The organism is Vibrio ishigakensis (assembly GCF_024347675.1).
GTDB classification, from domain to species: Bacteria; Pseudomonadota; Gammaproteobacteria; order Enterobacterales; family Vibrionaceae; genus Vibrio; species Vibrio ishigakensis.
This window is the reverse complement of record NZ_AP024881.1, coordinates 519,043-576,713: the sequence shown is the minus strand read 5'-3', so window position 1 is coordinate 576,713 and position 57,671 is coordinate 519,043. Positions and strand designations below refer to the sequence as shown.

The following is a 57,671-nucleotide window of genomic DNA, read 5'->3' as shown; positions in this document are numbered from 1 at the left end:
CCGATTGTGAACATCGCAACAAAACCAAAGAGATTATCTAAAGGGGATGCATTATCGGATACTAGGGTTAAGCCACTAACACCAAGTATGAGTACAAGGTAGACGTTGGGTATTCTGTGGTGTCGAAGGTCTTCGACCGCGATAACCACAATGAGCGTCCATACTGAAATGGATATCTCCATATAACATAAGGAGACCATCCACTGGCCTCCTCCTCTTTACCTGATTTTAGGTGCTGATGCCTTGAATCACGTCGTTAAGTTTTGAATCTAACTGTGAACCCAACGTTGTAAAGATAGCAGTAAGACCTGCGACCAATAGCGCGGCGCCAATTACGTATTCTACAACTGTCAAGCCTTCTTCGTCTCGAGCGAAGTCTTTGAGACCCTTGATGATATTTTCCATAACATTTCTCCAAAAGTTCGTCCCTAAACCGGACAATATTAACTCTAATAAAGTAGAGGCTTGGTTGTTAGGATTTTGTTGTCGAATAAGTTTTCAAGTTGTAGCAAAAAAGTCCAACTTATACGCCATTACTTCCCTGCTGAAGAAATTGTCTTATTGAAACTTGTCGTCAAAGATACTTCCAAACCGGTAAAGATCACTGCTATCGCCCCTACTAGTAGAGCAGCAGCAACGACATACTCAACAACAGTTAAGCCATCTTGATTTCTCAAGAACCATAGTACGTCGGCTTCACTAATTCTCATAAGTTGTCTCCCGCCTTGAAAGATAGACTTAGAGTCTAGTTCAAGCCTGTGATTTCACCCTGTACTGATTTATTGCATTTTTTTGCCAAACTGAATTACACTTTGTAAGTACCTCATAGGATTTGAGGGTCTAATCAAGGACGATAGACATGAACGCAAGATACATTTGTATAGGATTGGGGTTAGACTCCGTCACACATAATAAATGCAGCAATATTGACGATGACTTTGACTTTGACTTTCACGGTAGAGATATATCCGTTCTTACCCGTCCGGAAATTAAATATGCCATCTTTATTCTTGGTGAAGAAGTAGACGAGCTTTTTGAGATAGCTTGCAGCATTTGTTCTAACCTTGGAAAGCGACTAATCGTACTAACTGCTGAGAGTTACGTTTGCAATACGTATACGGATAAGGTTCAATGCACTTTTCTTAACTATACTGACCTTTCCAAATTACGTGGTTCGTTGAGCAACTTAGTTAATACAACTACTCAGTCAACCAATATCTCTGGTAACTTACCTTCGAAAAGACTTAATAAAATAGATATGTTTATCGAGAAGAATATTGATAGAGAAATCAGAGAAGAAGAAGTGGCAAACTTAGCAAATTTCTCCACCACATACTTCTCGAAATTCTTTCGAAAACACAAAAACATTAGCTTCCAGGAATACCTGAGTAACAAACGCGTAGAACTTTCCAAACAATTGCTAACATCTCAACCAAGAGAAAAAGTTTCTTCGATAGCATTTCAAGTTGGTTATTCTGATGTATCTTACTTCAATCGAGTATTCAAAAAACACACCTCATTAACTCCTACGGAGTACCGGCAAAACGTTGTGAGGTGACAAACAAAGCGGAATGATAAATACCTGCTAAGCTTCTGAATACAAACATTATAATTTCAGAGGGATTTATGGTATTTACTTCAGGGAACGAAGCTGAACAGGCAACTTTCAACAATCCGCCTTGCACCATACCACCGCCTAACGAGCTCATTTTGAAATGGGCTCATGAAAGACCAAATGAAGTCTATCTGAAACAAATAATTGACAGGGAGTTCGTCGATTATACTTTCTCAGAGGTCGCCGACATGGCTCTCAAGTTCGCTCAATCATTGAGGGAGATGGGACTTCAACCTCGCGACAAAGTTGCGTTCATTTCTAAAAACTGTGTCGAATGGTTTATTACAGACCTTGCGCTTATGCTGGGTGATTACATTAGTGTCCCTATTTTCCCAACAGCCGGAACAGATACTATTGATTACTGTATAAAGCACAGTGAGAGCAAGGTTTTAGTAGCCGGTAAATTGGATGACGCTACAGCCACCTCTGAAGTAATAGCGAATAACCCTAACCTTATTACAATTTCATATCCTTATGATTCTGCGCCCGAGTGCCAGCATAAATTTGCTCAGCTAGTTCATGACACCTCTCCCCTCCCAGAAGAGGAATATGCACAGCATCATGACGACAAGCTGATGTCTATCGTTTATACCTCCGGCACATCTGGGACACCAAAAGGGGCTATGCTCACCTTTGGAGCATTTTCTTGGTCAGTACAAAAGCTGGTAGAGCACATCGGTATTCAAGCGGGCGATAGGATGTTCTCTTATCTGCCACTCGCACACATTACTGAGCGTGTTTATATTTTTGGCTCTTCTATCACAGCCGGATTACCGACAGCGTTTCCAGAATCTTTAGAGACCTTTATCGACGATGTGAAGATGCATCGCCCTACTCTGTTTATTTCTGTTCCTCGCTTATGGACCTTGTTCCAACAGCGAATACAAGACAAATTGCCGCCGAAGAAGCTCAACCTACTCCTCAAAATCCCAATACTTAACAATATCATCAAGAAGAAGATTGCAGATGGTTTAGGCCTGGACCAAGGTAGAGTTCTGGGCTGTGGTTCAGCGCCAATCAGTCCATCCATACTCGAGTGGTATCACACGGTAGGCTTAAACATTACTGAAGCTTGGGGCATGACCGAAACTTACGCGTACGGGACTCTCAATTATCCATTCAATGCGAGCAAAATAGGCTCGATCGGAAAAGCAGGGCCGGGAATCGACATCAAGATTGCCGATGATGACGAAATACTTCTAAAGAGCCAAGGGCTGTTCTCTGGCTACTACAAAGAAGATGAGTTAACCAAAGAGACCTTTAATGATGATGGTTGGCTGCATACTGGCGATGTCGGCAAACTCGATTCAGAAGGCTATCTGTTTATTCAAGGCCGCAAGAAAGACACCTTCAAAACAGCAAAAGGGAAATTTGTAGCACCTGTTCCTATCGAAAAGTCATTTATCGAATTAGCTAGAGTAGAAATGTTGTGTTTGGTTGGCTTGGGAATGCCAGCTCCTATCATGCTGGTTGTTCCACATGAATTTCCTAACTTTGACAAGCAACGCTACGAGAACAGCCTCAAAAGGGCATTAATTTCCCTCAACGACAGGCTAGAGAGTCATGAAAAGGTGAAAGGTATTTTGGTGATAAGAGAACCTTGGAGTATTGAGAACGGCATACTCACACCAACCTTAAAAATCAAACGTCATATTTTAGAGAAAAACTATCATAACTTAGGTTCTGCTTGGGGTGGTAACCAAGTTGAGTGGGAATAAACACACGCTTTATACAGGGAGGTGATGCAAATAATAATCTGCATCACCGTTACTGACCAATAAAATGTACCGTCTAGCAAACCTTGAAAAACTAACGCTCCAATCAACGATAGATTCATAACTAGTTTATTTAGCCCATCTACGTTACAACTTAAAACTTTAACTAAAGAAATCACAAGTATATAAAAAACCAATCCAAGTAAGAAAAATGTGCCGAAAATTCCCACTTCAAATAAAAATTGCAACACAAAGTTATGAGGCTGAAATTGCCCTGTAATACTAAGAAATCGATATGAATCAGGACCATTCCCAAAATAAAACGATTTTTCAATATATGTTAGAGCATCACTCCACAAGACTAATCGGTTACTACTAAGTTCGTTTATTGTTAATATCGTATCATCTGAAAACAACGTCAAAACTCTGTTTAGACCATTCCATTCCAATACATTTAATGGAACAGAAACTATTACAGATATCACTGTAAGCAATAGCAATTGTTGAACTCTATTGCTTTTCAATACTTTATGATAGGAAAAGACCCCAATTATAAATAAACTAGATATCATGGTGGCCAATAGTGAAGCCCTACCTCCCAACCAAACAAGTAGTACTAGATTGATTGCATAAACTATACAGAAGACAGGTAGTTTTTTTTCATTATCTCCACTTAGAATTATTCTATATATCAGGTATATAGTAGAGTAACAACATATAAACCCAATCATCCTTATATTAAAAAAGAATGGTAACTCAAAGCTTGAAGATGAAATTACTGTATCTATATTATAATTATAATCAAGTAAAAAGTATAAAGCACAAATTGTTGTTGCAGCAACAATACAGTCATAAAGAAAATAACCTAAGTCATATTTTTCAATATGTATAAGATAAGAATATGCAAAATAGAAATGAATAAGAAAGAATAAACACCTCAATAGCGCTAAATAGACCTCTTCTGTATTCGCTGTAGGGATGTAGAGAAATAAGCTAACCATCAGGCAAACAAGAAAACCAATTAATATTACAGTAGGCCAACTCCCAATTAGAACTCTGTAGTTACTTTTAACGTTCATTCTAATGTAGAAAATATATGCCAACTGTAAAAATGCAATTATAAAAAAAGACCAAAAGGCATGCCAATTTGCGAATACAGAGAAAAAACAAACCAATGAAAGTAATAGATTTGCTTTGGAAGCAAATTGGTTGTCTGCGTAATTGTGCATGGTAATCTCCTTTTACCTACATTAAAAAGATACCACAAAACAAAAGCCCCGACAGCTTTCACTGTCGGGGCTTTTTCAGTCATTAAAGATTAAGCAATATTACTTAGCTTTCTCTTCTTTAACTTTTGCGATTACTTCATCAGCAACATTTTGTGGACATGCTGAGTAGTGGCTGAACTCCATAGAGAACTGACCACGGCCAGAAGTAATAGTACGTAGGTGGCCGATGTAACCGAACATCTCAGATAGAGGAACGTCAGCTTTGATACGTACGCCAGTTGCGCCAGCTTCTTGGTCTTTGATCATACCACGACGACGGTTAAGGTCACCGATAACGTCACCTACGTGATCGTCTGGAGTGAACACGTCAACCTTCATGATAGGCTCAAGAAGTTGTGCACCCGCTTTAGGGATAGACTGACGGAATGCGCCTTTAGCTGCGATTTCAAATGCGATTGCAGATGAATCCACTGCGTGGAAGCCACCGTCGAATAGTTCAACTTCAACGTCAAGAACAGGGAAGCCAGCTAGAACACCCTCTTCCATCATAGAAGCGAAGCCTTTCTCAACTGCAGGCCAGAATTCTTTAGGTACGTTACCACCAACAACTGTTGACGAGAACTTAAAGCCAGTGCCAGCTTCTGCAGGCTTGATACGGTAGTCGATCTTACCGAACTGACCAGAACCACCAGACTGTTTCTTGTGCGTGTAGCTATCTTCAACTTCTTGAGTGATAGTTTCACGGTAAGCAACCTGAGGTTGACCAACGATTAGGTCTACGCCGTAAGTACGCTTAAGGATGTCAACCTTGATGTCTAGGTGAAGTTCACCCATACCTTTAAGGATGGTTTCGCCTGAATCTTCATCAGTCTCAACTTGGAAAGATGGATCTTCTGCAACCATTTTACCGATCGCGATACCCATTTTCTCAGAACCGCCTTTATCTTTTGGAGATACAGCGATTGAGATTACTGGTTCTGGGAAGATCATTGGCTCAAGAGTACATTCGTGCTTAGGATCACATAGAGTGTGACCAGTTTGAACGTTCTTCATACCAACAACTGCGATGATATCACCAGCTTGTGCTGAATCGATCTCGTTACGCTCATCCGCGTGCATCTCAACCATACGGCCGATACGCTCAGTTTTACCAGTAGCAGAGTTAAGAATGGTGTCACCCTTCTTCATAGTACCAGAGTAAACACGGATAAATGTTAGAGCACCGAAACGGTCATCCATGATCTTAAACGCAAGAGCACGTAGAGGTTCAGATGGATCTACAAGTGCAACTTCACCAGTAGCTTCACCAGTATCTGGGTCAGTTAGAGGCTGAGGATCAACTTCTGTTGGAGACGGTAGGTAGTCAACAACAGCGTCAAGCATAGGCTGCATACCTTTGTTCTTGAACGCAGAACCACAGAACGTTGGGAAGAATGCTAGGTCACGAGTACCTTTACGGATACACTCTTTGATTTGCTCCAAAGTTGGCTCTTCGCCTTCCATGTATGCCATCATTAGGTCATCGTCTTGCTCAACAGCAGTCTCGATTAGCATCTCACGATACTCAGCCGCTTTTTCAGCGTACTCAGCTGGGATCTCTTCTACTGTGTAGTTCTCTGGAAGACCTGAATCATCCCAGATTAGTGCTTTTTGGTTCAGAACGTCGATAACGCCTGTGAAGTCATCTTCGATACCGATTGGAAGAGTCATAACTAGTGGGTTAGCACCTAGTACGTTCTTCACTTGCTCAACAACGCGGTAGAAGTCTGCACCCATACGGTCCAGCTTGTTTACGAAGATTAGACGAGCTACTTCAGATTCGTTCGCGTAACGCCAGTTAGTTTCTGATTGAGGCTCAACACCACCAGAACCACAGAATACGCCAACACCACCATCAAGAACTTTAAGAGAACGGTAAACTTCAACTGTGAAGTCAACGTGTCCAGGAGTATCGATGATGTTTAGACGGTGGTCTTTCCAGAAACAAGTTGTCGCAGCAGACTGGATAGTAATACCACGTTCTGCTTCCTGCTCCATGAAGTCAGTTGTTGCTGCACCATCATGAACCTCACCTGTACGGTGGATCTTACCAGTAAGCTTTAGGATACGCTCTGTAGAGGTAGTTTTACCTGCGTCTACGTGAGCAAAAATACCAATGTTTCTGTATTTAGATAAATCAGTCATCGTTTTACTCTGTTAATAGGATATAAAATGCGCGCTGAGTATACCATAATCTGTCAAGACTGATAGCTTTGCGTGCAGGTCGGGGAAAAAAAATCACCTTATTTTTCCAGTTCAAGAAATATAGGTGACTTTTGGCATAGTTGAAAGCGTATGTGAACTACATTTCATCAAACGCTTGAATGGCTTCAGATAGATTTTTAACCGCGTGAATGCGCATGCCAGGTATGCCACCTTTCGGCATATTGGCATAAGGGACAATGGCTTGTTTAAAGCCGTGTTTGAAGGCTTCGTTCAAACGTTCTTGGCCACTTGGTACTGGTCGAATCTCGCCGGCTAAGCCCATTTCACCAAAGATGACCGCATCCTTTGGCAGAGCTCTGTCTCTGAAGCTGGATAGTAGTGCCATCACCAGCGCCAAGTCCGCACTGGTTTCAGCAACCTTAACACCACCGACTACGTTCACGAATACATCTTGGTCTGCCATCTGCAAACCGCCGTGTTTATGCAGAACCGCCAGAAGCATAGATAAACGGTTTTGCTCAAGACCAACAGCAACGCGGCGCGGGTTTGCCAACTGAGAGTAATCCACCAGCGCCTGTATCTCAACGAGTAGAGGGCGAGTACCTTCCCAGATAACCATCACCGAGCTGCCACTGGTTTGTTCCTCTCCGCGAGAAAGGAAGATAGCCGATGGGTTTGATACCTCTTTTAGTCCTTGACCTGTCATGGCAAAAACACCTAGCTCGTTTACGGCGCCAAAGCGGTTCTTATGACAACGCAAGGTTCTAAAACGGCTATCAGTACTACCATCAAGAAGCACTGAGCAGTCAATAATGTGCTCTAGCACTTTAGGGCCCGCTAGCGAACCGTCTTTAGTTACGTGTCCAACGATAAACACAGCCACGTTGTTTTGTTTGGCATAGCGAGTTAGTGCTGTAGCAGACTCACGCACCTGAGCAACCGTGCCCGGTGAAGACTGAACGTCTGAGACGTGCATAACCTGAATGGAGTCAATCACCATCAGCTTAGGTTGCTCTTTCTCTGCAACCTGACAGATCTTATCTACGTTGGTTTCAGACAGCATCTTTAGCTTGTCTTTTGGAAGACCAAGACGTGAGGCGCGCATTGCTACCTGTTGCAAGGATTCCTCACCAGTAACATATAGAGTTCGCAACTCACTCGCCAATCGACACATGGTTTGTAAAAGCAGCGTTGATTTACCTGCGCCTGGGTTGCCGCCAATCAAGATAGCTGCACCTGGCACTATGCCACCGCCAAGCACTCGGTCGAACTCTTTAAAGGTAGAACTGAATCTTGGCACCTCTTGCAGGTCAATATCTGCCAGCACCTGAACCTGAGATTCAGTCGCACTGCCAGCATAACCACTCAGTCTTTCGTTTCTGGCAACCGATGGAGATGCGGCAAGCTTTACTTCGGTAATGGTATTCCACGCACCACAGGCATTGCACTGCCCCTGCCAGCGCGGAAAGTCCGCGCCACAGTCATTACATACATAGGCTGTTTTTACTTTTGCCATCTACTCTATTTCTTAATTTGTTGAATCACTGATGATGCGCTTAGGATACAAAGCACACCACCTAATGATGAATATTTCACAGCGGTTTGAGCCTGCTCTACGACCTTAGGCTTTGCATGATACGCCACACCCAGTCCGGCTTCTGCCATCATGACTAGGTCGTTGGCACCATCACCCACGGCAACGCTGTTTGACTTATCGATGCCATACATGTCTCTTAACTCGCGCAGCACTTCGGCCTTGGTTTCTGCAGAAACCACATCACCCAGAACCTTACCTGTAAGAACACAATCGATTATCTCAAGTTGATTCGAGCGAGCGTAGTCAAGTTTAAGGGTCTCTTTTAGAGAATCAGAAAAATAGGTGAAACCACCTGAAGCGAGTGCGACCTTCCACCCAAGAGATTTCAGTCCATCTATTAATAGCTCGGCTTCATCCATAACTGGAAGTTTCACACGAACTTGCTCAAGGATAGAATCAGGTGCGCCTTCAAGTTTGCCTACTCGCTGGCGAAGGCTCTGCTCAAAGTCCAATTCACCCTGCATAGCACGCTCGGTTACCTCAGACACTTCCTCTCCAACGCCTGCAAGCTTAGCTATCTCATCGATGCACTCGATTTCAATCAAGGTTGAATCCATATCGAACAGCGCAACACCTGGCTTTGAGGTATCAGGAAGAGATTCTAGAGAAGCAATATCAACAGTGTTAGCTTCAAGCTCTAGTGTAAGCTCAGAAGCCTTCTCTTTATTAAGCAATAGGATATTGTAGTCAGACAGTTGCCATGAGGCATAAATGCTTGAGGCCTCAAATAGGCCTTGGATATCTTTTTTGGCGAAAGCAATAACGAGCTCTTCTTGTGAAGGCAGTTCTGTATTTGCAACCTTGAGCTGTGAAACTTGCATGGAATTCTTTCCTTGGAATTATACGCGATACCGCAACTTACCCTATTGCAATTTGATAGCGCAAGTCTCACTATGCAAATTGTCTCTAGTTATTCCTAAACTCCCAAATTTATGAGCGACTCTCTATTTTCAATTAGGGTATTTATAAAGGTTACCTGCATCCTTGCACTGGCTATCATGTTCGCCACTATCGTGCGCAGCAGTGTGTTTATCAGTCAGGGTAACCAACAGATCCAATTTAAGCAGTTACAAACGCTGACTCAACTTCTTATCTCGCAAGCCTCTCTAAATGCGAGCGAGCTTATCGTAAAAGAAGATCAAGAGAACCTGAGACATCTAGCCAATCGACTGGCTAAAGAGACCCTGGTAACCGATGTCACCATCTACGACAGCAAAGGGGTGAAGATCGCAGCGAGCGATAAAGCGAAAACAGTGCGAGAATCCCTTGGCCTAGATACTCCGCTTGCTTCAGCCGCCATCGGTAAACAACAACTGATTGAGCCCATCGTTTCCAAACAATCCATTATTGGATATGTGCGCGTCACCTTCGAGAAGGGGCAACTCACAGCCTTCTCTGATCATCACTACCGAAACAGTGACCGCTCTATGCTACTGATGATTCTGTTAAGCTTCGCCTCGGGCGTAATGCTTACCCTACTTCTTAGAATGAAGAAATAAAAAAAACGCTTGGCAATTGCCAAGCGTTTTATTTCAGCTAACTATTTTGAGGATTATTCTTCGTCACCAAGTAGCACTGATTCCAGAGCGATTTCCATCATCTCGTTGAAGGTGGTAGCACGCTCTTCAGAAGTCGTTTGCTCACCACGTTTGATGTGGTCAGACACAGTACAGATAGCTAGAGCTTTAGCACCGTATTCCGCTGCAATGCCGTAGATACCAGCTGCTTCCATCTCAACACCTAGAATGCCGTATTTGTCCATAACGTCGAACATATCTGGATCTGGCGTGTAGAAAAGCTCTGCTGAGAACAGGTTACCAATCTTAACATCGATACCCAGTTTCTCTGCTGCTAGCTGCGCGTTGCGAACCATGTCGAAGTCAGCGATTGCCGCGAAATCGTGATCCTTAAAACGGATACGGTTTACTTTAGAATCGGTACAAGCACCCATGCCGATAACAACGTCACGCAGTTTCACGTCATCACGTACTGCACCACAACTACCAACACGGATTACCTTCTTCACACCGTAGTCTTTAACCAATTCGGTTACATAGATAGAGCATGAAGGGATACCCATACCGTGGCCCATTACAGAGATACGACGACCTTTATAAGTACCCGTGAAGCCGTACATATTACGAACGTCACAAACCTGAACCACATCTTCTAGGAAGGTTTCAGCGATGTATTTGGCGCGAAGTGGATCACCCGGCATCAGCACAACGTCAGCGAAATCACCCTTTTCAGCGTTAATATGAGGAGTAGCCATAATATTTATCCTTGTAGTAATTGTTGTTTAGAGGAAATTTGTTCCGTAATCCATATCGGACGTACCAAAGTAGTGCGCAAGGCTCTGACCAATATCAGCAAAGGTCGAGCGACGACCTAGAGAACCCGCCTTAACATTGCCACCATAAACCAGCACAGGAATGTGTTCACGGGTATGGTCACTGCCGTGCCAGGTTGGGTCACAGCCATGGTCTGCAGTCAGGATCAGTACATCGTTAGGCTCTAAGAGCTCGTAGATTTCAGGCAGTCGTTTATCAAAATATTCAAGGGCCTCAGCGTAGCCCGCCACATCACGGCGATGACCGTAGGCTGAGTCAAAGTCAACAAAGTTGGTAAACACAATCGTATTGTTACCCGCTTTCTTGATCTCCTCTTTAGTTAGATCAAACAAGCCTTCAAGACCCGTTGCTTTAACCTTTTGCGTGATACCGCAATGAGCGTAGATATCTGCAATCTTACCTACAGATACAACCTCGCCCTGCTTTTCTTCTACCAGCTTCTGAAGCACAGTTGCTGCCGGTGGCTCAATAGAAAGGTCACGGCGGTTGCCGGTGCGCTGGAATGAGCCCGCTTTATCACCAACAAATGGACGCGCGATAACACGGCCAATGTTATAGCCCTCAAGCTCTTCACGAGCGATTTGGCAAAGCTCCATCAGCTTGTCTAACCCATAGGTTTCTTCATGACAGGCAATCTGGAATACAGAATCCGCTGAGGTATAGAAGATAGGCTTGCCCGTTTGCATATGCTCTTCACCAAGATCATCCAATACCTGTGTACCAGATGCATGGCAGTTTCCTAAGTAACCCGGGATACCTGCGCGTTCAACGATCTTATCTAGAAGCTCTTGAGGGAAGCTATTTTGCTTATCAGTGAAATAGCCCCACTCAAACAGAACCGGAACACCCGCGATTTCCCAGTGACCTGACGGCGTATCCTTACCTGAAGATATCTCAGCGGCATGACCGTAAGCACCAATAATATCAGCGTCTTTATTCAGACCGATTGGGAATGAGCCAGTTGATTCTTCAGCCGCATGACCAAGGCCTAGACGTGATAGGTTTGGAAGTGTCAGAGGACCGCTACGCTTAACATTATCTGCTTCGCCTTTTGCACATTGCTCAGCGATATGACCCAGAGTATCTGAGCCCACATCACCGAATTTATCTGCGTCTTCAGTTGCGCCGATACCAAAAGAGTCCAACACCAGAATAATTGCTCTTTTCATATCAATTATCTCTCTACATCTTCAGCTCGGATTTGAGCATAAACATTTGGGGTCGGTTTATAACTGCCCGCTTCGCCAACTTTAACTACTGCCTTGATAGCAACAGCTGCCTCTTGCCACTGCTGTTCATTGCGGGCATGGATAACGGCGATTGGTGAGTTGTTATCTACTGTTTCACCAAGCTTAATGAACTGGTCAAAGCCAACCGCATAATCGATTTGGTCAGTTGCAACACGACGACCACCGCCCATAGCGACTACAGCCATACCAATAGCTCGTGTATCCATCTCTGTAATGATGCCCGTTGTATCAGCAAATACTGGTTTAATGATCTCAGCCTTCGGCAGGTAATTGTCGTAGTTTTCAACAAAGTCTTTTGGACCGCCAAGGCCTGCGACCATCTTGTTGAAGCACTCGGCAGCCTTACCGTTATCCAGAACCTGCATCAGTTTCTGCTCAGCTTGCTCTGCGTTGTCAGCCAATCCACCAAGAACCAACATCTCTTTACAAGACGCCATGGTGACTTCTAGAAGGCGTGGATTACGATATTCACCGGTTAGGAAACGAACCGCTTCACGCACCTCTACCGCATTACCCGCCGATGAAGCCAGTACTTGATTCATATCGGTCAGAATCGCTGTGGTCTTAGTACCTGCACCATTTGCTACTGCAACAATAGAACGAGCCAGTTCATTAGACGCTTCATAGGTTGGCATAAAGGCGCCAGAGCCTACTTTTACATCCATCACCAAAGAATCTAGGCCAGCGGCTAGCTTCTTAGACAGAATAGATGCGGTGATAAGAGAGATGTTATCTACGGTCGCTGTGATATCACGAGTTGCATAAACTCGCTTGTCTGCTGGAGCCAAGTTACCGGTTTGACCGATAATAGCCACGCCTGCATCTTTAGTTACTTGACCGAACACTTCATTGGTTGGGGTAATGTTGTAGCCTGGAATAGACTCAAGCTTATCTAGGGTACCGCCTGTGTGACCCAAACCTCGGCCTGAGATCATAGGTACATAACCCCCACATGCTGCCACCATAGGGCCAAGCATTAATGAGGTTACATCACCTACACCACCAGTTGAGTGCTTATCTACGACTGGGCCATCAAAGCCCATATGGTCCCAATTTAAAACCATACCTGAATCACGCATTGCACACGTCAGTGCGATACGCTCAGGCATAGTCATTTCATTGAAAAAAATAGCCATAGCAAAGGCAGCGATCTGACCTTCAGATACTGTCTCTTTCGCTACGCCTTGTATAAAGAAGTTAATTTCGTCAGCGGTGAGGACTTCACCGTCACGTTTCTTACGAATAATCTCTTGGGGTAAATACATAGCGCTTACCTTAATAAAAGTTACCGACAGTGGCGCTCATTCGAGCGCCAAAATAATCAATTAGTAAGCAGCTGGGTCTGCTTTCTCGTCAGTTACTTCAAGAGTATTCAGAAGATTGGTTAGTAGGCTAGATGCGCCAAAACGATAATGGCGAGCGTCTACCCAAGAATCACCTAGGATCTCGTCAGCCATACCTAGGTATAGGGCTGCATCTTCAGCTGAACGAACACCGCCCGCAGGTTTAAAGCCAACACTTTCAGCTACACCCATGTCACGGATAACTTCAAGCATCATGCGTGCATATTCTGGAGTTGCGTTTACCGGCACTTTACCAGTAGAGGTCTTGATGAAATCAGCACCTGCTTTGATACAGATCTCTGAAGCTTGCTTGATAAGAGCTTCTTCTTTTAGTTCACCCGTTTCGATGATTACCTTAAGAAGGATGTCGCCACACGCTTCTTTACACTGCTTCACTAGCTCAAAGCCAACTTCAGCATTGCCAGCGATAAGTGCGCGATATGGGAATACAACATCTACTTCATCCGCACCGTAAGCTACAGCCGCTTTTGTTTCAGCCACTGCGATCTCGATATCATCGTTACCGTGAGGGAAGTTGGTCACAGTTGCGATCTTCACCTCAGGAGTACCCTGCTCGCGTAGCGTCTTCTTAGCGATTGGGATAAAACGAGGGTAGATGCAGATAGCCGCAGTATTACCTACTGGTGACTTAGCTGCATGGCACAGATCGATAACTTTTTGGTCAGTATCGTCGTCGTTAAGAGTAGTTAGATCCATTAGTTTAAGTGCGCGTAGTGCTGCAGCTTTCAAATCGCTCATTAGATTCTCCGAATAGTTGATAGTTGTGACGCCGCTTTCAGTATAGGCATGAATAGTGCGTCCAGACTCAATGAACGGACTTGGTTCCGTGAAGACTTGGTGAATTGACCAATTGCTATCCCTGTCACCGTGATTTAAACAGCCATACCTTGGCTGCATATCAAGTAAATTGCTAATTACATCAGCAAGTTAAATAAGTTACTACTGTATAAAGCGCTCTACAATCCATTGGTAGAAAACGCCTCCCAGATACACACCAACAATGCCCATTACACCGGACAAAACGGGTGGAGCTGGAATTGGCAGCTTGATCGCAGAGAAGATTACACCCACGACAAAGCCTGCAAATATAGCAAGCAAAACCTCGTTCATCATTCAGTTCCAGTTAGTCAACTTAGGCTAACAGTATAGTCATTCGATTGATCTGCGTAACATTGCTCATGAAAGCAAACGTTTTGCATCTCAAAAAAATATGATGTGAAACACAGGTTGTGCAGAAGATTATGATAATACGAATAAAAACGCCCCGATGCTAACATCAGGGCGCTTTGCAATTTAAGTTTTCTTCGTCATTAGAACGATAGGAAGAAACCTGCGATTGTCGCTGCCATTAGGTTAGATAGCGTACCCGCGATTACTGCCTTGATACCCATACGAGCGATATCTGGGCGACGCTTAGGAGCGATACTACCTAGACCACCTAGTAGGATAGCGATAGACGATAGGTTAGCGAAGCCACAAAGAGCAAATGAGATGATTGCTTTAGTCTTCTCGCTCAGTACAACCTCAGCACCGTCACCTAGGTAAGGTGCAAATTGTGCGTATGCAACGAATTCGTTCGCAACAGTCTTAAGACCGATGAACTCACCAGCAACTGTAGCTTCGTTCCAAGGAACACCGATTAGGAATGCTAGTGGTGCGAAGATCCAACCAAGGATAGCTTCAAGAGTTAGGTTCTCCATACCGAACCAACCACCGATGCCACCAAGCACACCGTTGATTAGAGCGATAAGACCGATGAATGCGATTAGCATTGCACCAACGTTTAGAGCCAGTTGAAGACCTGCAGATGCACCGCCCGCTGCTGCGTCGATTACGTTTGCTGGCTTGTCTTCACCTTCAGCGTTGATGTTGTCTAGTTGCTCGATTGGCTCATCAGTTTCAGGCTTGATGATCTTAGCGAATAGTAGACCGCCAGGAGCCGCCATGAATGATGCAGCTACTAGGTATTCGATTGGCACGCCCATAGATGCGTAACCCGCTAGTACACCACCAGCGATAGAAGCTAGACCACCACACATTACTGCGAATAGCTCAGATTGAGTCATCTTAGGTACGAAAGGACGTACTACTAGAGGTGCTTCAGTTTGACCAACGAAAATGTTTGCTGCTGCTGACATAGATTCCGCACGAGAAGTGCCTAGAGCTTTTTGCAGACCACCGCCAAGAATGCGGATAACCCACTGCATAACACCTAGGTAGTAAAGTACAGAGATCAGAGCAGAGAAGAAGATAAGAGTTGGTAGAACTTGGAACGCAAAGATAAAGCCAAGACCGTCAACAGAGAAATTAACCAAGTTTCCGAATAGGAAACCAGTACCATCAGCACCGTAGTTAATTACGCTTGAAACACCATCCGAAACGCTTTTTAGAAGGTCTTTACCCCAAGGTACGTAAAGAACGAATGCACCAAGTGCGAACTGGATAGCGAACGCGCCACCTACAGTACGAAAGTTAATTGCTTTGCGGTTGTCTGACAGAAGTACTGCGATCAGGATCAGTACTGCCATGCCCACTAGGCTCATAAACAGGCTCATAGTTTATGGCTTCCTTATAAAGATTGTTTAAAAAAAGTTGTTAGAAAAACGGGCGCGATTATACCGAACAAGAAATTGCAGGATAAAACACAGATCACATTTTCGCGAAATTCTAGACGCAAACGATTAAATCAATGTTGATCAATGTCACCTTTTTGCGAATGCAGTGATTAACAAATCGGCAGTTAGGTCAATTTATTGCAAAAACCTGATTACTGTTGCGCCAAATAGCCTCGGCTAGTATAGAGGCGTTTTCGTTACGTATCTTTACAAGATATTTAAAAATGTGAGGTATATATTGAGGGGAGTTAATCTCCGAATTCATACCGTACAAAGGCATATCTGGAGCATCTGTTTCTAACACTATTGAATCGAGTGGAAGTTTAGCTATAGCATCTCGAGTAGGTTCAGCAGTCGGACGAGTTATTACCCCGCCAATTCCTAACCTCATTCCTGCGTCAACTAAAGCTTTGGCTTTCTGATAGTTACCGCTGAAGCCGTGAACGATTCCTCTATTTACTTTAGCTTGCTTCAGCCTCTGTTGAACAAGGTGGTGCTGTTTCACCGAGTGGATAACGACGGGCTTGTTATATTGCTTTGCCAACTCAAGCTGAAAGTCGAACGCTTCCAGCTGCTGGTCGATACACTCTTTAAAGCGTTTATCCAACCCACACTCACCCACAGCAGTGATCTTGTCTTTGTGTTCAGCGAAGTATTCTCCAAGTGCCGTCAGTTCATCTTGAAACACAGTTGTTCGCTGATACTGCTCCTTCACTCTCAAGGGGTGAATGCCTATGGCGATATAAACCCCTTCCTCACCAGACAATTGCAATACCTGATTCCAGTTGTTCTGGCCTACAGCGGGCACAAGGAAACGAGACACCTCAGCCTCATGAAACCTCTTCTTATACTCCTGCCATTCACTCTGGAAACATTCAAAATCCAAATGGCAGTGGGTATCAAACCACATCTATATCACCTCAAAACAAACTATTTCTTCATACTCGATAAGAGTAGACGATAGGAATTCTATATTAAATCAAACTGAGAAACATTTAGTAACAGGCTAAGTAAAGCTTTGATGAAGAATCTGCAAACCTAGTAAAAACAATACCTAACGGAATAAATAAAAACAACGAACGCCAATGAACAATCATTCAGTATAAATACTATTAATATAGAAAGCCTAGCTCGCTTTATTGTTAGCCCTTCCCCTGCTGTACATAATTCATCCCATAGCCAGGAGGCATACACCGCAAGACGCTCTAACATCAACTGTATGAGAAACAAGCACACATGAAAGCAAGCATTTTAGCTCTAACCATTTCCACAGCACTTTCCGCTAACGCATTCGCTCAATCAACGAAGGTTGATGTTCAAGCTGCAAACGCTGAAACACACGAACTTATCGATCGACAAATGCGTGATATCGATGCATCTGTTCAAGCGCAATTGAAAACAACATCTTCAGATACTCAAGCGATTGATCCAGCAAGTGCGAGCAACATTGTAAACAAACAAGAGTCAAACAGCACTTGGGCTGCTGTCGGCACAGCTTCTGCCGCATTAGTTGCAGGTATGCTATCTACGAGCTCAAGCTCTAACGAAAACCCAGACGATGTAATCCCATCTCTACCAACCGCTGGTAACCCTGATAATGAACTACCAGGCATAGATGATGACAACTCTGTACCTGACAATAGTCAGACTGTATTTACTGTATACAACGGGATGATCGCTATTGACGATAAGTTAGTGGGGCATATTAACGATGCAGGACAAATAACTGATGCTAATGGCAATACTGTTGGTCAAATCAGATATCCAGAAAATGCCGAAGGCGACATCGTAATAGTGCTTGACAATGGGGATATCTTAAAAGTTATCGAAGCTGGTAACGGTTGGGTTATAGATATTGATGACTCAATCATAGACGGTGATATGGATAGCCCAGATGCACCGAAAACATTCGGTGAAGTACTTTACGACGAAACTATCGATGCCGCATTAATTGTTGGTGATAATGGCACCATTGTCTCAATCAACAGTGATGGTGAATACACTGTCAGAATCGACTATGACACAAGTATTCATGGAAACATTCATGATCACGGTGATGTTACTCGTCTAGACAATGGATTCGAAATCGTTACCGAGAACGGCACCTACGTAGTCTCGTCTATTGAAGGACGGCTAAGCATAGTGCTTACAGATGGTGGAAACCCAGAGCTTCACCGTTCAAAATTGCAGAACCTACAAAACGTTGACCAAAACAAACTTCAGCAAGTAAAAGCTAAAGTTCAAAACCGTCTAGCAACGCTTAAGAAGTAACTCCCAACGACTTCTGAATTAAGCCCAATAATCCCCTCAATCGAGGGGATTATTTTCTTTAGTAAACCTGTTTTGGAGTTCCTATGCGTCGCCTAGCAATTCTCTCCCTTTTCTTATCTGCCAATGCTTTTGCTGAATCTACTTTGGTACAAACTATTGAGAAGTTTACTGATATCTTTGGCATTAGCTTTTCACAGCAAGATGGCAATACAGTAGCCACTCTGGATGCCAACTATTACATCACGGAAGATTTGCGAGTATTCGGAGATATCGATACAGAAGTAAACTGGGAAGTTGGAGCTGGCTATTCTATTTGGAAGGGAGAGACCTATTACACTGAGAACAGTCTAAAGATTAGTGACTACAAAGTATCTACCGGCATCTTTGGCGCAAAAGTGCTGAGCCAGCACTGGACCGCTATTGGCGATGTTAACTACAACTACAAATTCGACGATGAGTACTGTTTCGTAGCAAACTGTCTGAATTACCTGCCATCTGATTCCATCGACTATTCTGCAGGTGCCATTTGGAGCCCGATTAAATACTTTGACCTTCTATACAAGTTCAATCACGAAATCGGATTCAAAGACAATATGTGGAATGGGAAACAGAATGACATCAGCATCAGTTCAGGAAAAACCGACCTCATTTACCATGAGATGATTCTATTTCTCAACATCAAGCAACTGAGACCATCGGTGACCTATACCTATTTTGAAGAACGAGAAGATACTATAGAGTTCGGCCTAACCTTCGACTTCTAGTCATGGCTTAATAATTCTCTAAGCTGTTCACGCAGTGCCTTATGCTGTGCATTGTTTTGGTATTTTTTGTGGTAAGTAAACTCAAAATCTACCTTTCGCATCTTAAATGGTGGCGCGAGTATCTTCATTCCAAACTTTTCAGCAATATCGCTCATGCTCTTAGCAATCGCAGAAATATAGCGAGTACCTTTAGTTGCAACAATAAGGTTAGTGATACTACTCACCTCTATCGCCACTTTTCTCGAAAAACTCTTACCGGACAGAAAGTCTACAATTTGTGCATTCTGGCGCACGAGTTTCAAAGTAACATGTTCTGAATCTAGATATTGCTCAAGTGAGATTGTATCCCCCACTGCAGGATGTTCTGCATCACACATCAAAACAAGCTCATCACTAAATGCATGCTCAAAGTTCAGTCCAGAGTCTCGAGGCAGGTTGTAATCAATGACCAAGTCAGCTTTATTCAATCGAATATCCTGCAATATGTCTTCTTCCACACGCGGAGACTCAATCAGTTGCACGTTGGGCATCTCCGGAAGATTCGCTATAGCATTTACACTGGCATAGACAATCATTTTGCGCTCGGTCGCCACTGCACCATCCATAAGCTCTAGCGCCATACCTAGCTGAGTGGCGAGTTGATGTGCTTTAGAGGTAGGCTCAATCTTGCGCCCCATACGAATAAACAAGGGATAACCAAGAACTGTCTCAAAGCGCTTAATAGCAGAACTTACCGCTGGCTGTGTGAGTGAGAGGGATTCGGCGGCCTTGGTAATGGTGCCTAGGTTGTATACCGCTAGAAATGGTCGTACTAGATTGAGGTCAAACACCGAATCTCCTTTTGATGTGTCCCTGAAAGCAAAAAAGCCAGCAGAAAACTGCTGGCTCTAATATTAGTGTTCGCGAGTCGCTCTGAAGTCTACGTCAGGGAATCGCTCTTGCGCTAGGTTTAGGTTAACCATGGTTGGTGCAACATAAGAAAGGTTGTCACCACCATCGAGAGCAAGGTTGCTCTGGTTCTTACGCTTAAACTCTTCCAGTTTCTTAGGATCATCACATTCAACCCAGCGAGCTGTTGCTACGTTTACGCCTTCATAGATGGCTTCGACGTTGTATTCAGCTTTAAGGCGCGCAACTACCACATCAAACTGAAGCACACCAACCGCACCTACGATAAGGTCGTTGTTTTGCAGTGGGCGGAATACCTGCACTGCACCTTCCTCAGAAAGCTGTACTAGCCCTTTTAGTAGCTGCTTCTGCTTCAATGGATCTTTTAGTCGAATGCGACGGAACAGTTCAGGAGCAAAGTTAGGGATACCTGCAAACTTCAGCTTCTCACCTTGGGTAAAGGTATCGCCGATCTGGATTGTACCGTGGTTGTGTAGACCAATGATGTCACCTGCGTACGCTTTATCTGCGCGAGAACGGTCACCCGCCATAAAGGTTACTGCATCAGAGATACTTACGTTCTTACCCGTGCGCACATGGTTCATCTTCATGCCTTGCGAGTAAGTACCAGAAACGATACGCATAAATGCGATACGGTCACGGTGTTTAGGGTCCATGTTTGCTTGGATCTTAAACACGAAGCCAGAGAATTTCTCTTCAGAAGCAACAACCTTACGCTCGTTCGCTTCACGCGCTTGTGGACCTGGAGCCCACTCAGTAAGACCGTCTAGCATATGGTCAACACCGAAGTTACCCAGTGCAGTACCGAAGTATACTGGAGTCAGCTCACCGGCTAGGAATAGGTCGTGGTCGAACTCAGGACATGCACCGATAACCAGCTCTAGCTCCTCACGTACGCTTTCTGCTAGGTCAGCACCTACAGCTTCGTCTAGGTCTGGGTTGTCTAGACCCTTGATGATGCGAACTTCTTGGATCTCATGACCGTGGCCAGATTCATACAAGATAGTCTCATCACGGTGGATATGATAAACACCCTTAAACTCTTTACCACAACCGATAGGCCAAGTGATTGGCGCACACGCCATGCTCAGCTCACTCTCAACTTCATCAAGAACTTCCATTGGGTCACGCACGTCGCGGTCCAATTTGTTCATGAAGGTAACGATAGGCGTATCACGAAGGCGAGTAACCTCCATCAGTTTACGCGTACGATCCTCGACACCTTTCGCCGCATCGATCACCATCAAGCATGAGTCAACCGCTGTCAGTGTACGGTAGGTATCTTCAGAGAAGTCTTCGTGTCCTGGGGTATCCAGCAGGTTTACCAAACAATCGTTGTACGGGAACTGCATCACAGAGGTAGTAACCGAGATACCACGCTCCTTTTCCATCTCCATCCAGTCAGATTTTGCATGCTGGTTGGAACCGCGTCCTTTTACGGTACCCGCTTTTTGGATTGCGTTTCCGAATAAAAGTACTTTTTCGGTGATGGTCGTCTTACCCGCATCCGGGTGAGAGATGATAGCAAACGTACGACGCTTGTTTACTTCTAGCTGAAAGGGACTATTTGACATGTATCGAGTTCTTTAGGTTGTGCACTGTCTAAAAATTGGCGCTATTTTCGCTGATTCTGCGCTATTTCACAATCTATCTGTAAAAAGAAAGGCCCAACCTAGGTTGAGCCCTCTGAGTTTAGTCGATTTAGTTTAGCCAATCTCAACAAACATATTGTCGTTTACCTGACTGGCACAGGCAAGGAAGTAGCCCTGCTCGACCTCTTCATCGGTCAAAGGCCCTTGCGTTGAACTAACCAGTTTGTCTTTATCGCCCTTACAGCGACAACTGCCACACACACCTGCACGGCAAGCGGCAAAGATCGGAAGCCCTTCACTCTCTAAGGCATCGAGGACGGTTTGCTCTCCCTCAATAGAGACCGCTTGTCCATTTACAGACAAAGTGTGCGCACCGTCAGAGGCTTCCAACTCGGCTATCGCCGCTTGGAATTGCTCGTGATGGATCTGTGCTTCTGGCATGCCCAGCGCTTTTAGCCATTCTTGAGCAGATTCCATATAGCCGTTTGGGCCACACATCAGAGCGACACGAGATGAAAGGCTCTCATCTAAGTTAGCCAGAACATCTTGACTCAAACGAGATTCAAACTCGCTACTCTGACTTACGCACCACACCAGTTTTAGATTTTCGTATTTGGATGCCAGTGCTTCAAGCTCTTCCACATACAATCGGTCTTTAGCTGTGCTCGCACTATGTACAAAAAAGATATCGGCGTTGGGATCCTCAGCAAGGCGCGCTACCAGCATAGAGTAAACAGGTGTAATACCGCAGCCAGCGCTGAGCATTAACAGAGGTTGCTCTTTATAAAGGTTGGCATTGAACTCTCCTGAAGCCGGCAGAGCCTCAAGCTCATCTCCGACCTTAAGGTTGTCTGCCAAAAAGTTAGATACGAGCCCGTCGGTAACACGCTTGATGGTGAGGCTGCACTCTTTACCACCTGGTTGAGAGGCCAAAGAATAGCAACGCTGTTCTACTTCACCTTGGATCTCGACACCGATAGGAAGAAATTGACCTGGAATAAAATCCAAGGTTTGGTCCGCCTCAAACCAGTAGGTATTGATATCTTGGGTATCTTGACGGATTTCAGTACAGGTTAATCGCATTTTATTCTCCTAACAGAAACAAGATGCGCCCTAAGGCGCATCTCTATATCACTTCAATAACAAATATGGGTTAGCCAAGGATGTCAGCTAAGTCTTGTTCAACCGTGGTAATCAAGCGCAGACCCGTCTGCTCATCAAGGTGGTTAATTAGGTTTTCGGTTAGGAATGCAGGCGCGGTTGGACCGACACGAATATCCTTAATACCCAATGCTAGTAGTGTAAGCAGAACTGCAATCGCCTTTTGCTCAAACCAAGATAGGATCAAAGACAGTGGCAGTTCATTCACTTCACATTCGAAGGTCTCGGCTAGAGCCAGTGCAAGCTGGATAGCTGAGTATGCATCGTTACATTGACCAACATCTAGGAAGCGAGGGATGCCATTGATGTCACCGAACTCAAGGTCGTTGAACTTAAACTTACCGCAGGCAAGAGTCAGGATTAGCGTGTCTTGTGGTGCCGCTTTAGTGAATTCAGTGAAGTAGTTGCGTTCTTTCTTATCACCATCACAGCCACCTACTAGGAAGAAGTGGCGGATGTTGCCCGCTTTCACTTGTTCGATTACTGCAGGAGCCGCTTCCATTAGTGCGTTGCGCGCAAAACCAGTCATGGTGAAATGAGGAATTTCGTCAAACTTAAAGCCTTCACATTCAAACGCTTTCTCAATCACCTCTGAGAAGTCATGGCCTTCATGATGCTTAACACCCGGCCAACCCACGATATTACGAGTGAACATACGATCAGCGTATGCGCCTGTCTCTGGGTTGATCAAACAATTAGAGGTCATCACGATAGCACCAGGGAAGTTAGCGAACTCTTTTTGCTGGTTCTGCCATGCTGTACCGTAGTTACCTACTAGGTGTGGGTACTTACCGCCAAGCTCTGGATAAGCATGTGCTGGTAGCATCTCACCATGGGTGTAAACATTGATACCCTTGCCTTCAGTTTGTTCAAGGATGTACTTAAGGTCGATCAGGTCGTGGCCTGAAACTAGGATTGCCTTACCCGCAACCGGCTTCATGTTTACCTTGGTTGGTACAGGGTGACCAAAGGCTTCAGTCTCACCCTGGTCTAGCATCTGCATAACCTTGTAGTTCAGGTGACCACAAGCCATAGCCAGACCCAATAGCTCGTCCATCTCATTCACACCCTCACCAAGGCGAGCCATGATGCGGTGGAATTCAGCGTAAATTTCTTCGTCTTGCTGACCAAGGATACGAGCATGCTCCATATAAGCAGCAACACCTTTCAAGCCATACAGAGCAAGAAGACGCAGACCCATGATATCTTCACCGATAGCATCTAAATCTTGGTTCAGTGCAGTCTCTGGAGCGCGGCTTAGAATTACTACTTTCTCAGCTTCAATAGTGAAGTTTGCCGCACCGTCAAAGCTCTTAGGTGCAACGTTTTGGGTAACGCATGCGGCCTCATAGGCTTGCTTCATTTGGTCACGAAGCTGAAGCGCTTGTTTGGTGTATTCAATCAGACGAGCATCGTCAAAGTTAACGTTAGTAAGGGTTGCGAAGAAGGCCTGTGGCACATAGGCATCAGTCTTTTGATCGACAATACCCATCTCACGGGCAGCACTAGCATAAGCACTCACACCCTGAAGGATGTAGATCAGTACATCTTGAAGATCTGAAATCTCAGCCGTTTTACCACACATACCCATCGCATACTGACAGCCGTTAGCAACTGGTGTCTGCATGGTTTGCTCACATTGAATACAAAACATCGCCCTTCCTTAAGTAGCATTTAAAATAAATGTTTATGCACAAGTCTACTCTTCACTCGTTACTTTAAAAGGCATTTTAAATGCAACTTAATAATTAATTGATTTGAATCAAAAGATTATATCAACCCATGAATGGAATAATTCTCATTTAGATCTGCAGAAGTGCAGTGTATGAAAAAGCCCTCATATGAGAGGGCTTAGAAGTAATAACTCATTAGAATGGCATCTTCACGCCCATTGGCACTGGGGTAATATCCGCTTCGTCTATCTACCTCGTTAAAACCATTCTTAAGATAGAGGCTTTGCGCTTTGACGTTCGACTCTCGAACCTCGAGCCAGATACATTCAGCATTAAGTCGCTGACAGCGCTGAATAAGATAACTTACCAGTCGGCTACCTACGCCTTGCCCTTGATGTTCAGGAGCGACGGCGATATTGAGCAGACTAACCTCACCTACTATATTCTGTGCATAGAAATAGCCTACTAAAGTGTCACCTTTAAACATGCCAAAATGCATTGCTCCACGACTCTTCAAGTCGTCGATCATACTGCGTTTCCACGGATGGGAATGAGCTCCCTGCTCTATCTTCCATACCGCATCGAGATGTTCAGGTGCTAGCGGAGCGTAACGAAAATCAGCCATAAGACTTTATCTGCTCCCACAAGGCACGACGATTTTGATTGTGGCCATCGATCTCGCTCAGTGCTGGTGACTTGAGAGTCTTAGACACTTCGGTTTGCATAGGCTCGCAACCACAAAACCACACCCATTCTAGATTGTGCTTTGAAAGCTGAGAAAACTGAGCTGGCGTGATATGACGGCACGAGTCTAGACTCAGTTTCATCGCCCCTTGCAACACCTTTTGCATAAATTCAGCGTTGCTACCTGATGGAGTCTGTTGTGCTACAAAGAGCAACTTAATGTCATCTTCCAGATCAAGAGGAGTCTGTTCATAGCCCCCTAGTCTCTCTGGATGCGTTAGCGTCCACTGCGTGATGCCCATTTCTGCAAGCAGGGCATGATTTCTATCCTGTGACACGATTAAACCTGATCAAACTCTTCTGTATATTCGATTAGACCTGAGAGGCCAGCAAAGCTTTCACCTGCTAGGTCTAAAACTTGAAACGCGCCTTCTGGAATATCCCATTGGCAGCGGAATCTATGTTCTTCGGCACCTGCAAAGCCAAAGCGAGAATAATAGGCAGGGTCACCTAATACCACACAAGCTGGGTAGCCTAATTCATGTAGCATATTCAGACCTTCGCGGATCATCTGCTCTGCAATACCTTGATTGCGATACTCTTCAGCAACCGCCACAGGTGCTAGACCTTGCCAGCCGTAATCCATACCCGCCAGAGTAACTGGAGAGAACTGAGCTGAACCTACAACCTGACCTTCATCGTCGCTCGCCACTATGCTGAGAGTGATCTTACCGTTCTCACGCAAGGTGCGAACCAAATCAGCTTCTGCATGTGTTGGAAAGGTCGCTTTTAGTAAGCGGTCGATAGAAAGGTTGTCAGCAGGTGCTTCAGTTCTAATAAGCATTATTGGTGGTTCCTGAAATCAAGGTTGAAGCTGGTGCATCCACACCTTTCGCAACAAAGGTAGCCAGCTGAGAGAGTGCCATAGTAACCACTTTTGGCAGTGCATCCAAATCAACACTGTCCATTAGGTTCTTAACCTCTAACCCTAGTTCAGTATCACCTTCAATGCTCAGGCGACGCTGAAAAAATAGTGTGTCTGGATCTTCTTTGCGACCCGCAATCAGTACCAAGTCATTTAGCGTGCCAGAGAAGCTGACATCATGCTGTTGCTCGACAGTCTCAACCACCAGCTCCTCGTCACGGAAGCTAATAAACCACTGTAGATCTAGATCAGTCACTAACACTTTCAGCCATTTGTCTTCCAAAAACTCGAAATCACCGTCTTCCAGTGCTTCTTTGAACACTAGCTTTAGGGCTTCCAGCATGGTCAGGCTATGTAGTTTTCGTGGTAGCAGTTTTGCAGGACCTTTCAAGATGGTGGCTGCATTAGAAACCAGTTGTTGTCTTACTTTGTCGAGCACGCGATATTCTCACTTGATAAAATTTTCCACATCATACGCAAAAGATCCAAGATGTGAACTGAGCTTGCTCAACTTCCATACTTTTCCCTAGGAAAACTGCCTCATATCAAAGAGTGCAATTCGCCGAACAGTAAAATACTTGCCACTGTACCCAACACTTTGAATACTTTCATGGAACTACTCTGTCCGGCAGGAAACTTGCCAGCACTAAAGACCGCTATCGATTGCGGCGCAGATGCTGTCTACATCGGATTTAAAGATGATACTAATGCGAGGCACTTTGCAGGCCTGAACTTCAACGGTAAGAAGTTTGAGAAAGCAGTGCAATACGTGCACAACGCGGGTAAACATATCCATGTGGCGCTGAATACCTTTGCTCAGCCTCAAGGCTTTGAGCGCTGGACCAATGCCGTTGATATGGCGGCGCAAAATGGTGTCGATGCGCTGATTGTGGCTGACATCGCAGTACTAGAGTACGCAGCCAAGCGCTACCCAGAATTGGAACTGCACCTTTCTGTGCAAGCCTCTGCGACCAATGTGGCGGCTATCGATTTCTATCAAAAGAACTTCAACGTTAAGCGCGTTGTGCTTCCTCGCGTTCTGTCTATCCATCAGGTTAAACAGCTTTCGCGCAACCTAACCTCAGATGTTGAGCTTGAGGTATTTGCGTTTGGCAGTCTGTGCATCATGTCCGAGGGTCGCTGTTATCTTTCATCTTATATGACAGGCGAATCACCGAACACAGTGGGTGCATGTTCACCGGCCAAGTACGTGCGTTGGCAAGAGACAGAGCAAGGTTTGGAGTCACGTCTAAACGATATCCTTATCGACCGTTATGCCGAGGGAGAAAACGCTGGCTACCCTACCCTATGTAAGGGTCGCTTTGAGGCAGAAGTAGATGGTGTCAGCAAACGCTATCACGCGCTCGAAGAGCCAACTAGCCTTAACACACTCTCTCTACTTCCAGAGCTGTTCGCAGCTAACGTGGCTTCAGTGAAAATTGAGGGTCGTCAACGTAGCCCTGCCTATGTTGAGCACGTTACGCGCACATGGCGTGCAGCTATCGATGCGTACCAGAGAGATCCTGAAAACTACCAGGTTCAACCAAGCTGGGATAAGGCACTGGCCAACGTATCTGAAGGTACGCAAACCACCCTTGGCGCTTACCATAGAAAATGGCAATAACGGAGACAAGCACAATGAAATACTCGTTAGGGCCAATCCTATACTTCTGGCCAAAACAGGACGTAGAAGACTTCTACAAACAAGCCATGCAGTCAGATGCCGAGATCATCTATCTAGGTGAGTCGGTATGTTCAAAGCGTCGTGAGATGAAACCAAATCACTGGTTTGATATCGCCAAAGAGCTAGCTAATTCAGGTAAACAAGTTGTACTGTCGACCATGGCGCTTCTCGAGGCGCCGAGTGAAGTTAACGTAATGAAGAAGTACGTTGATAACGGTGACTTTGCTATTGAGGCGAACGATGTGTCAGCCATACAGCTTGCACACGAAAAAGGCGTACCATTTGTGGTTGGTGCGGCGGTTAATACCTATAACGCTCACACGCTTAATCTTTTTCTAAAGCAGGGTATGATCCGCTGGTGTATGCCGGTAGAGCTCTCTCGTGATTGGCTATCCAACACACTGAATCAGTGTGATGAGTTAGGCATTCGCAACAAGTTTGAGGTTGAAGTGTTCAGTCATGGTTACCTTCCGCTAGCCTATTCGGCTCGCTGCTTCACCGCACGCGCTGAAAATCGAGCTAAAGATGAGTGCGAGACCTGCTGTATTAAATACCCAACCGGCCTTCAGGTTCACAGCCAAGAAGGACAATCGGTGTTTAACCTCAACGGTATCCAAACCCAATCGGGCTACTGCTATAACTTGGTGAACGACCAGGTATCTATGCAAGGCTTAGTGGATGTAGTGCGCCTCAGCCCGCTGGGTGTCGAGACCTTCACGCATCTAGATAAGTTTATGGCAAACCGCGATGGTTCCAGCCCTGCGCAACTGCCAGATCGCCAGTGTAATGGCTACTGGCATCAGGTTGCGGGTCTAGAGCTAAAATAGCCCTAAGCTAACGACATAAAAAAGGCGTCCAGTTGGACGCCTTTTCATTATTGGTTTTGCTCTCTAAGCTCAGCGAATATCTTGCTCAACTCCAAGAAGGCATATCTGTGTTCAACGTACTCATAGACATTAAAGCTCAGTGCTAGCTTATACAAGCCTATTGCTTCTGAGTAATTTCCTTCTAACTGATGCTTCTTAGCTAGATAGAAATACGCCTCGGTCAGTCGCTGTGCTAGCCCTAGGTTGTCGTTCACACCAGAGGCAATATTCTTAAACGCCTCTTGTTCAGACTCTTCACCTAACATTAAGCCAACCAGATCCCAGCCCCATTGGTTGTCTCGCACCTCATAGCGCTGTTGCAGTTTTTGATACGCCTGTTCACCATTGGTTTCTACTTCGATGATGTAAAGCCAAAGTGCACGGAATGGATCGCTAGGATCGTCCTCATAATGTTTGGTCATCTCATCTAAAGCAAGGTCAACGCGATCACCATAGTAAAGAGCAATAGCACGGTTGCGCTCTGCGTACTGGTTATCAGGGTCAAGCTCTAGGGTTGAATCAAAGGCTTCATAGGCCGCATCGTATTGACCAATTTGAGTGAAATAGACACCCAGTAGGTTGAAGATGTCAGGCTGTGCTGGATTAAGCGACAGACTCTGGTTGAAGTCATAACGCGCAAGTTCACGCAGACCTAAGCTATCGTAATAAACACCACGCTGAAAATGGAGTTCAGCACGCTGCTCCTTATTTAACTCTTCTTGTAACAGCAATTGTGTCGTTCGTGCTATCTGAACCTCTTGCTGAATTGAAGGCTGAAGGGGAACGGCCAATGGGGGAGCCCATTGTTGCCCTTGCATACTTGAACACCCTGATAAGACTAGGGCCAAGCCAGCCACGAACAGACTAAACCATTTCACAAACAACTACCTCCATGTTTCGTAGTTCCTTTAGAATAGAAAAAGAGGAGCATAATTGCTCCTCTTTTCGGTCATGATCTTAAAGATTTTTCTTAAAAATCAATATTATTCAGCTGCAGGCGCGTCGTTTGACTCTTCTGCTGGCTTCTCTACCGCTTCTTTCATGCTCAGACGAACACGGCCTTGGCGGTCGATCTCAAGAACCTTAACCTTAACTTCTTGGCCTTCAGTTAGGTAGTCAGAAACCTTCTCTACACGCTTCTCAGCGATTTGAGAGATGTGTACTAGACCATCTTTACCTGGAAGGATAGTTACGAACGCACCGAAGTCAGCTAGACGAGCTACTTTACCGTTGTAGATAGCACCAACTTCAACTTCTGCAGTCAGAGCCTTGATACGGTCGATAGCGTCTTGAGCTTGCTCACCAGAGGTTGCAGCGATCTTAACTGTACCGTCGTCTTCGATTTCGATAGTCGTACCAGTCTCTTCACATAGAGAACGGATAACTGCGCCACCTTTACCGATAACGTCACGGATCTTGTCAGGGTTGATCTTCATTTGGTGGATACGTGGAGCGAACTGAGAGATCTCCTCACGAGCACCAGAGATAGCTTCGTCCATCACAGATAGGATGTGTAGACGTGCACCTTGAGCTTGGTTTAGAGCGATCTGCATGATCTCTTTAGTGATACCTTCGATCTTGATATCCATCTGCAGTGCAGTGATACCAGTAGAAGTACCCGCTACTTTAAAGTCCATGTCACCAAGGTGATCTTCGTCACCTAGGATGTCAGAAAGAACAACGAAGTCGTCGCCTTCTTTAACTAGACCCATAGCGATACCCGCTACAGAAGACTTAATTGGCACACCTGCATCCATAAGAGCAAGAGAAGTACCACATACAGAAGCCATTGAAGAAGAACCGTTAGATTCAGTGATTTCAGATACAACACGAACTGTGTATGGGAAATCTTCAACAGAAGGCATTACCGCTGCAATACCACGCTTAGCCAGTTTACCGTGGCCGATTTCACGACGCTTAGGAGAACCAACAAAGCCAGTCTCACCTACACAGTATGGAGGGAAGTTGTAGTGCAGTAGGAAGTGATCTTTACGCTCACCAGTTAGCTCATCAATGATTTGAGCATCACGTTGAGTACCAAGAGTCGCTGTAACTAGCGCCTGAGTCTCACCACGGGTGAATAGAGAAGAGCCGTGAGTACGTGGAAGAACGCCAGTGCGAACGTCTAGAGCACGAACCATGTCTTTCTCACGACCGTCGATACGTGGGTTACCAGCGATGATGCTGCGACGTACAACGGTTTTTTCTAGATCGTGGAAGATAGTGTGAATTTCTTTAGTGTTTGCTTCAGGGTCTTCAGCAAGTAGCACTTCGTTTACTTCCGCAGCGATCTCGTGGATGCGGTCGTAACGAGCCATCTTCTCAGTGATTTGGTACGCTTCAACTAGCTTAGCTTCCGCTAGCTCAGCAATCTTAGTGTTAAGTGCTGTGTTCTCTTCTGGAGCAACCCAATCCCATGCAGGAGTAGCTACTTCAGCAGCGAATTCGTTGATAGCGTTGATAACAGCTTGTTGTTGGTCGTGACCGTAAACAACTGCTGCTAGCATTTCTTCTTCAGTTAGGTTGTCAGCTTCTGATTCAACCATTAGTACTGCGTTGTCAGTACCTGCCACAACTAGGTCTAGCTTAGAAGTCTCTAGCTCAGTGTTTGATGGGTTAAGTACTAGCTGGCCATCTACGTGACCAACACGCGCTGCACCGATTGGACCATTGAACGGGATACCAGAGATGGCAAGTGCTGCTGAAGTACCGATCATGGTTGGAATGTCAGGCTGAACGTCTGGGTTTACAGACACAACAGTTGCGATTACTTGAACTTCGTTCTTAAACGCATCTGGGAATAGCGGACGGATTGGACGGTCGATTAGACGTGCAATCAGGGTTTCGCCTTCAGAAGGACGACCTTCACGCTTGAAGAAACCGCCAGGGATCTTACCTGCAGCGTAAGTACGCTCTTGGTAGTTTACAGTTAGAGGGAAGAAGTCTTGACCTTCAACTGCTTCTTTTTTACCAACAACAGATACGAATACTGCTGTGTCATCCATGTTAACCATAACAGCAGCAGTCGCTTGGCGAGCCATAACACCGGTCTCAAGCGTTACTGTGTGGTTTCCATATTGGAAAGTCTTAACAACTGGTTTTTCGAACATTCTAATTCCTTGTTCTAAGCGAGGCTTAGATAAGTGGTTCATTCACTCTAAGGCATTACAAATCGCGACTAGTAAAAACAGAATCTTGGAATCTATTTTTAATAGTCGCGACCTTTTGGTCGACGAGGGTGACTGTAATGCTTCGAGTAGTGATTAAATATAGTTACGAATTTCCTGAAAAAATTCGTGGAGTAGTATAACGGCTTAATTGAGCTTTGGCTAAATTTAGGCGTCAAAAAAGGGGCATATAGCCCCTTTTTGTACAAACTGATCTATGCAGTCACTTATTAGCGACGTAGGCCTAGACGTTTGATTAGCGCGTGGTAGCGATCTAGGTTTTTACCTTTTAGGTAATCTAGAAGCTTACGACGACGAGAAACCATGCGTAGAAGACCGCGACGGCTGTGGTGGTCTTGCTTGTGGTTAGCAAAGTGACCTTGTAGGTGGTTGATAGAAGCAGTAAGTAGAGCTACTTGTACTTCTGGTGAACCTGTATCGCCTTCGCTTTGTGCGTACTCAGCAACGATTGCTGCTTTAGTTTCTGCATTCAGAGACATAATTCTCTCCTAAAGAGTTAAGTTTAAATTTGTGCCAGCCAATCTCTGATTCAGCCGACACGAGAGCGGTGGATTATACGGACAAGCTTTAAGCAAAGCAATAGCTGATAGCTATCAGTTTTTAACTATCAACTGAGAGATCATTGCTGTTAGCTTTCCTCGCGGAATACCACCAAACGCTTAGGTGCGATGCGACCATCGTCATCGATATCCGCCACACCAATAAATAGCTTTTCTTCGCCTTTAGTCATGCGCACAGGGCCTTCCGCCGGAGCGCCAAGTACCTGTACTGGCTGACCATGTTGAACCATATCCGCAAGCTCAGGGATAAGGTTAACCTCAGGCAGTTCTTCTACCGCTGTGTCCATAGGCAGAAGTAGCGGGTCTAGTAGTTCTTTTGGAGCCACTTCTTGGATATGTGCTTGCTTAAGCAGTTCATCCAGTTGCTCCAGAGTCATCATGCGCTCATACGGATAGTTAGCTACACCAGTACGGCGAAGGTAAGTCACGTGTGCGCCACAACCTAGCATCTCTCCTAGGTCATCAACGATAGTACGGATATAAGTACCCTTAGAGCAGTGTACTTCTAGCTCAACCTCATCGCCCTCAAAGCGGATCAGATTGATCTCATACACGGTGATCTTACGAGACTCACGCGGTACCTCGATGCCTTCACGAGCGTATTCGTACAGAGGCTTACCTTGGTACTTTAGCGCTGAGAACATTGAAGGAACCTGGTCAGTTGTACCACGGAATTTTTCGATGCACTCTTGTAACAGTTCTTCAGTTACATTAACTGGACGCGTTTCTACTACTTCACCGTCTGAGTCAGAGGTGTTAGTGCGCTCACCTAGCTTAGCTATGGTGCGGTAGCGCTTATCTGAGTCGAGCAGATATTGAGAAAACTTGGTCGCTTCGCCCAAACAAATTGGAAGCATACCTGTTGCAAGAGGGTCAAGTGCACCTGTGTGACCTGCCTTCTCTGCAAAGAAAATACGCTTAACTTTTTGTAGCGCATCGTTAGATGAAATGCCTGTGGGCTTATCTAACAGGATTACGCCATTGACCGGACGGCCTTTACGTCTTCTCGCCATTACTCTTCATCTCCACGACCAGAGTCATCACGCTTTTGCTTGTCTTTGCTAACCACGTCGCTAACAAGGTTAGACATTCGCATACCTTCAACTAGGGTGCTATCGTACACAAAACGCACCTCGGGAGTTAGGCGTAGACGAATACGCTTACCAAGCATCATGCGGATCTGCACTTCATGCTCTTTTAGCGCTTCAAGGCTAGATTCAGGAGTTTGGTCGCCGATGCATAGGAAGGTAACGAATACCTTGGCAACAGCAAGGTCACGAGAAACCTCTACATCCGAAATGGTTGCCATACCGATGCGAGAATCGCGGATTTCGCGTTGTAGGATAACAGCTAGCTCTTTTTGCAGCTGTTGTGACACTCGTTGAGTGCGGCTAAATTCTTTTGACATTTCTTTTCTCACTATAGAAAGAATGGGGGGCTAAAGCCCCCCATGGTGTATTCAACAACCGACTATCGATTCTGATAGCTACTTGTCAATATTGAGGTGTCGCGACGATTAGTCTAGCGTACGCTTCACTTCAACTGTTTCGAATACTTCGATTTGGTCGCCTACGCGAACATCGTTGTAATTCTTAACGCCGATACCACATTCGTAGCCGTTCTTAACCTCTTGAACGTCGTCTTTAAAGCGACGTAGAGACTCAAGCTCACCTTCGTAGATAACAACGTTATCGCGAAGTACGCGGATTGGGTTGCTACGCTTGATCAGGCCTTCAGTAACCATACAACCAGCGATTGCGCCCAGTTTAGGTGACTTAAATACGTCACGTACTTCAGCAAGACCAATGATCTCTTGCTTGAATTCTGGAGCAAGCATACCGCCCATCGCTTGTTTCACTTCATCGATCAATTGATAGATGATTGAGTAGTAGCGAAGGTCTAGGTTTTCATTTTCGATTGCACGACGCGCTGAAGCGTCCGCACGAACGTTAAAGCCTAGGATGATAGCGTTAGATGCTGCTGCTAGTACTGCGTCAGTTTCGGTGATACCACCTACACCTGAACCTACGATGTTAACTTTAACTTCGTCAGTAGATAGCTTGCGTAGAGAGTCAGCGATTGCTTCAACAGAACCCTGTACGTCAGCCTTAAGTACCACGTTAAGCTCAGCAACTTCACCAGCAGCCATGTTAGAGAACATGTTCTCCAGTTTAGCTTTCTGCTGACGTGCTAGTTTAACTTCACGGAATTTACCTTGACGGTAGTTCGCTACTTCACGTGCTTTACGCTCGTCACGTACTACTGTAGCTTCGTCACCTGACGCTGGAACACCAGATAGACCGATGATTTCCACAGGGATAGAAGGACCAGCTTCAGTGATCTCTTGACCGTTCTCATCGCGCATCGCACGAACACGGCCGTACTCTTGACCACAAAGTAGGATGTCACCCTTGTTAAGCGTACCTGATTGAACAAGTACAGTAGCAACAGGACCACGGCCCTTGTCTAGGCGAGATTCTACAACAACACCAGATGCCATGCCTTCAGCTACAGCTTCAAGCTCAAGAACTTCAGATTGAAGTAGGATAGTCTCAAGAAGACCATCGATGTTGGTACCTTGTTTCGCAGAGATGTGAACAAACATGTTCTCACCGCCCCACTCTTCAGGGATTACATCGTACTGTGCCAGTTCGTTCTTAACGTTGTCTGGGTTAGCACCTTCTTTATCGATCTTGTTCACTGCAACAATCAGAGGAACCTCAGCCGCTTTCGCGTGCTGGATCGCTTCGATGGTTTGTGGCATTACGCCATCGTCTGCAGCTACTACTAGAACTACGATATCTGTCGCTTGAGCACCACGAGCACGCATTGCGGTAAACGCTGCGTGTCCAGGAGTATCAAGGAAGGTGATCATGCCGTTTTCAGTTTCAACGTGGTATGCACCGATGTGCTGTGTAATACCACCAGCTTCGCCTGAAGCAACGTGTGCTTTACGGATGTAGTCAAGGGTAGAAGTCTTACCATGGTCAACGTGACCCATGATGGTAACTACCGGAGCACGAGGAGTCGCTTCTGCGTCGCTGTCGCGATCGCTTAGTACTGCTTCTTCTAGCTCGTTCTCTTTACGTAGGATTACTTTGTGACCCATTTCTTCAGCAACAAGTTGTGCAGTCTCTTGGTCGATTACTTGGTTGATGGTTGCCATAGCACCCATCTTCATCATTACCTTGATAACTTCAGTTGCTTTAACTGACATCTTGCTTGCAAGCTCAGAAACCACGATGGTTTCACCGATAACTACGTCTGCTTTAGCTACAGATGCAGACTTATCGAAGCCGTGTTGCATTGACGCTGGCTTAGCAAGTTTGCCTTTACCGCGACCACGCTGGTTACGACCGCCGCGAGCATTAGGTGCCGCTTTGTCGTTAGCATTTGCTTTTTTCTTCTTCTTCTTACGACCGCCACCATCTGCGCGACGGTCAGCTTCGTCTTCCGCTTCACGAGCGTAAGTAGAAGTAGTTACGTGATAGTCACCGTTTTCTGAAGTCTTCTCTTGAGCTTGTTTAGCCCAACGTTCAGCGTTTTCTTCAGCAAGTTTACGCGTTTCTTCAGCTTGTTTTGCAGCTTCCTGCTCTGCTTTACGTTTCGCTTCTTCTTCCTGACGACGTTTAAGTTCAGCCGCTTCTTTGGCTGCTTGATCGTTTTTCACTTTACGCTCTTCTGTCTCTTTCTGCTCGGCTGCAACGTCTTTAGTTTCAGCTTTGTCAGCAGCTGCGCGTTTAGCTTTTTCTTCAGCTTCGCGTTTTGCTGCGGCTTCTGCTTCACGCTTAGCTTTTTCTTCAGCTTCGCGTTTCGCTTTCTCTTCAGCTTCACGTTGTGCTTGCTCTTCAGCTTCGCGCTTCGCCGTAGCTTCTGCTTCTAGGCGTGCTTTCTCTTCTGCTTCTAAGCGAGCTTCTTCTTCCACTGCAGTACGCTTAACGTATGTACGTTTTTTGCGCACTTCTACAGTAACATCTTTGCTCTTACCGCCGCCAGCAGAAACACTTAGGGTGCTACGCTTTTTACGCTGTAGAGTTAGACGAGTAGGCTCAGTTTCACCTGAAGTGTCACCGTGCTCACGCTTAAGATGAGTCAGCAACGTTTGTTTTTCGTCGTCGCTTACGTTATCTGCAGCAGATTTTTTCAAACCTGCGTCAGCCAATTGCTCAATCAGGCGATCAACCGGCGTACCAATTTCTTCACTAAGAGCTTTAACAGTCAGTTGTGTCATTCAACTACCTCCGTGCCGGATTATTCTTCGTCGCCAAACCAACAGATGTTACGTGCAGCCATGATTAGCTCACCTGCGCGCTCTTCTGTAAGGTCTTCAATACCTTCAAGGTCATCAATACCTTGGTCTGCTAGATCTTCTAGAGTAGTTACACCTTTTGCAGCCAGTTTGAACGCCATCTCGCGCTCTAGACCTTCAAGACCTAGTAGGTCGTCTGCTGGGTGTAGACCCTCAAATGATTCTTCTTGCGCAAGCGCAAGAGTAGTCAGTGCATCTTTAGCTCGGCCACGTAGTTCTTCTACAAGATCTTCATCCAAGCCGTCGATTTCTAGTAGTTCGCTCATAGGAACGTAAGCTACTTCTTCTAGGCTAGAGAAACCTTCTTCTACAAGAAGTTCAGCGAAGTCTTGTTCGATGTCTAGGTGCTTCATGAAGCTTTCGATAGCTTCAGTTGACTCTGCTTCGTGCTTCTTCTGCAGGTCTTCAACTGTCATCACATTCAGTTCCCAACCTGTTAGTTGAGACGCTAGGCGAACGTTCTGGCCGCTACGACCGATAGCTTGCGCTAGGTTGTCAGCTTCAACTGCGATGTCCATTGAGTGCGTGTCTTCATCAACGATGATTGAAGCAACGTCAGCAGGAGCCATAGCGTTGATAACAAACTGAGCTGGGTTGTCGTCCCAAAGAACGATATCGATACGCTCGTTACCAAGCTCACCAGATACAGCCTGCACACGAGCACCACGCATACCAACACAAGCACCTACAGGGTCGATACGGCGGTCATTAGTTTTAACTGCGATCTTAGCGCGAGAACCTGGATCACGAGCAGCACCTTTAAGTTCGATGATGTCTTCAGCAATCTCTGGCACTTCGATGCGGAACAGTTCAGTCAGCATCTCTGGCTTAGAGCGAGTCATAAATAGTTGGAAGCCGCGAGCTTCTGGACGTACTGAGTACAGTAGGCCACGTACACGGTCACCTGGACGGAAGTTTTCACGAGGAAGCTGGTCTTCACGTAGGATTACCGCTTCAGCGTTCTCACCAAGGTCCATAACTACAGTTTCGCGGTTAACTTTCTTAACCACACCTGTGATTAGCTCACCTTCGTTGTCGATGAACTTCTCAACAACTTGCTCACGCTCAGCTTCACGTACTTTCTGTACGATTACTTGCTTAGCAGTTTGAGTAGTGATTCGGTCAAACTTAACTGATTCAATCTCTTCTTCGATGAAATCGCCAAGTTCAATAGTTTCGTCATCGTATTGAGCTGCCTCTAAAGAAATCTCTTTAGTTGGGTTCTCTACTTCCTCAACTGCTTCCCAACGACGGAAAGTATCGAATTCACCGCTCTTGCGATCGATTTCTACACGTACGTCGATTTCGATTTCATATTTCTTTTTGGTTGCAGTCGAAAGTGCAATTTCTAGCGCTTCAAAGATGCGCTCGCGCGGTACGGCTTTCTCGTTCGATACCGCTTCAACCACAGCTAAAATTTCTTTGTTCATTCTTCTAGCCTCGATAATAGACTTAAAATTTAGGAATCAGATTGGCTTTAGAGATGTTGCTCAATACGAACTCATGCTCTTCTTTGTCAGCTTCGATAGTGATGGTTTCACCGTCTACTTTGCGGATAATGCCTTTCCACTTGCGGCGGTTACCAACACCCATTTTCAAAACTAGGCTGACTTCGTGATCCAGAAACTGCTCGTAGTGTGCAGGTTTAAATAGAGGGCGTTCAAGACCTGGTGAAGAAACTTCTAGGTTGTATACAACCGAAATTGGATCTTCTACATCGAGTACCGCACTAACCTGATGACTAACTTCAGCACAGTCATCTACATTGATACCGTTTTCGCTATCGATATAGATACGTAGTGTTGAGTATTCACCAGCACGTATAAATTCAAGTCCAACTAGCTCATAGCCTGATGCCACTACTGGCGGCTCAAGCATTTCAGTTAGCTGTCTTTCTAAACCAGTCATTGTTCAACCACTCCAGAAACAAAAAAAGGGCTTAAAGCCCAATTCAAATACCAAGCACTCTACAGTGATAAACCGCAGATAACAAAAAACCCCGAGATAGTCGGGGTTTTATGATGCTGGACCCTGATATCACTAAGCTAAAAAGAAGCTTAGCTCATAACAGACAAATGTCAGTTATGACGCTTGAAAAACAGAATCGAAGATTGGTTGCGGGGGCCGGATTTGAACCGACGACCTTCGGGTTATGAGCCCGACGAGCTACCAAGCTGCTCCACCCCGCGTCCGACTGAGAGCATTATACGCTCAACAGTATGTTTTTCAAACGATTAATGGTGCCGAGAGAGGGACTCGAACCCTCACACCAAAGGCACCAGCACCTCATGCTGGCGTGTCTACCAATTTCACCATCTCGGCAGGAATCGTATCAGCTTATTGAGGAATTTCTTCGCCAGTTTCGGCTGGAACTTCACTCGCTGCGTTGTCCGTTTGTTGTGTAGTCGCTTGACCTGCTGTTGGGTCAACCCACTGTGATTCGGTTTTATGTGTAGACATATTACCTAGAATCAAACAAACAACGATAAATACAGTTGCAAAAATTGCAGTCATTCGGGTTAGGAAATTTCCTGAGCCGCTTGCGCCAAACACTGTGTTTGATGCGCCAGCACCGAAAGAGGCTCCCATATCTGCGCCTTTACCTTGTTGAATCAGTACTAGGCCAATAACACCAAGCGCAGCCAACAGGTAAATCACAAGTAGAGTTTCAAACATCTTTCCACCTATGTTCCAAATTGTTGAGCCAGCGCCATCGTAAAATTAATTACAACAAAGCTAGCGTCCCGTTTAGGGCGGACGCAATATTAGCGAAAGCCACCCCATGTGACAAGGAAAATAATCTCCTTGTCAATTAAGTGCTCAGCAATTGAGCACCTTATGCTTCAGTCCCAGGCTTTTTACTGATAAAGCCGTCGAGAATGACCATACCTGCACCAATAACTATGGCGGTATCCGCCAAGTTAAAAGCTGGCCAATGATAGGTTCCCCAGTAGAAATCTAGGTAGTCCACCACGAAGCCATGCACGATACGATCGAATACATTGCCGATAGCACCACCGATGATCAGTGCATAAGCGATGTTATTCCACTTATCACTGTGTGGTAGGCGCTTCATCCATACCATAAGCATGGCACAGACAGCAAAAGCGATGCCGGTAAACAACCAACGTTGCCAACCGCTTTGATCACCCAAGAAGCTGAATGCCGCGCCATAGTTATGGACATACAACAAGTTAAAGAAAGGCAGTACCTCAATGCGGTTCGCCCATCCATACTCCATGTTGTCCATCACTACTGACTTGATAGCGATGTCTGCAACAAATATCAGGGCGGCTAACCATAGCCAGCGCAACCCTGTTGCCTTAAGTGCGCTCATATTAAGCAAACTGACGAACTTCGCCGTCGCCTTCTACGTTAGATACGCAGCGACCACAGATAGTTTCATGGCCTTCGATAGTGCCAACGTCTGCAGTGTGGTGCCAGCAACGCTCACACTTCTTGTGCTCGGTAGCTTTAACTTCAACTGCCAGTCCTTCAACCTCAGTCTCAGTTGCCGCTTCTGATTTCTCAGATAGAGGACGAACCGTTGCTTGAGAGGTTAGAAGTACGAAGCGTAGCTCATCAGAAAGCTTGTTTAGCTTAGCTACTAATTCGTCGCTTGCGAATAGAGTTACTTCAGCTTGCAGTGCACCACCGATTGTTTTCTCGTTACGCGCGTTTTCAAGAAGCTTGTTCACTGCAGTACGAACCTGCTGAACTTCTTCCCAGAACTCGTTACTTAGCTCTTCACCTTCGTTCAGGCCGAATAGACCTGTGTACCACTCACCAGTAAATACGAACTTGTCGCGTGAACCTGGCATTTGGTTCCAGATTTCGTCAGCAGTGAACGACATGATAGGTGCCATCCAGCGAACCAGAGCTTCAACGATATGATAAAGCGCGGTCTGACAACTACGTTGAGCATGGCTGCCCTTCTTCGCTGTGTACTGACGGTCTTTGATCACGTCAAGGTAGAAAGAACCCATCTCGATTGAACAGAACTGCATTAGACGCTGAGTTACTGCGTGAGTGTTGTAAGCATCGAACGACTTAACGATCTCTTGCTGTGCTTCTAGCGCACGACCCACTGCCCAGCGATCCAGTGCAACCATCTCTTCTGCAGGAACCAGGTCAGTTTCTGGGTTGAAACCGTTTAGGTTTGCAAGGAAGAAACGCGCTGTGTTACGGATACGACGGTATGCGTCAGCACTGCGTTTTAGGATCTCATCCGATACAGCAACTTCACCTGTATAGTCAGTCGAAGAAACCCATAGACGAAGGATGTCAGCACCTAGCTTGTTAGTTACGTCTTTTGGCGCAACCACGTTACCGATAGATTTAGACATCTTGCGGCCATGACCATCAACCACGAAGCCGTGCGTCAGAACTTGCTTATATGGTGCTTCGTCTTTCATCGCGATAGATGAAATCAGAGAAGACTGGAACCAGCCTCGGTGTTGGTCAGAACCTTCAAGGTAAAGGTCTGCGCTTGCACCGTTGTACTCTTCACGAGAGTCTACTACTGAGAAGTGAGTTACACCTGAGTCGAACCATACGTCTAGGGTATCTAGCGTCTTCTCGTAGTTGTCTGCGTCTTCTTCACCAAGAAGCTCAGCGGCATCTACGTCCCACCATGCTTGGATGCCTTTTTGCTCAACAAGCTGAGCTACTTTTTCAATTAGCTCACCGGTGTTTGGATGCAGTTCAGAGGTTTCTTTATGAACGAATAGCGTGATTGGTACACCCCAAGTACGTTGACGAGAGATACACCACTCTGGACGACCTTCAACCATACCTTCGATGCGGCTTTGACCCCACTCTGGCATCCACTCAACACCCTTGATAGCTTCAAGTGCTTTGTTACGCAGACCCGCTTGGTCCATAGAAACAAACCATTGTGGTGTTGCACGGAAGATGATTGGAGTCTTGTGACGCCAGCAGTGTGGGTAGCTGTGCTCATAAGCGTGGTGATGTAGAAGCGCGCCTTTTTCTTTCAGCACTTCAACTACAGCATCGTTCGCTTTAAATACGTGTTGACCTGCAAATAGCTCTGTGTCCGGCAGGTAAACACCGTTTGAACCTACTGGGTTTGCTACTTCTAGGTCGTACTTTTGGCCTACCGCGAAGTCTTCTTGACCGTGGCCGGGTGCTGTGTGAACCACACCAGTACCAGATTCAGTAGTAACGTGATCGCCAAGGATTGCTGGCACGCTGAAGTCGTAGAACGGGTGGTTAAACTCGCTCAGCTCAAGATCAGCACCTTTAGCAAAACCTAGGTTATGGAAGTGCTCGATACCAGCACGGTCCATCACGTCTTTCGCTAGCTCAGAAGCTACGATGATACGCTCAGGGTTGTCACCCTCCACTTGGATTAGCACGTACTCTAGGTCATCGCGCAGACATACTGCACGGTTCGCTGGAAGTGTCCAAGGAGTAGTAGTCCAGATAACAACAGACACATCACCATGACCTTCATGGCCTTCGTTCAAAGAGAACTTAGCAAGAAGTGCTGCCTCGTCCTTCGCTTTAAAGCGAACGTCGATAGATGGAGAAACCTTGTCTTTATACTCAACTTCCGCTTCCGCTAGTGCTGAACCACAGTCAGTACACCAGTGAACAGGCTTAAAGCCTTTTAGTAGGTGGCCGTTGTCTGCAATCTTGCCAAGCGCACGGATGATGTTAGCTTCTGTGCCAAAGTCCATAGTGCGATATGGCTTGTCCCACTCACCCATGATACCAAGGCGTTTAAAGCTTTCTTTCTGGCCTTCTACCTGACCTGAAGCGTACTTGCGGCACTCTTCACGGAACTCAGCAGCAGAGATCTTCTGACCCGGCTTGCCTTTCTTCTTCTCAACCATAAGTTCGATTGGAAGACCGTGACAGTCCCAGCCAGGAATATAAGGTGCGTCAAATCCAGACAGAGTCTTAGATTTGATAATAATGTCTTTAAGAATCTTGTTTAGCGCGTGACCAATGTGAATGTCACCGTTTGCGTATGGAGGACCATCATGGAGAACAAAAGGCTTATTACCTTTTTTCGCTTCACGGATCGCACCGTAAAGATCTTCCTTATACCAACGCTTTAGCATCTCTGGTTCACGATTCGCCAGATTACCGCGCATAGGAAACCCTGTTTCAGGAAGGTTCAGGGTATCTTTATAGTCTGTCATCGATTCTTAATTCCGTAATATTGGGCGAAGTTTTGACACTAGGGCTAAACAATTATTAGCACTTCGACTGAAGCAACCACACCCTTGCCGCTTCAGCATCTAATTCTATTTGGGTTTTTAGCGCTTCGAAGGACGGAAACTTCACTTCATCACGCAGTTTATGTAGCAAGCACACTTCAAGTTGCTCGCCATATAGGTTTGTTGAAAAGTCAAAGAAATGAACTTCCAACTGCTGACGTACACCGTCAACGGTAGGCCTTTGACCTACGTTAGCAACCCCACCAAGGGTTTGCCCTTTAAATTCTGCTTCAACCACGTACACACCTGACACAGGTGATACGCATCGCTTTAGCGGAAGATTCGCGGTTGGAAAGCCTATGGTTCGACCCAGCTTTCTACCGTGAGATACTCTACCGCTAATGCTGTAGTCGCGGCCTAACATAGTTTTAGCCGCTTCAAGCTCATCGCTAGCCAGTGCCCTGCGGATAGCAGTGCTACTCACTCGCTGAGTATCTAAACAAAAGCTCTCTGTACTGACAACTTCAAAACCATGCTCCTTGCCCGCTTGCTGCAAAAGGGCAAAGTCGCCTTGGCGATCTTTTCCAAAACGAAAGTCATCCCCTACCACCAAATATTTCACCCCTAGCTGTTCGATAAGAAGCTTCTCAACGAACTGCTTGGCTGGCAGTTGGGCAAACTCTTTGTTGAAGTTGATGCATAGGAGGCGATCGAGATCCAACTTACTCAACTGCACGAACTTATCGCGCAATCGGGTTAATCGTGCCGGTGCCTTCTGGCGCATAAATAGCTCTAAAGGCTGAGGCTCAAACGTCATTACCACAGCGGCAAGACCGAGCTGTTTGGCTTTCTGTTTTACTTGCTTCAGTACCGTTTGATGACCCAAATGTACGCCATCAAAATTACCTATAGTCAACACACAGCCCCTATGTTCAGGGCGAAGGTTATGACTCCCGCGGATCAATTGCATGAAACTCGTTTAAACCTAATCTTCTCAGTCTTGTTTGCTAAACTGGCGAATTATATACCTAAACGGCTTTAAGATGCCAGTATAAGCCTTGTCCTGTTTTATACCTCGGCCTTGAGATGACGCATTCGAACGCCAAGTACCAAAGCACATACAAGATATGTAAAGCCACCTGCGCCAATCAGCATGGTTAACTGCATTACGCGCTCCATTAGGCTCATATCAACCCAGATTTGCATAGGCTTAAGCAAATGCAGGATGACCGCTACCATAGCACTACCTGCAATGATTAGACGAGCAAGGAAACCTAACGTCTGCTTGGTCAACTTATACACCTCGGCTTTACGTAGGCCTCTATATAGAAGCGCCATATTCACAAACGCAGACAGTGCAGTTGCCATCGCAAGACCCACATACCCATAGTGATAGGCAAAAATGATGTTAAACACCATGTTGGAGGTCATAGCGATAATGCCGTAGCGAACTGGCGTCTTAGTATCTTGGCGAGAGTAATAGCCAGGGGCTAACACCTTAATCAACATAAAGTTAAGCAGGCCAGAGGCATAAGCAATCAGAGACATGGAAGATTGCTGCACCTCATAGACACCAAACTCACCGCGCATAAACAGCACCATAAGCAGTGGCTTAGCCAATACGATAAGGCCGAGCATTGCAGGCAGGCCCAGCAACAACACCATACGAATGCCCCAGTCCATAGTATTGGCAAAGCCTTGGCTGTGAGCATCTACGTGTTTACGAGAAAGCGCCGGCAGGATTACGGTCGCAATGGCGATACCAAACAACCCCAGAGGGAACTCCAACAAACGATCAGAGTAATAGAGCCAACTAATAGAGCCGGTTTGCAGGAAACTGGCAATAAAGGTATCTAAAAGCAGGTTAATCTGACTCACCGAAACACCAAACAGCGCTGGAATCATCAAAGTGCGGATGCGTACGACACCTGGGTCATTCCAACCCCATTGCGGGCGAACCAGCACACCCTCTCTAATAAGGAAGGGAAGTTGAAACAGAAACTGCACCAAACCGCCAAGGAAAACACCTATAGCCAGACCTATTTCTGGGTTCTCTAGCCTCGGAGATATAGTCAGGGCTGAAAAGATCAGCATGACGTTAAGAAATACAGGGGTAAATGAGGAGACTGCAAATTTACCTAGAGTATTTAGCACCGAACCGGCAAGAGCAACGAAGGTGATAAACCAAAGATAAGGAAAGGTTATCTTCAGCATCAGGCTCGCCATCTCAAATTTGGGAGCCGATGGTCCATCATTGAGCCAGTCGATAAACCAGCCGGTACCAAATATGGCAGTCACCACGCCTGAGCCAATAACGCCGAGCAAGGTAACAATAGTTACGATAACGCCCAAGGTACCCGATACTCGCGCTATTAACTGCCGAGTCTGGTCCATGTCATCTTTGGCATGATATTCAGTGAGAACTGGGACAAAGGCCTGAGAAAAGGCGCCCTCTGCAAATAGGCGTCTCAAGAAATTTGGGATTTTATTGGCAAAGAAGAATACGTCGGCGCTAGCACCCGCGCCCATTAGGTTTGCCACCACCACATCACGCACCAAGCCTAAAACTCGCGAGATCAGCGTCATTGCACTGACGATTGCACCAGACTTAAGTAAGCCTTTACTCACACAACTTTCCTTATTTTATTAGCTTGAAACGCGCTACAAATATGACACAAAATAAGCCCGACACGGGTTTTCGTATCGGGCCATCATTCATCTGCATATCGACATGGATATAGATATAGCCATAGCCAAAAAATGCTGTTAGAATCCCCGCCATCTTAACCGTGTTCACCTTTCTAAACAAAATTTGTTTGATTTAGGCGGGTTTTCACACAAATTTATTGACTTTCGGTTAGCAAACAGGCACTCTTCACGGCCTTAATATTGTACCGAATAAGTTTTGGGAGTTAGACCCTTGGCAAACAGCAAATCTGCTAAGAAACGCGCTATCCAAGCTGAGAAACGTCGCCAGCACAACGCTAGCCGTCGTTCTATGATGCGCACTTACATGAAAAAAACTATCGCAGCTATCGAAGCTGGTGACAAAGAAGCTGCAACAGCTGCATTCGCTGCAGTTACTCCGCTTCTAGATCGCATGGCAACTAAAGGCCTTATTCACAAGAATAAAGCTGCTCGCCATAAAGCACGCTTCGCGTCTGCAATCAAAGCTCTTTAATTTAGCGCTTCGATTGATTAAAAAAACCGGCTTTCGCCGGTTTTTTTGTATCTGAAATTCAGACTTTTTCTTCGCAATACATCTGATGCAACAGGTGTATCATGTTCTTCACCTCTACACTCTTTAGCGAATAGTAGACGGTTTGCGCCTCTTTGCGCGTAGTCACCAGTTCATCACGACGAAGCCAAGCCAAGTGCTGAGAGAGCGCCGACTGGCTCAAGCTCAACTTCTGACAAAGCTCCCCTACTGACAACTCAGTCTCGTGCAGCATACAAAGAATATGTAGGCGACGCTCATTAGCCATAGCCTTGAGCAAGGTCACCGCTTGAGCCGAATTACGCTCCATAGCTTCCAGGTTCATACTTATTCCTAAAGTCATAATTCGGCTCAGATTAACCTAACTAAAACCAAGCTCAAACGGTTTAATGGAATAAATGTGAGAAATCCGCGTCACAGACGCTTTTTACCGCAGGGTGCTGGATCATTCGTTCAGCAAAGATGACGAAATACTCTTCTTTAAGGTCTTCAATATTGGCAATATGCGAGAACTCAGCCAGCACATTGTATTGCGATGGGTAGCTAGTTGGCGCAATAAACACCGTCTCAGGATGCGCGTCCGCAAACGCCTTCATCAGCGCTACATCATCAAACTCACCTAGAATATTTGGCTGATAACCCTGTCTATCACACCACTCAACAACCTTACGTCCCATAGAGGTGCGTGAACCAGGAATAAGTAGCTTGTACTTATCAATATTGTTCAAGAAGGTTTTCTTCGATACTGGAGTAGCCGAGTAAAAACTCATACTGCACTCCCCAAGCTTCTTACTATATAGACCGGCATTTTGTGATGAGTCGATAGGACAGTCAGAGAGGATCATATCCAACTTGTGCTGAGACAATCGCTCTAGCAAGAGTTCGTGGGTAGCCTCAAAGCATCGAAGATGAATATTACCGTCCTCTGGGATAGTGGTAGAGAGTATCTGGCTCACCAATCGCTTAGATAAAGCATCCGCAACACCAACTTCAAACAAAAGGTTGGCGCGCTGACTATAATTGACGATATCCAGCATCTCATAGCTAAGGTCAAACATACGATCAGCGTACTTGAATACTAGTTGTCCCAGTTCAGTAGGCTCAACTGTACGACCGTTTCTCTTAGTCAGTTTCCCGTTTAGCCTCTGTTCCAGCGCTTTGATCTGCCCCGTCACAGTTTGTGGGGTTAAGAAAAGAGCATCGGCGGCCTTAGTTAGAGAGCCCTGTTTGCACACCATCCAGAAATAATAAAGATGGTTGTAATTAAGATGGGACATTCAAATCACCTTACCTATATAAAATTCAATGTATTACGCCATACATATCGAAAATACCGAAGCAAATTTAACTCAAAATGACATTGCTGTCATAAATAAATCGGACGGAGATCAATATTACGGTAAAAAAACGAACAAAATCATGATTAACAGAACGAAGACCAAATTAATAAATCATTTAAAAACAATAACTTAAATACAAATACAAGAAAAGCAAACGTTTACCTGAGGCGTATGAAAAAAGGGCTGCTTTTTTACAGTTTGTAATATAACTGAAATATTAGTTCTCTAAACTCGCCGACAGTTAAGACAGTTAATTAATCGCCTAATCAAAGGTCGGAGAAAACTCATGAATAACCAAGCATCATCAGTAGCAACTGCAGGAGCGAGCAAATCGACTTACCTGCGTTGGGCTAACCTAGCTTTCATGCTGTACCTTTTGCTTGTTTCTGTTTCAATGGTAGGTAGCGGTTTTAAGCTTGCCTCTGGTGAACACGCTAAGTCTCTTTTTGAATTTGCTTCACATCCAGTTGCGGGTCTGATGATCGGTCTGGTGGCAACGGCTCTAATTCAATCTTCGAGTACTGTTACCTCTATTATCGTTGGCCTAGTTGCCGGTGGTCTGCCAGTACAGATCGCTATCCCTATGGTTATGGGTGCAAATATTGGTACTACAGTTACCAACACTCTTGTGAGCCTAGGTCACCTTCGTTGTAAAGAAGAGTTCAAACGCGCATTCGCAAGTGCGACGGTACACGACTTCTTTAACCTACTAGCCGTACTTATCTTCCTACCGCTAGAAATGATGTTCGGCATCTTTGGTAAGATCTCTGCGTGGCTTGTAGCTCCACTGATGACAACTGGCGACCTAGACATGGGCGGCCTGAACTTCATCAAACCTCTTACTAAGCCACTGATCGGTGTGGTTCAAGATCCTCTAATGGCACTTGGGCCAATCGTTGCTGGTGTGAGCATGATTATCCTTGGTATCGCAACCATTATCATCTCTATCACAGTAATGGGTAAGCTGATGAAGAGCCTAATGGTTGGCCGTGCACGTGATATCCTAAAGAACGCTATCGGTCGTGGTCCACTACACGGTATCTTCTCTGGCTCTGTAGTAACTGTACTGGTTCAGTCTTCTTCAACTACCACCAGCCTAATGGTTCCACTAGTAGGTTCGGGCGTGCTTAAGGTTAAGGACGTATACCCATTTACACTAGGTGCAAACATCGGTACTTGTATCACTGCACTTCTAGCAGCGACAGCAGTTACTGGTGAATATGCAGCATTTGCTTTGCAAATCGCTCTGGTTCACTTAGTATTCAACATCTCAGCGACACTGCTAATCTTTGGTATCCCAATACTACGTGACCTTCCTTTGAAGGGTGCAGACTGGATTTCAAGCATGGCGCTGAAAAACAAGGGTGTGGTTGCAGGTTACCTTTTGGCAGTATTCATTTTCATGCCGGGTGCTATCATTGCCCTAACTAGCTAATAAGCTATTCCATCGCATACGAAAAAGCCCAACTCTATGAGTTGGGCTTTTTTATTATTCGTTATAAAAGAACACCAATGAGCCACCCTTGAGTGAGCTACCATAGTTGATGTTTATCCCTATACCTACGTTATAGATGACAGAAGAATAGTCACTGGTATCGACGACCCAACCAAAGGCGTACTCGTTGTAGTGAGTCGCCCCCACCGGGTCTCTTAAGTCACCACCCACATCGATTCGTCTAAAGCGTACCAAGAAGTCCTGCTTTCTATCCCCCCATGGCTTAAGGTGATACTTGTACTGCAGGCTATTCATAAATCGCCACCCTTCTGGGGTTGCGTTGGAAGTATCAATACTCCCTCCGTAGCTACGCCCCCAGAAATAGTGATATTCGGTATTAAACTTTATCTCCCCTGGGCCCATATCTTTGGTGTAGATGAGATCTGCCTGAGGCTCAGCAATCCAGATATTAGAAGAGCCATTGATCACAGAGTCGATGTTGTTCTCTTCTATCAAACCTTTGAGTGGGCTATTGGCCGTAAATCGATTTCGATAATGCATTAGGTGCAAACCTGATCCAACGAAGAACTGCCACCCCTCAGAGAGCTGATATCCCAGCGCATATTCAGCATAGCCCGACCACACTTGATCGGTCGTTTTATCAGACTCCCAGTCTAAATTGAGTTCATCTATGGCTTGATAGTTAATATCCCGACTGAGCTCCATATAAGCGGCTCGAAGCTTAAGTCTATGTAGCCAGTTATTCTCGTCGTTTTCAAACAGGAATGATATAGGCAGTGAAGTCCCTCTTATCTTTTTACGAGCATCCACCGCCTCCTGACCGCCAAAGTTGGGGTTGTCAGTACCGAAAATCTCATTCGGATCAAAGTTAGCAAAACCAAAAGAAAGCATCTCACTGTCAGTGAGTATCAGGGCGGTAGAGAATACCCCTTCAAGGTACTTGTCTGAGTCTAAGATAGGCGCAGCACTGCCCACCAAAGGTATAGCACTGGCTAGAACTAGTAATGATGAGCTTCCTTTTCTCATTTACACCACTCTTGAAAATTGCCCAATAAAGAAGGCCGATAACTTAGTATATCTAAATTATCGGCCTGTCAGATGCTTTATTACGCAACTTATTGCAATTTGTTTCAGCTAATCAGTAGCTTACACCGAGAATGGATATTTAATCGCTGGGTGAGATTCATACCCTTCAACGGAGAAGTCATCTAGGGTTACCCAGGTTTCTAGGTCTTCTAGAGATTTAATCTCAGGATTGATGATGAACTTAGGTGCATCCAACGGTTCACGTTTAAGCTGAACATCACGCATCAGCTCTAGCTGGTCTTCATAGATATGTGCATTCACTATCTTATGATACGCCTGACCCGGTTTCTTGCCTGTGATCTGCGCCATGATGGCAAGGAACACATAAACCTGAACCATATTGAAGTTAAGGCCTAGTGGCACATCACACGAGCGTTGGGTGCTGTTTAGATACAAAGTATCGCCCAGTAGTGAGAAATGATGACTGTACATACAAGGACGTAAACAGCCCATGTGGAATTCGCCAGGGTTATAAAAGTTAAGGATTTCACCTCGGTCATCTACACCGCGAGACAGGTCATCTACTATCTTACGAAGTTGGTCGATATGACCACCGTCTGGCTTAGCCCATTGACGACCTTGAACACCGTATACGCGCCCCATATCGTCCTCACCCTTACGGTGTGGATTGTCTAGCCAAGCTTGGTTAAGGTTCGCATTCGCATCCCAGGTCTTAGTACCTAGCTCACGAAACTGAGTCGCATTGTCATAGCCTCGAATGTAGCCTAGCAATTCAGCTACCGCTGCCTTCCAGAAGCTCTTGCGCGTCGTAACCAAAGGGAAAGCGTTATTCGCAACATCATAAGTTAAGTCAGTGTTGATAACCGTCAGACAACGCTTGCCTGTACGCTCGTTTTCAACCCAATGCCCCTCTTCAACAATACGGTGGCAAAGATCTAGATACTGCTTCACTTATTTTTCCTCACTTGGTTGCGTCTGCAACGACTTCTTATTGTACTTGTACGCCCACCACATCATGATTGCACCGGCGAAGATCATTGGAGACGACAGAATCTGTCCCATAGAAATCCAGTCACCGAATAGACCCAGATGCGCATCGGGTTCGCGGAAGTATTCTACTATAAAGCGGAAGCTGCCGTAACCAAGAAGGAACAAGCCAGAAACAGCGCCAGCTGGGCGAGGTTTCTTGATAAAGAAGTTCAAGATGAAGAACAGCACTAAGCCTTCAAGTACCGCTTCGTAAAGCTGAGACGGGTGGCGAGGAAGATAACCACCACTTGGGAAGAGTACAGCCCAAGGCACATCGGTTACACGTCCCCAAAGCTCATCGTTCATAAAGTTACCAAGACGCCCCATACCCAATCCAAACGGGATCAGAGGTGCGATAAAGTCAGCAACATTGAAGAAGGTACGGCCATTTCTATACGCATAGATTGCCATAGCTGAAATCACACCTAGCAGGCCGCCATGGAAAGACATGCCACCAGTCCAGACTTGGAACAGATACAGTGGATTATCTAAGAAGAGATCGAAGTGATAGAAGATCACATAACCCACACGGCCACCGACAACCACACCAAGGAAGCTTAAGAACAAGAGATCGGATACCTGCTCTCTATTCCAACCACTGCCCTTTTGGTCAGCGCGTCGATTTGCAAGCCACATAGCAAATGCAAAGCCAATCAGATACATCAATCCATACCAGCGAATGGAGATAGGCCCTAGCTCAATAAGAACAGGATCGATGTGCGGAAAAGCGATAAATTCCTGAGTCATAATATCTCGATAAATGTAAATCAACTAAACAGCATTCGTATTGCAATGAATAGCAACAAGAAAGCAAAAAACCGTTTAAGCACTGGAGTGGGTAAACTAGAGGCTAGCTTAACACCCACGCGAGTAGTTAGCACTGAGCATGATGATATTGCTAGCAATGCCGGTAGGTAAACAAAGCCCATACTATAGGACGGTAAGCCCTGCACGTTAGTTCCGTGCAAAATAAAACCCAGCATTCCCGATATCGCCAGGACCGCTCCACAAATTGATGAAGAGCCAATAGCCTTACGCATCTCAACGCTATGACGATTCAGGAAAGGTACCATTAAAGAACCACCACCGATTCCAGCTAAGCTTGATACCGCGCCTATAGCTCCGCCTGCGCCAAAGGTTGCAAAAGCAGGCGGCATATCCTTGCTCTTGCCACCACGCACCGAAATGAACATCTGGAGCGATAGCCCGAGAACTATTGTGCCAAACACCCTAGGCAAGTACTCAGTCGGCACCCACTCTGCGATGAAGCTACCAACAAAGCCGCCAACAATAACCCCTGGAAGCATACTTTTCACAGCAGTGAGGTCAAAGTTAGTCGCCCGCACATGGTTAAATGCCGACGAGGCTGAAGTAAATACCACGCATGCCAAAGAAGTCGCCAATGCCATCTGCATTGCGAACTCTTGCGGAATACCGAAATAAGGAAATAGATATAAAAGGGAGGGCACGATAATCAGCCCTCCACCAATACCAAGTAGGCCGGCAAGCACGCCGACCACACTTCCTACTAGAAGCAGGATTAAAAATAGTTCTAACATTATTCTTTGCCGGGTTTTACATAGCCGGTCAGTTTTTGTTGTTTTAGATAGTTTTGGGTCAGGCTCTGCACATCTTCCGCATACGCTTTAGTTAGCGCCAGTTGAGCCAATTCTTCTAGGTCTTGCAAATTAGTCTGTCGAATCAGGTGCTTGATTCTAGCGACGTTGGCCGAGTTCATGCTTAACTGATCAAAGCCCAAGCCCAGTAGCAATAACACCCCTAAAGGATCGCCGGCTAGCTCACCACAAACAGAAACCTCGAGATTCGCTTGCCTGCATCGAGTTTGGATATCCTTCAGGGCCATGATAACAGCTGGATGCATAACCTCATACAGTTCAGACACTTGAGCATTGTTACGATCCACTGCTAATAGGTATTGTGTCAGGTCGTTGGTCCCCACAGACACAAAGTCTATCTTGTCCGCTATAACAGGGAGTAGATAAATGGTTGAAGGCACCTCAAGCATGATACCCACCTCAGGTTTTTTTACCTGAGGAAAAGCCGCTGATATCTCAGCATAGGCTTGCTCAAACAGCCTCAAGGACGCATCCAGTTCTTTAGCGCAAGAGATCATCGGTAGCAATATCTTAAGCTTGCTCGATAACCCCACGCTGGCCCTTAGCATGGCACGTATCTGTATCAAAAAGATGTCTGGGTGATCTAGAGTAAATCGGATGCCACGCCAACCAAGAAATGGGTTCTCTTCCTCCATAGGGAAATAGGGAAGAGATTTATCTCCCCCGACATCGAGCGTACGCATCACAACCGGTTTACTTCTCGCCCTAACTAACACCTGACGATAGTGATAAAACTGTTCATCCTCGGATGGAAAAGACTGCTTTAATAGAAAAGAAACCTCTGTACGATAAAGACCAATACCGTCTACCGCTTGGCTAAGAGCCACGTTTTCATCGACCTCAAGGCCCGCATTCATCATTACCTGAATATTGGCACCATCTTTAGTCACGGCCGGTTCAGTCGCCGTAGACTCGACCTTAGTGCGCATCTCAAGCTCTTCATTGAGGAGCTTGCGGTAGTACTTTCTCTGTCCCGCGGTTGGTGAAGGCATGACCTCACCGTTATAGCCATCAAGTACCACAGCACGATCTGATGGGATATCTTGGGCTATCTGTACGCCCAATACCGCAGGAATTCCCAAGGCGCGAGACAAGATGGCCGCGTGGGAGTTTACCCCTCCTTGCGATGACACAATCCCGAGCAGTTTGTCTCTAGGTACGGATGCTAGCAAAGTGGTAGTCATCTCGTTGACCACTAAGATCATAGGCTCAGCCAGTTTTATCTGCTGTGCCTGAGAGTTGTGCAAGAAATAGAGAAGCCTCTGTCCTAACTCACGCACATCTTGTGCTCGTTGCTGCAAATAAAGATCACTCATACGGGCGAAGTGATTAGAGAAACGCTCAATCACCTGACGTAGTGCCCACTCAGCACTGTCCCCTTTATCTATCTGTCCCAAGAGATCAGAGCGAAGTTTTGGATCGTTAAGAAGGTGGGTAAACAGGTCGAAGATTGCCAACGCATCTTTGTTAAGGTCGCTATCGAGTTGCTTTCTAAGGCGTCGAAACTCTTTTAATGCACTCTCAATGGCTAGGAGCAGCCACTCTTTATCCTTCTCAGGATCGACCGCTGAGGCAGGCAACACTTCTGAAAGAGAGTGCTCCTCACTCTCACGCCAGATTGGACCAATAGCAATACCATTGCTGGCCGCAATGCCACTCAATACTGGTCTGCGTTTGTGTTGCAGTAGCCATTTTCCCTGGTTTTGCTCACTAGCGATCAACACCGCAAGCTGAGCCGCTAGAGTAACCAGAAACGACTCTTCTTGCTCACTAAACTGTCTTGGTGCTTGTTGCTGGATAACCATGACCCCGAGTACGCGCTTTCGATACACGATAGGGGTGGCTAAAAAGGCTTGATAGATTTGCTCCCCAAGTTGTGGGAAGAACTTATATTCTGGATGTACAGAGGCACGTGCGAGGTTTAGAGGTTCTGCGGTTCGATAAACAAGACCAACTAGGCCCTGATTAAAACCTACATGTAGGCTTTCACCAGAAAAAATCAGCCCCTTGGTTGCCATCAACTCAAGGCGCTGCTTTTGGTGGTTAGATAGGTAGATAGTACAACACTCACTGCTCACGGCATGACATGTTCTTTCCACCAGCACTTCCAGCGCTTGATGAATATCATCTACCCGCGATACATGCTCAACTATATCCCTTAGTTGATTCAGCATTCTCGCTATCCTCTACGGTGTTTTCGTTTACGGTTTTGTTTACGGTCTTTAAATGGCATAGCAAAAGACGCGAATTCCTTCATTGCTCGACGATAAACGTCTCGCTTGAAAGAAACTACTTGTCTGACTGGATACCAATAACTTACCCAACGCCATCCATCAAACTCAGGAGAGTGCCCTTTTTGCATATTGACCTTTGATTCATCACAGGTCAGTTGCAACAAAAACCATTTTTGCTTTTGACCGATACAGACTGGCTTGGAATCCCAACGAACGAGCCGCTTAGGCAGGCGATAGCGTAACCAGTGTCGACTGGTAGTCACTATTCTTACATCATCTTTAGTTAGCCCAACCTCTTCATACAATTCGCGATACATGGCTTGTTCAGGAGTCTCTCCATCATCTATGCCACCTTGAGGAAATTGCCAAGAATGCTGTCCGTATCGTTTAGCCCAAAAAACTTGACCGTGGTTATTACAAATTACGATTCCCACATTTAAGCGGTAACCATCGCCATCGATCACTGGCTAACCTCTACAGTTAATTTTATATAACTCGATTTTTCCACAGATCCCCTAAGGTAGCAAATCCATACCTCTCAAAAGTTGCTGAATTATGATGCAATCGAACCAAATTTGAATAAATCTTAGGTTTTACTACACTTATCAACAGTAGTGGAGCAGCAACTCGCCATTTATTCACTATATCTGTGAATAACTTTGTGCGAAAACTTCACATATCTTATTAAGGTGTCGACATTATGACACCCCCAAATTTATCTCGCCTAGACTAACATTCAAATTAACTATTTATTTTCAGCAACTTAAGAGCATAAAAAGTCATTTAAAACATCAAGTAGATCTGCCTAAAATTTGATCCTTTTGGATCGGTCAAAGATCCATCAACTCTATCTTTATCCACACAACACATCTAAAGAGGCATACTTACCCCCCTAAAACAAGCGCAAATGTGATATAAAACACCTGTTTATTTATCCATTAGTTTCTAATTAGGCAATAACAAGTACCTCACCTGTGGATAACTAGATTAAAGCTAGGTGACAGCCCCTTAAATTGATCATAATATCAGCGCAGATCTAAACCATAGAGAACCAAGTTTGAACCTACCCTCACCCGCTACCGAGCAAGAATTACTCATCCGAGCGCACCACCTTACCGGCTATACCCTAGGTGAATTAGCGCAAGAACTTGGTATCACGCCACCTAAAGATCTTCGTCGTGATAAGGGTTGGGTTGGACAATTGATCGAACGACATCTTGGTGCTGAGGCAGGTAGTCGCCCTGAGCAGGACTTCCTTCATCTCGGTATTGAACTGAAAACCATACCTTTGAGTCACAGCGGTGCTCCCCTTGAAAGCACCTTTGTAAGCGTAGCCCCACTAACCGGAATCTCAGGCTTAAAATGGGAAGAGTGCCATGTAAGGCAAAAGTTGAGTCGAGTTCTATGGATCCCAGTTGAAGGTGAGCGCGAGATCCCACTCAGTGACAGGCACGTAGGTGTGCCGCTTCTATGGTCGCCGAATCAAGAGCAGGAACAACTACTGCGCAACGACTGGGAAGAATTGATGGAGATGATCGTTTTAGGTCGGATCCATGAGATAAGCGCAAGGCACGGTGAGGTAATGCAGATAAGACCTAAGGCAGCCAACAGCAAAGCCTTGACCGACGCTTTTGGGGAATCAGGTAAAAGCATTAAGACGCTGCCACGCGGCTTTTATCTGCGTAGCAGTTTCACTAAACAAATCTTGTTGTCAGCACTACAAGCTGAGGACTAATAGCTTTTCAGAGATAGCTCTATATCGTGATAAAGCTTTCCATCCAACGCGCCACATTCGTCGTAAGCGTTGTGTAATCTCAGATAAGCACTCTCTAAACCGAGACGAACCAACTCTTCTTTCACTAGCTCTAGCGAAGCATAAGAAACTGGCTCACCATTCTCTCGAATTGGCTCTAGCTTGTGTTTGAACTCAACGGCAAGTTGATAGGACGAAAGATCAGCGCACCCGATAACGAAGACTTTTGGCACGACCGTGTGCCTTTCGATATCAGCATGAATCCATTGGTCGAACTGATGTTTTTGCATGACTAGCCTCACTCCTGGCTAACTCTATGTGCTCTCCTTGTTTGTCATTGGAATTCCTATTCCGACCCAAGAAAAACACCACTCTTAATAGAGTAAAGCCCAGTAATTTACTGGGATCAACCTAGTTCGGTGAGTTTATTGCAAACTATTCTTATTAAGGTTTTTTCAAAAGATCCTCAATCAGATCTCCTAGCCTCATAAAGGTATCCGTACGAGAGCTACTCGGTCGCCAAACCAAGCCAATACTGCGATAGGCGCGCTGACCAGGAGGATCGACAATCTCAAGGTCGTGATTAGCCAAAAGCCCATGGTCAATTGCCATCTGTGGGATAAAGGTAGTGCCCAATCCATTCGCTACCATCTGAACTAATGTATGTAGGCTGGTTGCGGTAAACGGGTTGATCTTACTCTTTTCTGTGAGGTTACACGCTGATACTGCATGCTCGGTTAAACAGTGCTCTTTTTCCAAAAGGAACACTGACTCATCTGGCAGGTCTTCATAGTGAAGTGGCGTCTTGATATTCTTCGCCTGCTCTTTACTTATCACCATACGGAACTGATCTTGCCCAACTGAGCGACTGGCTAGTGAGCCTATTTCTACCGGCAAAGCTAATACCAAGACATCTAGTTGACCATCTTGCAGTGCACTCAGCAGGTTTTGAGTTGTATCTTCGCGAAGTAAAAGCGTTAGATCAGAGAACTGCTCATTCACCTCTCGCACTAGACTGCTCAGAAGAAATGGGGCGATGGTTGGTATAGCGCCAAGTCTGAGCTGCCCCTGCATTAAACCACCACAAGCGAGATGACCAAGCTCCATTAAGTCTTGGCTCTTAGTGAGCAGTTCCCTTCCTTGTTTTACCACCATCTCTCCGACAGGGGTAAAGACTAGGGTGCTCTTTTTATCTTTCTTCTCATATAGAGGACAACCAAATTGTTCCTCCAGATTCTGGATC

At 45.6% G+C, this 57,671-nt stretch carries 55 protein-coding genes and 2 tRNA genes (2 of these 57 only partly in view); 10 read left to right on the top strand and 47 right to left on the bottom strand.

Features of this window, described 5'->3' with window-relative positions; all coding sequences use genetic code 11:
* From Pcarn_RS02745 to Pcarn_RS02735, 3 genes are all read right to left on the bottom strand, one after another.
* Positions 1-200, bottom strand: partial view of a prepilin peptidase gene (locus Pcarn_RS02745; protein WP_261834874.1) — the 5' portion only. The gene continues 319 nt to the left of window position 1, outside the view; 200 of the gene's 519 nt are visible here — the first part of the coding sequence; the start codon lies at positions 198-200; its stop codon lies off the left edge, out of view.
* A gap of 28 nt (positions 201-228) precedes the next feature.
* Positions 229-405 (bottom strand): Flp family type IVb pilin, encoded by a 177-nt coding sequence (locus tag Pcarn_RS02740; protein WP_261834873.1) that lies wholly within the window; start codon positions 403-405, stop codon positions 229-231.
* A 128-nt stretch (positions 406-533) separates the two neighbouring features.
* Entirely contained in the window at positions 534-710 is a 177-nt protein-coding gene (locus Pcarn_RS02735) for a Flp family type IVb pilin (protein WP_261834872.1), read from the bottom strand.
* A gap of 149 nt (positions 711-859) precedes the next feature.
* Here Pcarn_RS02735 and Pcarn_RS02730 point away from each other — a divergent pair, with 149 nt between their 5' ends.
* Positions 860-1,558, top strand: coding sequence for a helix-turn-helix domain-containing protein (locus tag Pcarn_RS02730; RefSeq protein ID WP_261834871.1), 699 nt, complete (start codon positions 860-862; stop codon positions 1,556-1,558).
* A gap of 68 nt (positions 1,559-1,626) precedes the next feature.
* Positions 1,627-3,333: an AMP-binding protein gene (locus Pcarn_RS02725; protein WP_261834870.1), complete on the top strand. Its 1,707-nt coding sequence runs from the start codon at positions 1,627-1,629 to the stop codon at positions 3,331-3,333.
* Here Pcarn_RS02725 and Pcarn_RS02720 read toward each other — a convergent pair.
* From Pcarn_RS02720 to serB, 4 genes are all read right to left on the bottom strand, one after another.
* Positions 3,285-4,559: an O-antigen ligase family protein gene (locus Pcarn_RS02720; protein WP_261834869.1), complete on the bottom strand. Its 1,275-nt coding sequence runs from the start codon at positions 4,557-4,559 to the stop codon at positions 3,285-3,287. The two genes, Pcarn_RS02725 and Pcarn_RS02720, sit on opposite strands and share 49 nt — an antisense overlap.
* Before the next feature lie 99 nt (positions 4,560-4,658).
* The gene (gene fusA, locus Pcarn_RS02715; protein WP_261834868.1) at positions 4,659-6,743 is read right to left on the bottom strand and encodes an elongation factor G; all 2,085 of its coding nucleotides are present in this window, start codon (positions 6,741-6,743) and stop codon (positions 4,659-4,661) included.
* A 157-nt stretch (positions 6,744-6,900) separates the two neighbouring features.
* Entirely contained in the window at positions 6,901-8,280 is a 1,380-nt protein-coding gene (gene radA / locus Pcarn_RS02710; protein WP_261834867.1) for a DNA repair protein RadA, read from the bottom strand.
* Positions 8,281-8,285: 5 nt separating this feature from the next.
* A complete protein-coding gene (gene serB, locus Pcarn_RS02705; RefSeq protein WP_261834866.1) occupies positions 8,286-9,182 on the bottom strand; it encodes a phosphoserine phosphatase SerB in 897 nt (298 codons plus the stop codon).
* A gap of 111 nt (positions 9,183-9,293) precedes the next feature.
* Between serB and Pcarn_RS02700 the strand changes: the two genes are divergently transcribed.
* Positions 9,294-9,860: a YtjB family periplasmic protein gene (locus tag Pcarn_RS02700; protein WP_261834865.1), complete on the top strand. Its 567-nt coding sequence runs from the start codon at positions 9,294-9,296 to the stop codon at positions 9,858-9,860.
* 53 nt (positions 9,861-9,913) lie between these two features.
* Here the strand turns inward: Pcarn_RS02700 and deoD are convergent, their stop codons facing one another.
* The 7 genes from deoD to Pcarn_RS02665 form a co-directional block, all read right to left on the bottom strand.
* Positions 9,914-10,633: a purine-nucleoside phosphorylase gene (gene deoD / locus Pcarn_RS02695; protein ID WP_261834864.1), complete on the bottom strand. Its 720-nt coding sequence runs from the start codon at positions 10,631-10,633 to the stop codon at positions 9,914-9,916.
* A gap of 27 nt (positions 10,634-10,660) precedes the next feature.
* The gene (locus Pcarn_RS02690) at positions 10,661-11,881 is read right to left on the bottom strand and encodes a phosphopentomutase (protein ID WP_261834863.1); all 1,221 of its coding nucleotides are present in this window, start codon (positions 11,879-11,881) and stop codon (positions 10,661-10,663) included.
* A 5-nt stretch (positions 11,882-11,886) separates the two neighbouring features.
* A complete protein-coding gene (deoA, locus tag Pcarn_RS02685; protein WP_261834862.1) occupies positions 11,887-13,227 on the bottom strand; it encodes a thymidine phosphorylase in 1,341 nt (446 codons plus the stop codon).
* A 60-nt stretch (positions 13,228-13,287) separates the two neighbouring features.
* Positions 13,288-14,064, bottom strand: coding sequence for a deoxyribose-phosphate aldolase (deoC, locus tag Pcarn_RS02680; RefSeq protein WP_261834861.1), 777 nt, complete (start codon positions 14,062-14,064; stop codon positions 13,288-13,290).
* 201 nt (positions 14,065-14,265) lie between these two features.
* Positions 14,266-14,436 carry a XapX domain-containing protein gene (locus Pcarn_RS02675; RefSeq protein WP_261834860.1) on the bottom strand — a complete coding sequence of 57 codons (171 nt, stop codon included), beginning with the start codon at positions 14,434-14,436 and terminating at the stop codon, positions 14,266-14,268.
* A gap of 200 nt (positions 14,437-14,636) precedes the next feature.
* On the bottom strand, positions 14,637-15,881 hold the full coding sequence (locus tag Pcarn_RS02670) for a NupC/NupG family nucleoside CNT transporter (RefSeq protein ID WP_261834859.1): 1,245 nt from the start codon (positions 15,879-15,881) through the stop codon (positions 14,637-14,639).
* Between the two features lie 190 nt (positions 15,882-16,071).
* Positions 16,072-16,851 (bottom strand): TatD family hydrolase, encoded by a 780-nt coding sequence (locus Pcarn_RS02665; RefSeq protein ID WP_261834858.1) that lies wholly within the window; start codon positions 16,849-16,851, stop codon positions 16,072-16,074.
* 326 nt (positions 16,852-17,177) lie between these two features.
* On the opposite strand from Pcarn_RS02665, the gene Pcarn_RS02660 reads away from it, so the two are divergent.
* Entirely contained in the window at positions 17,178-18,212 is a 1,035-nt protein-coding gene (locus tag Pcarn_RS02660) for a hypothetical protein (RefSeq protein ID WP_261834857.1), read from the top strand.
* 83 nt (positions 18,213-18,295) lie between these two features.
* Positions 18,296-18,976: a hypothetical protein gene (locus Pcarn_RS02655; RefSeq protein ID WP_261834856.1), complete on the top strand. Its 681-nt coding sequence runs from the start codon at positions 18,296-18,298 to the stop codon at positions 18,974-18,976.
* Here Pcarn_RS02655 and Pcarn_RS02650 read toward each other — a convergent pair.
* The 8 genes from Pcarn_RS02650 to ubiT form a co-directional block, all read right to left on the bottom strand.
* The gene (locus Pcarn_RS02650) at positions 18,973-19,806 is read right to left on the bottom strand and encodes a LysR family transcriptional regulator (protein ID WP_261834855.1); all 834 of its coding nucleotides are present in this window, start codon (positions 19,804-19,806) and stop codon (positions 18,973-18,975) included. The genes Pcarn_RS02655 and Pcarn_RS02650 overlap by 4 nt on opposite strands.
* 63 nt (positions 19,807-19,869) lie before the next feature.
* Positions 19,870-21,459 (bottom strand): peptide chain release factor 3, encoded by a 1,590-nt coding sequence (prfC, locus tag Pcarn_RS02645; RefSeq protein WP_261834854.1) that lies wholly within the window; start codon positions 21,457-21,459, stop codon positions 19,870-19,872.
* 132 nt (positions 21,460-21,591) lie between these two features.
* Positions 21,592-22,560: an iron-sulfur cluster-binding domain-containing protein gene (locus Pcarn_RS02640; protein WP_261834853.1), complete on the bottom strand. Its 969-nt coding sequence runs from the start codon at positions 22,558-22,560 to the stop codon at positions 21,592-21,594.
* Between the two features lie 70 nt (positions 22,561-22,630).
* Positions 22,631-24,292 carry a hydroxylamine reductase gene (gene hcp / locus Pcarn_RS02635; protein WP_261834852.1) on the bottom strand — a complete coding sequence of 554 codons (1,662 nt, stop codon included), beginning with the start codon at positions 24,290-24,292 and terminating at the stop codon, positions 22,631-22,633.
* Between the two features lie 197 nt (positions 24,293-24,489).
* Positions 24,490-24,936, bottom strand: coding sequence for a ribosomal protein S18-alanine N-acetyltransferase (rimI, locus tag Pcarn_RS02630; protein ID WP_261834851.1), 447 nt, complete (start codon positions 24,934-24,936; stop codon positions 24,490-24,492).
* On the bottom strand, positions 24,929-25,333 hold the full coding sequence (locus Pcarn_RS02625; protein WP_261834850.1) for a DNA polymerase III subunit psi: 405 nt from the start codon (positions 25,331-25,333) through the stop codon (positions 24,929-24,931). Before Pcarn_RS02625 ends, rimI begins: the two co-directional genes overlap by 8 nt.
* Positions 25,334-25,335: 2 nt before the next feature.
* Positions 25,336-25,839, bottom strand: a complete 504-nt coding sequence (locus Pcarn_RS02620) for a GNAT family N-acetyltransferase (protein ID WP_261834849.1) — start codon at positions 25,837-25,839, stop codon at positions 25,336-25,338.
* Entirely contained in the window at positions 25,829-26,359 is a 531-nt protein-coding gene (gene ubiT, locus Pcarn_RS02615) for a ubiquinone anaerobic biosynthesis accessory factor UbiT (protein WP_261834848.1), read from the bottom strand. Before ubiT ends, Pcarn_RS02620 begins: the two co-directional genes overlap by 11 nt.
* 171 nt (positions 26,360-26,530) lie before the next feature.
* On the opposite strand from ubiT, the gene ubiU reads away from it, so the two are divergent.
* Positions 26,531-27,544 carry a ubiquinone anaerobic biosynthesis protein UbiU gene (gene ubiU, locus Pcarn_RS02610; protein ID WP_261834847.1) on the top strand — a complete coding sequence of 338 codons (1,014 nt, stop codon included), beginning with the start codon at positions 26,531-26,533 and terminating at the stop codon, positions 27,542-27,544.
* 14 nt (positions 27,545-27,558) lie between these two features.
* Positions 27,559-28,431, top strand: a complete 873-nt coding sequence (locus tag Pcarn_RS02605; RefSeq protein ID WP_261834846.1) for a U32 family peptidase — start codon at positions 27,559-27,561, stop codon at positions 28,429-28,431.
* 47 nt (positions 28,432-28,478) lie between these two features.
* On the opposite strand, the gene nlpI is transcribed toward Pcarn_RS02605, so the two are convergent.
* The 15 genes from nlpI to murJ form a co-directional block, all read right to left on the bottom strand.
* Positions 28,479-29,348, bottom strand: coding sequence for a lipoprotein NlpI (nlpI, locus tag Pcarn_RS02600; RefSeq protein ID WP_261834845.1), 870 nt, complete (start codon positions 29,346-29,348; stop codon positions 28,479-28,481).
* A 105-nt stretch (positions 29,349-29,453) separates the two neighbouring features.
* Positions 29,454-31,580 (bottom strand): polyribonucleotide nucleotidyltransferase, encoded by a 2,127-nt coding sequence (pnp, locus tag Pcarn_RS02595; RefSeq protein ID WP_261834844.1) that lies wholly within the window; start codon positions 31,578-31,580, stop codon positions 29,454-29,456.
* A 287-nt stretch (positions 31,581-31,867) separates the two neighbouring features.
* Positions 31,868-32,137 (bottom strand): 30S ribosomal protein S15, encoded by a 270-nt coding sequence (gene rpsO / locus Pcarn_RS02590; protein WP_261834843.1) that lies wholly within the window; start codon positions 32,135-32,137, stop codon positions 31,868-31,870.
* A 149-nt stretch (positions 32,138-32,286) separates the two neighbouring features.
* Positions 32,287-33,231 (bottom strand): tRNA pseudouridine(55) synthase TruB, encoded by a 945-nt coding sequence (truB, locus tag Pcarn_RS02585; protein ID WP_261834842.1) that lies wholly within the window; start codon positions 33,229-33,231, stop codon positions 32,287-32,289.
* Complete coding sequence (rbfA, locus tag Pcarn_RS02580; RefSeq protein WP_261834841.1) at positions 33,231-33,626, bottom strand: 30S ribosome-binding factor RbfA; 396 nt, start codon at positions 33,624-33,626, stop codon at positions 33,231-33,233. The genes truB and rbfA overlap by 1 nt, the downstream gene beginning before the upstream one ends.
* A 108-nt stretch (positions 33,627-33,734) precedes the next feature.
* Positions 33,735-36,449 (bottom strand): translation initiation factor IF-2, encoded by a 2,715-nt coding sequence (gene infB / locus Pcarn_RS02575; RefSeq protein WP_261834840.1) that lies wholly within the window; start codon positions 36,447-36,449, stop codon positions 33,735-33,737.
* A 20-nt stretch (positions 36,450-36,469) separates the two neighbouring features.
* Positions 36,470-37,957: a transcription termination factor NusA gene (nusA, locus tag Pcarn_RS02570; protein ID WP_261834839.1), complete on the bottom strand. Its 1,488-nt coding sequence runs from the start codon at positions 37,955-37,957 to the stop codon at positions 36,470-36,472.
* A gap of 22 nt (positions 37,958-37,979) precedes the next feature.
* A complete protein-coding gene (gene rimP, locus Pcarn_RS02565; RefSeq protein WP_261834838.1) occupies positions 37,980-38,435 on the bottom strand; it encodes a ribosome maturation factor RimP in 456 nt (151 codons plus the stop codon).
* Between the two features lie 204 nt (positions 38,436-38,639).
* Positions 38,640-38,716: transfer RNA gene (locus Pcarn_RS02560), tRNA-Met, on the bottom strand.
* A 49-nt stretch (positions 38,717-38,765) separates the two neighbouring features.
* A tRNA-Leu gene (locus Pcarn_RS02555) sits at positions 38,766-38,849 on the bottom strand.
* A 15-nt stretch (positions 38,850-38,864) separates the two neighbouring features.
* Positions 38,865-39,203: a preprotein translocase subunit SecG gene (gene secG, locus Pcarn_RS02550; RefSeq protein ID WP_261834837.1), complete on the bottom strand. Its 339-nt coding sequence runs from the start codon at positions 39,201-39,203 to the stop codon at positions 38,865-38,867.
* Between the two features lie 160 nt (positions 39,204-39,363).
* The gene (gene lspA, locus Pcarn_RS02545) at positions 39,364-39,864 is read right to left on the bottom strand and encodes a signal peptidase II (protein ID WP_261834836.1); all 501 of its coding nucleotides are present in this window, start codon (positions 39,862-39,864) and stop codon (positions 39,364-39,366) included.
* A gap of 1 nt (position 39,865) precedes the next feature.
* Complete coding sequence (gene ileS, locus Pcarn_RS02540) at positions 39,866-42,697, bottom strand: isoleucine--tRNA ligase (RefSeq protein WP_261834835.1); 2,832 nt, start codon at positions 42,695-42,697, stop codon at positions 39,866-39,868.
* 55 nt (positions 42,698-42,752) lie between these two features.
* A complete protein-coding gene (gene ribF / locus Pcarn_RS02535) occupies positions 42,753-43,685 on the bottom strand; it encodes a bifunctional riboflavin kinase/FAD synthetase (protein WP_261834834.1) in 933 nt (310 codons plus the stop codon).
* Positions 43,686-43,783: 98 nt separating this feature from the next.
* The gene (gene murJ, locus Pcarn_RS02530) at positions 43,784-45,343 is read right to left on the bottom strand and encodes a murein biosynthesis integral membrane protein MurJ (protein ID WP_261834833.1); all 1,560 of its coding nucleotides are present in this window, start codon (positions 45,341-45,343) and stop codon (positions 43,784-43,786) included.
* Between the two features lie 292 nt (positions 45,344-45,635).
* On the opposite strand from murJ, the gene rpsT reads away from it, so the two are divergent.
* On the top strand, positions 45,636-45,896 hold the full coding sequence (gene rpsT / locus Pcarn_RS02525) for a 30S ribosomal protein S20 (protein WP_261834832.1): 261 nt from the start codon (positions 45,636-45,638) through the stop codon (positions 45,894-45,896).
* 58 nt (positions 45,897-45,954) lie between these two features.
* Here the strand turns inward: rpsT and Pcarn_RS02520 are convergent, their stop codons facing one another.
* Positions 45,955-46,257 carry an ArsR/SmtB family transcription factor gene (locus Pcarn_RS02520; RefSeq protein WP_261834831.1) on the bottom strand — a complete coding sequence of 101 codons (303 nt, stop codon included), beginning with the start codon at positions 46,255-46,257 and terminating at the stop codon, positions 45,955-45,957.
* 61 nt (positions 46,258-46,318) lie between these two features.
* Positions 46,319-47,209, bottom strand: coding sequence for a transcriptional activator NhaR (nhaR, locus tag Pcarn_RS02515; RefSeq protein WP_261834830.1), 891 nt, complete (start codon positions 47,207-47,209; stop codon positions 46,319-46,321).
* A 349-nt stretch (positions 47,210-47,558) separates the two neighbouring features.
* Here nhaR and Pcarn_RS02510 point away from each other — a divergent pair, with 349 nt between their 5' ends.
* Positions 47,559-48,707, top strand: coding sequence for a Na/Pi symporter (locus Pcarn_RS02510; protein WP_261834829.1), 1,149 nt, complete (start codon positions 47,559-47,561; stop codon positions 48,705-48,707).
* Between the two features lie 54 nt (positions 48,708-48,761).
* On the opposite strand, the gene Pcarn_RS02505 is transcribed toward Pcarn_RS02510, so the two are convergent.
* From Pcarn_RS02505 to rppH, 6 genes are all read right to left on the bottom strand, one after another.
* Positions 48,762-49,754 (bottom strand): Solitary outer membrane autotransporter beta-barrel domain, encoded by a 993-nt coding sequence (locus tag Pcarn_RS02505; RefSeq protein WP_261834828.1) that lies wholly within the window; start codon positions 49,752-49,754, stop codon positions 48,762-48,764.
* 120 nt (positions 49,755-49,874) lie between these two features.
* Entirely contained in the window at positions 49,875-50,726 is an 852-nt protein-coding gene (locus tag Pcarn_RS02500) for a thymidylate synthase (protein ID WP_261834827.1), read from the bottom strand.
* Positions 50,727-51,551 carry a prolipoprotein diacylglyceryl transferase gene (gene lgt / locus Pcarn_RS02495; RefSeq protein WP_261834826.1) on the bottom strand — a complete coding sequence of 275 codons (825 nt, stop codon included), beginning with the start codon at positions 51,549-51,551 and terminating at the stop codon, positions 50,727-50,729. It lies immediately after the preceding gene.
* A 20-nt stretch (positions 51,552-51,571) separates the two neighbouring features.
* Positions 51,572-52,366 carry a sulfite exporter TauE/SafE family protein gene (locus Pcarn_RS02490; RefSeq protein ID WP_261835629.1) on the bottom strand — a complete coding sequence of 265 codons (795 nt, stop codon included), beginning with the start codon at positions 52,364-52,366 and terminating at the stop codon, positions 51,572-51,574.
* A complete protein-coding gene (ptsP, locus tag Pcarn_RS02485; protein WP_261834825.1) occupies positions 52,363-54,615 on the bottom strand; it encodes a phosphoenolpyruvate--protein phosphotransferase in 2,253 nt (750 codons plus the stop codon). The genes Pcarn_RS02490 and ptsP overlap by 4 nt, the downstream gene beginning before the upstream one ends.
* Positions 54,616-54,620: 5 nt before the next feature.
* Positions 54,621-55,139: an RNA pyrophosphohydrolase gene (gene rppH / locus Pcarn_RS02480; RefSeq protein WP_261834824.1), complete on the bottom strand. Its 519-nt coding sequence runs from the start codon at positions 55,137-55,139 to the stop codon at positions 54,621-54,623.
* Positions 55,140-55,732: 593 nt separating this feature from the next.
* Here rppH and mutH point away from each other — a divergent pair.
* On the top strand, positions 55,733-56,410 hold the full coding sequence (gene mutH, locus Pcarn_RS02475) for a DNA mismatch repair endonuclease MutH (protein WP_261834823.1): 678 nt from the start codon (positions 55,733-55,735) through the stop codon (positions 56,408-56,410).
* On the opposite strand, the gene Pcarn_RS02470 is transcribed toward mutH, so the two are convergent.
* Both Pcarn_RS02470 and Pcarn_RS02465 read right to left on the bottom strand, forming a co-directional pair.
* On the bottom strand, positions 56,407-56,718 hold the full coding sequence (locus Pcarn_RS02470) for a DUF6482 family protein (RefSeq protein WP_261834822.1): 312 nt from the start codon (positions 56,716-56,718) through the stop codon (positions 56,407-56,409). The genes mutH and Pcarn_RS02470 overlap by 4 nt on opposite strands.
* A 154-nt stretch (positions 56,719-56,872) precedes the next feature.
* Positions 56,873-57,671, bottom strand: partial view of a hydrogen peroxide-inducible genes activator gene (locus Pcarn_RS02465; RefSeq protein ID WP_261834821.1) — the 3' portion only. 116 nt of this gene lie beyond the right edge of the window; 799 of the gene's 915 nt are visible here — the last part of the coding sequence; the start codon falls outside the window, past its right edge; it ends in the stop codon at positions 56,873-56,875.

Bases quoted from the DNA above. Each gene is read 5' to 3' on its own strand.
- Pcarn_RS02740 (WP_261834873.1), bottom strand. From the start codon at position 405: ATGGAAAATATCATCAAGGGTCTCAAAGACTTCGCTCGAGACGAAGAA.
- Pcarn_RS02735 (WP_261834872.1), bottom strand. From the start codon at position 710: ATGAGAATTAGTGAAGCCGACGTACTATGGTTCTTGAGAAATCAAGAT.
- Pcarn_RS02730 (WP_261834871.1), top strand. From the start codon at position 860: ATGAACGCAAGATACATTTGTATAGGATTGGGGTTAGACTCCGTCACA.
- Pcarn_RS02725 (WP_261834870.1), top strand. From the start codon at position 1,627: ATGGTATTTACTTCAGGGAACGAAGCTGAACAGGCAACTTTCAACAAT.
- Pcarn_RS02720 (WP_261834869.1), bottom strand. From the start codon at position 4,559: ATGCACAATTACGCAGACAACCAATTTGCTTCCAAAGCAAATCTATTA.
- fusA (WP_261834868.1), bottom strand. From the start codon at position 6,743: ATGACTGATTTATCTAAATACAGAAACATTGGTATTTTTGCTCACGTA.
- radA (WP_261834867.1), bottom strand. From the start codon at position 8,280: ATGGCAAAAGTAAAAACAGCCTATGTATGTAATGACTGTGGCGCGGAC.
- serB (WP_261834866.1), bottom strand. From the start codon at position 9,182: ATGCAAGTTTCACAGCTCAAGGTTGCAAATACAGAACTGCCTTCACAA.
- Pcarn_RS02700 (WP_261834865.1), top strand. From the start codon at position 9,294: ATGAGCGACTCTCTATTTTCAATTAGGGTATTTATAAAGGTTACCTGC.
- deoD (WP_261834864.1), bottom strand. From the start codon at position 10,633: ATGGCTACTCCTCATATTAACGCTGAAAAGGGTGATTTCGCTGACGTT.
- Pcarn_RS02690 (WP_261834863.1), bottom strand. From the start codon at position 11,881: ATGAAAAGAGCAATTATTCTGGTGTTGGACTCTTTTGGTATCGGCGCA.
- deoA (WP_261834862.1), bottom strand. From the start codon at position 13,227: ATGTATTTACCCCAAGAGATTATTCGTAAGAAACGTGACGGTGAAGTC.
- deoC (WP_261834861.1), bottom strand. From the start codon at position 14,064: ATGAGCGATTTGAAAGCTGCAGCACTACGCGCACTTAAACTAATGGAT.
- Pcarn_RS02675 (WP_261834860.1), bottom strand. From the start codon at position 14,436: ATGAACGAGGTTTTGCTTGCTATATTTGCAGGCTTTGTCGTGGGTGTA.
- Pcarn_RS02670 (WP_261834859.1), bottom strand. From the start codon at position 15,881: ATGAGCCTGTTTATGAGCCTAGTGGGCATGGCAGTACTGATCCTGATC.
- Pcarn_RS02665 (WP_261834858.1), bottom strand. From the start codon at position 16,851: ATGTGGTTTGATACCCACTGCCATTTGGATTTTGAATGTTTCCAGAGT.
- Pcarn_RS02660 (WP_261834857.1), top strand. From the start codon at position 17,178: ATGAAAGCAAGCATTTTAGCTCTAACCATTTCCACAGCACTTTCCGCT.
- Pcarn_RS02655 (WP_261834856.1), top strand. From the start codon at position 18,296: ATGCGTCGCCTAGCAATTCTCTCCCTTTTCTTATCTGCCAATGCTTTT.
- prfC (WP_261834854.1), bottom strand. From the start codon at position 21,459: ATGTCAAATAGTCCCTTTCAGCTAGAAGTAAACAAGCGTCGTACGTTT.
- Pcarn_RS02640 (WP_261834853.1), bottom strand. From the start codon at position 22,560: ATGCGATTAACCTGTACTGAAATCCGTCAAGATACCCAAGATATCAAT.
- hcp (WP_261834852.1), bottom strand. From the start codon at position 24,292: ATGTTTTGTATTCAATGTGAGCAAACCATGCAGACACCAGTTGCTAAC.
- rimI (WP_261834851.1), bottom strand. From the start codon at position 24,936: ATGGCTGATTTTCGTTACGCTCCGCTAGCACCTGAACATCTCGATGCG.
- Pcarn_RS02620 (WP_261834849.1), bottom strand. From the start codon at position 25,839: ATGCTTATTAGAACTGAAGCACCTGCTGACAACCTTTCTATCGACCGC.
- ubiU (WP_261834847.1), top strand. From the start codon at position 26,531: ATGGAACTACTCTGTCCGGCAGGAAACTTGCCAGCACTAAAGACCGCT.
- Pcarn_RS02605 (WP_261834846.1), top strand. From the start codon at position 27,559: ATGAAATACTCGTTAGGGCCAATCCTATACTTCTGGCCAAAACAGGAC.
- pnp (WP_261834844.1), bottom strand. From the start codon at position 31,580: ATGTTCGAAAAACCAGTTGTTAAGACTTTCCAATATGGAAACCACACA.
- rpsO (WP_261834843.1), bottom strand. From the start codon at position 32,137: ATGTCTCTGAATGCAGAAACTAAAGCAGCAATCGTTGCTGAGTACGCA.
- truB (WP_261834842.1), bottom strand. From the start codon at position 33,231: ATGGCGAGAAGACGTAAAGGCCGTCCGGTCAATGGCGTAATCCTGTTA.
- rbfA (WP_261834841.1), bottom strand. From the start codon at position 33,626: ATGTCAAAAGAATTTAGCCGCACTCAACGAGTGTCACAACAGCTGCAA.
- infB (WP_261834840.1), bottom strand. From the start codon at position 36,449: ATGACACAACTGACTGTTAAAGCTCTTAGTGAAGAAATTGGTACGCCG.
- nusA (WP_261834839.1), bottom strand. From the start codon at position 37,957: ATGAACAAAGAAATTTTAGCTGTGGTTGAAGCGGTATCGAACGAGAAA.
- rimP (WP_261834838.1), bottom strand. From the start codon at position 38,435: ATGACTGGTTTAGAAAGACAGCTAACTGAAATGCTTGAGCCGCCAGTA.
- secG (WP_261834837.1), bottom strand. From the start codon at position 39,203: ATGTTTGAAACTCTACTTGTGATTTACCTGTTGGCTGCGCTTGGTGTT.
- lspA (WP_261834836.1), bottom strand. From the start codon at position 39,864: ATGAGCGCACTTAAGGCAACAGGGTTGCGCTGGCTATGGTTAGCCGCC.
- ileS (WP_261834835.1), bottom strand. From the start codon at position 42,697: ATGACAGACTATAAAGATACCCTGAACCTTCCTGAAACAGGGTTTCCT.
- ribF (WP_261834834.1), bottom strand. From the start codon at position 43,685: ATGCAATTGATCCGCGGGAGTCATAACCTTCGCCCTGAACATAGGGGC.
- Pcarn_RS02520 (WP_261834831.1), bottom strand. From the start codon at position 46,257: ATGAACCTGGAAGCTATGGAGCGTAATTCGGCTCAAGCGGTGACCTTG.
- nhaR (WP_261834830.1), bottom strand. From the start codon at position 47,209: ATGTCCCATCTTAATTACAACCATCTTTATTATTTCTGGATGGTGTGC.
- Pcarn_RS02510 (WP_261834829.1), top strand. From the start codon at position 47,559: ATGAATAACCAAGCATCATCAGTAGCAACTGCAGGAGCGAGCAAATCG.
- Pcarn_RS02505 (WP_261834828.1), bottom strand. From the start codon at position 49,754: ATGAGAAAAGGAAGCTCATCATTACTAGTTCTAGCCAGTGCTATACCT.
- lgt (WP_261834826.1), bottom strand. From the start codon at position 51,551: ATGACTCAGGAATTTATCGCTTTTCCGCACATCGATCCTGTTCTTATT.
- ptsP (WP_261834825.1), bottom strand. From the start codon at position 54,615: ATGCTGAATCAACTAAGGGATATAGTTGAGCATGTATCGCGGGTAGAT.
- Pcarn_RS02470 (WP_261834822.1), bottom strand. From the start codon at position 56,718: ATGCAAAAACATCAGTTCGACCAATGGATTCATGCTGATATCGAAAGG.